Source organism: Pseudomonas sp. HN8-3 (assembly GCF_020790195.1).
In the GTDB taxonomy this organism is placed as follows: domain Bacteria; phylum Pseudomonadota; class Gammaproteobacteria; order Pseudomonadales; family Pseudomonadaceae; genus Aquipseudomonas; species Aquipseudomonas synxantha_A.
Map to the genome: position 1 here is coordinate 2,111,349 of NZ_CP086206.1, position 56,977 is coordinate 2,168,325.

The 56,977-nt window shown below is 59.4% G+C and carries 48 protein-coding genes, 2 tRNA genes and 3 rRNA genes (1 of these 53 running past the window's edge); 19 read left to right on the plus strand and 34 right to left on the minus strand.

Annotated features, from left to right (window positions below; genetic code table 11):
• From LJX92_RS09475 to LJX92_RS09495, 5 genes are all read right to left on the minus strand, one after another.
• Positions 1–885, minus strand: partial view of an ABC transporter ATP-binding protein gene (locus tag LJX92_RS09475; RefSeq protein WP_032876992.1) — the 5' portion only. The gene continues 105 nt to the left of window position 1, outside the view; 885 of the gene's 990 nt are visible here — the first part of the coding sequence; it begins with the start codon at positions 883–885; its stop codon lies beyond the left edge, outside the window.
• Entirely contained in the window at positions 882–1,682 is an 801-nt protein-coding gene (locus tag LJX92_RS09480) for an ABC transporter permease (RefSeq protein ID WP_032876990.1), read from the minus strand. Before LJX92_RS09480 ends, LJX92_RS09475 begins: the two co-directional genes overlap by 4 nt.
• Positions 1,669–2,505 carry an ABC transporter permease gene (locus tag LJX92_RS09485; RefSeq protein ID WP_228309899.1) on the minus strand — a complete coding sequence of 279 codons (837 nt, stop codon included), beginning with the start codon at positions 2,503–2,505 and terminating at the stop codon, positions 1,669–1,671. Before LJX92_RS09485 ends, LJX92_RS09480 begins: the two co-directional genes overlap by 14 nt.
• Before the next feature lie 5 nt (positions 2,506–2,510).
• A complete protein-coding gene (locus LJX92_RS09490) occupies positions 2,511–3,317 on the minus strand; it encodes an alkaline phosphatase family protein (protein ID WP_103735455.1) in 807 nt (268 codons plus the stop codon).
• 179 nt (positions 3,318–3,496) lie between these two features.
• On the minus strand, positions 3,497–4,573 hold the full coding sequence (locus LJX92_RS09495; protein ID WP_005786727.1) for an ABC transporter substrate-binding protein: 1,077 nt from the start codon (positions 4,571–4,573) through the stop codon (positions 3,497–3,499).
• Positions 4,574–4,924: 351 nt separating this feature from the next.
• Here LJX92_RS09495 and LJX92_RS09500 point away from each other — a divergent pair, with 351 nt between their 5' ends.
• On the plus strand, positions 4,925–5,650 hold the full coding sequence (locus LJX92_RS09500) for a UTRA domain-containing protein (RefSeq protein WP_032876981.1): 726 nt from the start codon (positions 4,925–4,927) through the stop codon (positions 5,648–5,650).
• Here the strand turns inward: LJX92_RS09500 and LJX92_RS09505 are convergent.
• From LJX92_RS09505 to LJX92_RS09540, 8 genes are read right to left on the minus strand one after another with little or no spacing between them, the layout of a single operon-like run.
• A complete protein-coding gene (locus tag LJX92_RS09505; protein WP_032876978.1) occupies positions 5,631–6,593 on the minus strand; it encodes a metal ABC transporter solute-binding protein, Zn/Mn family in 963 nt (320 codons plus the stop codon). The two genes, LJX92_RS09500 and LJX92_RS09505, sit on opposite strands and share 20 nt — an antisense overlap.
• Positions 6,593–7,492 carry a metal ABC transporter permease gene (locus LJX92_RS09510; protein ID WP_005786732.1) on the minus strand — a complete coding sequence of 300 codons (900 nt, stop codon included), beginning with the start codon at positions 7,490–7,492 and terminating at the stop codon, positions 6,593–6,595. The genes LJX92_RS09505 and LJX92_RS09510 overlap by 1 nt, the downstream gene beginning before the upstream one ends.
• Positions 7,489–8,235: a metal ABC transporter ATP-binding protein gene (locus tag LJX92_RS09515; protein ID WP_148852235.1), complete on the minus strand. Its 747-nt coding sequence runs from the start codon at positions 8,233–8,235 to the stop codon at positions 7,489–7,491. The genes LJX92_RS09510 and LJX92_RS09515 overlap by 4 nt, the downstream gene beginning before the upstream one ends.
• Positions 8,232–9,152, minus strand: a complete 921-nt coding sequence (locus tag LJX92_RS09520; protein ID WP_228309649.1) for a metal ABC transporter substrate-binding protein — start codon at positions 9,150–9,152, stop codon at positions 8,232–8,234. The genes LJX92_RS09515 and LJX92_RS09520 overlap by 4 nt, the downstream gene beginning before the upstream one ends.
• Before the next feature lie 19 nt (positions 9,153–9,171).
• Positions 9,172–9,732, minus strand: a complete 561-nt coding sequence (locus LJX92_RS09525; RefSeq protein ID WP_148852234.1) for a DUF6162 family protein — start codon at positions 9,730–9,732, stop codon at positions 9,172–9,174.
• Positions 9,729–10,052 carry a hypothetical protein gene (locus LJX92_RS09530; RefSeq protein WP_005786738.1) on the minus strand — a complete coding sequence of 108 codons (324 nt, stop codon included), beginning with the start codon at positions 10,050–10,052 and terminating at the stop codon, positions 9,729–9,731. Before LJX92_RS09530 ends, LJX92_RS09525 begins: the two co-directional genes overlap by 4 nt.
• Entirely contained in the window at positions 10,049–10,585 is a 537-nt protein-coding gene (locus tag LJX92_RS09535; RefSeq protein WP_078820799.1) for a thiamine pyrophosphate-binding protein, read from the minus strand. Before LJX92_RS09535 ends, LJX92_RS09530 begins: the two co-directional genes overlap by 4 nt.
• Positions 10,582–11,784 carry a PepSY-associated TM helix domain-containing protein gene (locus tag LJX92_RS09540; RefSeq protein ID WP_228309650.1) on the minus strand — a complete coding sequence of 401 codons (1,203 nt, stop codon included), beginning with the start codon at positions 11,782–11,784 and terminating at the stop codon, positions 10,582–10,584. Before LJX92_RS09540 ends, LJX92_RS09535 begins: the two co-directional genes overlap by 4 nt.
• Before the next feature lie 782 nt (positions 11,785–12,566).
• On the opposite strand from LJX92_RS09540, the gene LJX92_RS09545 reads away from it, so the two are divergent.
• From LJX92_RS09545 to LJX92_RS09560, 4 genes are read left to right on the plus strand one after another with little or no spacing between them, the layout of a single operon-like run.
• Positions 12,567–13,703, plus strand: coding sequence for a KamA family radical SAM protein (locus LJX92_RS09545; protein WP_228309651.1), 1,137 nt, complete (start codon positions 12,567–12,569; stop codon positions 13,701–13,703).
• Positions 13,700–15,067 (plus strand): ATP-grasp domain-containing protein, encoded by a 1,368-nt coding sequence (locus tag LJX92_RS09550; protein WP_228309652.1) that lies wholly within the window; start codon positions 13,700–13,702, stop codon positions 15,065–15,067. Before LJX92_RS09545 ends, LJX92_RS09550 begins: the two co-directional genes overlap by 4 nt.
• A 4-nt stretch (positions 15,068–15,071) precedes the next feature.
• Positions 15,072–15,788: a 2OG-Fe dioxygenase family protein gene (locus tag LJX92_RS09555; RefSeq protein WP_032876954.1), complete on the plus strand. Its 717-nt coding sequence runs from the start codon at positions 15,072–15,074 to the stop codon at positions 15,786–15,788.
• Entirely contained in the window at positions 15,785–17,017 is a 1,233-nt protein-coding gene (locus LJX92_RS09560) for an MFS transporter (protein ID WP_032876951.1), read from the plus strand. The genes LJX92_RS09555 and LJX92_RS09560 overlap by 4 nt, the downstream gene beginning before the upstream one ends.
• 119 nt (positions 17,018–17,136) lie before the next feature.
• Here the strand turns inward: LJX92_RS09560 and LJX92_RS09565 are convergent, their stop codons facing one another.
• Both LJX92_RS09565 and soxR read right to left on the minus strand, forming a co-directional pair.
• Complete coding sequence (locus tag LJX92_RS09565) at positions 17,137–17,595, minus strand: VOC family protein (protein WP_078820803.1); 459 nt, start codon at positions 17,593–17,595, stop codon at positions 17,137–17,139.
• 74 nt (positions 17,596–17,669) lie between these two features.
• Positions 17,670–18,125 carry a redox-sensitive transcriptional activator SoxR gene (gene soxR, locus LJX92_RS09570; protein WP_078820804.1) on the minus strand — a complete coding sequence of 152 codons (456 nt, stop codon included), beginning with the start codon at positions 18,123–18,125 and terminating at the stop codon, positions 17,670–17,672.
• A gap of 100 nt (positions 18,126–18,225) precedes the next feature.
• Here soxR and LJX92_RS09575 point away from each other — a divergent pair, with 100 nt between their 5' ends.
• A complete protein-coding gene (locus LJX92_RS09575; RefSeq protein ID WP_005786757.1) occupies positions 18,226–18,591 on the plus strand; it encodes an antibiotic biosynthesis monooxygenase in 366 nt (121 codons plus the stop codon).
• On the opposite strand, the gene LJX92_RS09580 is transcribed toward LJX92_RS09575, so the two are convergent.
• A complete protein-coding gene (locus LJX92_RS09580) occupies positions 18,580–19,683 on the minus strand; it encodes a sigma-54 interaction domain-containing protein (RefSeq protein ID WP_228309653.1) in 1,104 nt (367 codons plus the stop codon). The two genes, LJX92_RS09575 and LJX92_RS09580, sit on opposite strands and share 12 nt — an antisense overlap.
• Positions 19,684–20,104: 421 nt before the next feature.
• Here LJX92_RS09580 and LJX92_RS09585 point away from each other — a divergent pair, with 421 nt between their 5' ends.
• From LJX92_RS09585 to LJX92_RS09595, 3 genes are all read left to right on the plus strand, one after another.
• Complete coding sequence (locus LJX92_RS09585) at positions 20,105–20,374, plus strand: hypothetical protein (RefSeq protein ID WP_032876941.1); 270 nt, start codon at positions 20,105–20,107, stop codon at positions 20,372–20,374.
• A gap of 233 nt (positions 20,375–20,607) precedes the next feature.
• Positions 20,608–21,768 (plus strand): cysteine desulfurase family protein, encoded by a 1,161-nt coding sequence (locus LJX92_RS09590; protein ID WP_078820806.1) that lies wholly within the window; start codon positions 20,608–20,610, stop codon positions 21,766–21,768.
• 49 nt (positions 21,769–21,817) lie between these two features.
• Positions 21,818–23,626, plus strand: coding sequence for an aminopeptidase P family protein (locus LJX92_RS09595; RefSeq protein ID WP_228309654.1), 1,809 nt, complete (start codon positions 21,818–21,820; stop codon positions 23,624–23,626).
• 37 nt (positions 23,627–23,663) lie between these two features.
• Here LJX92_RS09595 and LJX92_RS09600 read toward each other — a convergent pair whose 3' ends face one another.
• The 4 genes from LJX92_RS09600 to rhtA all read right to left on the minus strand — a co-directional run bounded on the left by LJX92_RS09600 (position 23,664) and on the right by rhtA (position 26,461).
• Complete coding sequence (locus LJX92_RS09600; RefSeq protein ID WP_078820808.1) at positions 23,664–24,254, minus strand: 2-hydroxychromene-2-carboxylate isomerase; 591 nt, start codon at positions 24,252–24,254, stop codon at positions 23,664–23,666.
• A 35-nt stretch (positions 24,255–24,289) separates the two neighbouring features.
• On the minus strand, positions 24,290–25,021 hold the full coding sequence (locus LJX92_RS09605) for an SDR family oxidoreductase (RefSeq protein WP_032876930.1): 732 nt from the start codon (positions 25,019–25,021) through the stop codon (positions 24,290–24,292).
• A gap of 108 nt (positions 25,022–25,129) precedes the next feature.
• Positions 25,130–25,411 (minus strand): hypothetical protein, encoded by a 282-nt coding sequence (locus tag LJX92_RS09610; protein WP_003190182.1) that lies wholly within the window; start codon positions 25,409–25,411, stop codon positions 25,130–25,132.
• Positions 25,412–25,573: 162 nt separating this feature from the next.
• Positions 25,574–26,461 carry a threonine/homoserine exporter RhtA gene (gene rhtA / locus LJX92_RS09615; protein ID WP_103735448.1) on the minus strand — a complete coding sequence of 296 codons (888 nt, stop codon included), beginning with the start codon at positions 26,459–26,461 and terminating at the stop codon, positions 25,574–25,576.
• Positions 26,462–27,102: 641 nt separating this feature from the next.
• Here rhtA and LJX92_RS09620 point away from each other — a divergent pair.
• The 6 genes from LJX92_RS09620 (at position 27,103) to mrdA (ending at position 34,428) form a co-directional block, all read left to right on the plus strand.
• A 16S ribosomal RNA gene (locus tag LJX92_RS09620) occupies positions 27,103–28,639 on the plus strand.
• An 82-nt stretch (positions 28,640–28,721) separates the two neighbouring features.
• A tRNA-Ile gene (locus tag LJX92_RS09625) sits at positions 28,722–28,798 on the plus strand.
• 30 nt (positions 28,799–28,828) lie between these two features.
• Positions 28,829–28,904, plus strand: a tRNA-Ala gene (locus LJX92_RS09630).
• 247 nt (positions 28,905–29,151) lie between these two features.
• Positions 29,152–32,043: ribosomal RNA gene (locus tag LJX92_RS09635) — 23S ribosomal RNA — on the plus strand.
• Positions 32,044–32,201: 158 nt separating this feature from the next.
• Positions 32,202–32,317 (plus strand): 5S ribosomal RNA (rrf, locus tag LJX92_RS09640).
• Together the 16S, 23S and 5S rRNA genes with 2 tRNA genes alongside form the textbook arrangement of a ribosomal RNA operon.
• A gap of 218 nt (positions 32,318–32,535) precedes the next feature.
• Positions 32,536–34,428, plus strand: a complete 1,893-nt coding sequence (mrdA, locus tag LJX92_RS09645) for a penicillin-binding protein 2 (RefSeq protein ID WP_005786773.1) — start codon at positions 32,536–32,538, stop codon at positions 34,426–34,428.
• Position 34,429: 1 nt separating this feature from the next.
• On the opposite strand, the gene LJX92_RS09650 is transcribed toward mrdA, so the two are convergent.
• Positions 34,430–34,831, minus strand: a complete 402-nt coding sequence (locus tag LJX92_RS09650; protein WP_032876924.1) for a GFA family protein — start codon at positions 34,829–34,831, stop codon at positions 34,430–34,432.
• Positions 34,832–34,930: 99 nt separating this feature from the next.
• Here LJX92_RS09650 and LJX92_RS09655 point away from each other — a divergent pair, with 99 nt between their 5' ends.
• Entirely contained in the window at positions 34,931–35,398 is a 468-nt protein-coding gene (locus LJX92_RS09655) for an SRPBCC family protein (RefSeq protein ID WP_032876921.1), read from the plus strand.
• Between the two features lie 43 nt (positions 35,399–35,441).
• On the opposite strand, the gene LJX92_RS09660 is transcribed toward LJX92_RS09655, so the two are convergent.
• Complete coding sequence (locus tag LJX92_RS09660) at positions 35,442–37,655, minus strand: TonB-dependent receptor (RefSeq protein ID WP_228309655.1); 2,214 nt, start codon at positions 37,653–37,655, stop codon at positions 35,442–35,444.
• A gap of 212 nt (positions 37,656–37,867) precedes the next feature.
• Between LJX92_RS09660 and LJX92_RS09665 the strand changes: the two genes are divergently transcribed.
• From LJX92_RS09665 to LJX92_RS09675, 3 genes are all read left to right on the plus strand, one after another.
• Positions 37,868–40,225 carry a DNA polymerase II gene (locus LJX92_RS09665; RefSeq protein WP_223019135.1) on the plus strand — a complete coding sequence of 786 codons (2,358 nt, stop codon included), beginning with the start codon at positions 37,868–37,870 and terminating at the stop codon, positions 40,223–40,225.
• 49 nt (positions 40,226–40,274) lie between these two features.
• On the plus strand, positions 40,275–40,907 hold the full coding sequence (locus tag LJX92_RS09670; protein ID WP_032876914.1) for a glutathione S-transferase family protein: 633 nt from the start codon (positions 40,275–40,277) through the stop codon (positions 40,905–40,907).
• Between the two features lie 152 nt (positions 40,908–41,059).
• Positions 41,060–41,632: a DUF4174 domain-containing protein gene (locus tag LJX92_RS09675; RefSeq protein WP_032876911.1), complete on the plus strand. Its 573-nt coding sequence runs from the start codon at positions 41,060–41,062 to the stop codon at positions 41,630–41,632.
• A gap of 59 nt (positions 41,633–41,691) precedes the next feature.
• On the opposite strand, the gene LJX92_RS09680 is transcribed toward LJX92_RS09675, so the two are convergent.
• From LJX92_RS09680 to LJX92_RS09735, 12 genes are all read right to left on the minus strand, one after another.
• Positions 41,692–43,098 (minus strand): lipid II flippase MurJ, encoded by a 1,407-nt coding sequence (locus LJX92_RS09680; RefSeq protein WP_032876909.1) that lies wholly within the window; start codon positions 43,096–43,098, stop codon positions 41,692–41,694.
• On the minus strand, positions 43,098–43,919 hold the full coding sequence (locus LJX92_RS09685; RefSeq protein ID WP_228309656.1) for an acyltransferase: 822 nt from the start codon (positions 43,917–43,919) through the stop codon (positions 43,098–43,100). The genes LJX92_RS09680 and LJX92_RS09685 overlap by 1 nt, the downstream gene beginning before the upstream one ends.
• On the minus strand, positions 43,916–45,319 hold the full coding sequence (locus tag LJX92_RS09690; protein WP_228309657.1) for an O-antigen ligase family protein: 1,404 nt from the start codon (positions 45,317–45,319) through the stop codon (positions 43,916–43,918). The genes LJX92_RS09685 and LJX92_RS09690 overlap by 4 nt, the downstream gene beginning before the upstream one ends.
• Positions 45,319–46,422, minus strand: a complete 1,104-nt coding sequence (locus LJX92_RS09695; protein WP_228309658.1) for a glycosyltransferase family 4 protein — start codon at positions 46,420–46,422, stop codon at positions 45,319–45,321. The genes LJX92_RS09690 and LJX92_RS09695 overlap by 1 nt, the downstream gene beginning before the upstream one ends.
• A complete protein-coding gene (locus tag LJX92_RS09700; protein ID WP_078820819.1) occupies positions 46,413–47,627 on the minus strand; it encodes a glycosyltransferase family 4 protein in 1,215 nt (404 codons plus the stop codon). The genes LJX92_RS09695 and LJX92_RS09700 overlap by 10 nt, the downstream gene beginning before the upstream one ends.
• 22 nt (positions 47,628–47,649) lie before the next feature.
• Positions 47,650–48,990, minus strand: a complete 1,341-nt coding sequence (locus LJX92_RS09705; protein WP_228309659.1) for a beta-xylosidase — start codon at positions 48,988–48,990, stop codon at positions 47,650–47,652.
• Positions 48,987–50,168, minus strand: a complete 1,182-nt coding sequence (locus LJX92_RS09710; protein WP_228309660.1) for a glycosyltransferase — start codon at positions 50,166–50,168, stop codon at positions 48,987–48,989. The genes LJX92_RS09705 and LJX92_RS09710 overlap by 4 nt, the downstream gene beginning before the upstream one ends.
• Complete coding sequence (locus LJX92_RS09715; RefSeq protein WP_228309661.1) at positions 50,168–52,147, minus strand: GumC family protein; 1,980 nt, start codon at positions 52,145–52,147, stop codon at positions 50,168–50,170. Before LJX92_RS09715 ends, LJX92_RS09710 begins: the two co-directional genes overlap by 1 nt.
• 76 nt (positions 52,148–52,223) lie before the next feature.
• On the minus strand, positions 52,224–53,051 hold the full coding sequence (locus LJX92_RS09720) for a polysaccharide biosynthesis/export family protein (protein ID WP_228309662.1): 828 nt from the start codon (positions 53,049–53,051) through the stop codon (positions 52,224–52,226).
• 6 nt (positions 53,052–53,057) lie between these two features.
• Positions 53,058–53,969, minus strand: a complete 912-nt coding sequence (locus LJX92_RS09725; protein ID WP_228309663.1) for a glycosyltransferase family 2 protein — start codon at positions 53,967–53,969, stop codon at positions 53,058–53,060.
• Complete coding sequence (locus LJX92_RS09730; RefSeq protein WP_228309664.1) at positions 53,969–55,429, minus strand: mannose-1-phosphate guanylyltransferase/mannose-6-phosphate isomerase; 1,461 nt, start codon at positions 55,427–55,429, stop codon at positions 53,969–53,971. The genes LJX92_RS09725 and LJX92_RS09730 overlap by 1 nt, the downstream gene beginning before the upstream one ends.
• Complete coding sequence (locus LJX92_RS09735; RefSeq protein ID WP_032876885.1) at positions 55,429–56,868, minus strand: undecaprenyl-phosphate glucose phosphotransferase; 1,440 nt, start codon at positions 56,866–56,868, stop codon at positions 55,429–55,431. The genes LJX92_RS09730 and LJX92_RS09735 overlap by 1 nt, the downstream gene beginning before the upstream one ends.
• Positions 56,869–56,977 lie beyond the last annotated feature (109 nt).

Here is a 56,977-nt window from a genome sequence, read left to right on the forward strand (position 1 = left end):
CACGCCACGGGCTTCGATGCGGTAGCGAATCACGTTACCCAGCAAGCTGTGGCTGCGCACCAGCGCATCGAGCTCGCCGCTGCGGCTCAACTCGATGGCCTCGGGGCGAATGGCAATGCGCCCCTTGATTGGCCGTTGCAACAACTGGCTGGCCTTGTCGGCATCGAGCAGGTTGTAGTTGCCGATAAAACCGGCGGCAAACACATCCACCGGGGCGGTATAGAGGGTTTCGGCATCGCCGCTTTGCACGATCTTGCCCTGGTTCATCAGAAAGATACGGTCGGACATGGTCAGGGCTTCCTCCTGGTCATGGGTCACAAAAATCGTGGTCAGCCCCAGTTCGCGCTGGATCTGGCGGATCTGTTCGCGCAAGTGCTTGCGAATACGTGCATCCAATGCCGACAGCGGTTCATCGAGCAACAGCAGGCGCGGGCGGGTCACCAGGGAGCGGGCGAGGGCGACGCGCTGGCACTGGCCGCCGGACATCTGGTGCGGATAGCGGCCGGCCAGTTCCGTTAGCTCAACCAATTGCAGCACTTCCTGCACGCGCTTGTGGCTGTCGTCGGCGTTGACCTTTTGCATGCGCAGGCCGAACGCGACGTTCTGCTCCACGGTCATGTTGGGGAACAGCGCGTAGCTCTGGAACACCATGCCGATCTGACGTTTCTGCGGGCTCAGGGGCACGATGTCCTGCCCATCCAGCAGGATTGTGCCGCTGTCTACCGAGGTTAACCCCGCGATGCAACGCAGCAGGGTGGACTTGCCGCAACCGGACGGGCCGAGCAGGGTGACGAACTCGCCCTTGGCGATTTCACAGTTGATATCGCTGAACACTGGCGTGCCGGTGTAGCTTTTTTGCAGATGTTGGACGCTGACGAAGCTCATTGGCTTTTGTCCTTGTTCAAGATATTGGCGGCCCAGGTCAGCACCAGCACAAAGAAGAAATAGGAGATCACAACGGCACTGGTGAAGTGGCCGCTGCTGTTGCGCATGTTGTTGAGGTACACCTGCAGGGTCTCGTAGCGCGTGCCGACGAGGATGTTGGCGAACACGAACTCACCGAACAGGAACGAGAACGACAACAGCAATGCCACCATCAGGCCTTTGCGCAGGTTAGGCAGCACCACCAGGATCGCCGCTTGCCAGGTGCTGGCGCCGAGCAGTTGCGAGGCGTCCATCAGGTCGCGCAGGTTGATGGCTTGCAGGTTGTTGGTGATCGCCCGGTACATGAACGGCAGCGCCACGGTGAAGTAGCAGCCGATCAGAATCCACGGCGTACCCACCATCGCCAACGGCCCGGAACCGTACAGTTGCAGCAAACCGACTGAAGACACCACCGGCGGCACCGCGAAGGGCAGCAGAATCAGAATGTTCATCAGCGCATCAAGCTTGGGAAAGTGGTAATGCACCACGAACAGCAGCGGCAAAATCAATACCACCGAAAGGATCAACGCGCCCACACACACCAGCAACGATTGCCCGAACGCCATCAGAAAGCGCGGGTCGCTCCACAGCTGTACGTACCATTTCACGCTGAATCCGGCGGGCAGGATAGTCGCCGACCAACTGCTGGAGATCGAGTAGACAAAGGTGCCGATCAGCGGCAGTACCAGAATAAGGAACAGCAGGTACACCACTACCCGATGGTAGAGGGAGGCCGGGCCGGCATCAGCGCGAGACATGGTAGCTCCTCTTGAGCAGCAGTTGATGGACCACGGTGACCACCGTCATCAGCGCCACCAGTACCACGGCCAGGGCGCTGGCCATGTTCGGGTCCAGCGACACATCACCAGAGACCAGCCCCGCGATGCGGATCGGCAGCACGTTGAAGTTGCCGGTGGTCAGGGCGTAGACCGTGGCGTAGGCGCCAAGGGCGTTGGCCAACAGGATTACGAAAGTGCCAAGCAGGGCAGGGGTGAGCACCGGCAAGCCGATATGTCGCCAGAACTGCCAGCCATTGGCGCCGAGCAGCGCAGCCGACTCACGCCAGTCTTCGCGCAATGCATCAAAGGCCGGGTAGAGCAACAGCACACCAAGAGGAATCTGGAAGTAGGTGTAGAGGATGATCAAGCCGGTCTTGGAGTACAGGTTGAAGTCCTGAATGATCCCGGCCTGCTTGAGCATGATGGTGATGCTGCCGTTGAAGCCCAGCAGGATGATGAACGCGAAGGCCAGGGGCACGCCGGCGAAGTTGCTGGTCATGTTGGCAAACGCTGTGACGAAGTTGCGCAGCGGCGAATCCACCCGTCGCAGTGAGTAGCTGCCCAGGGTTGCGATGATGATGCCGAAGATGCTGGAGTAGAAACTGATCTCCAGGCTGAGCTGAATCGCCTGCCGGTAGAACTTCGAACTGAAGATCCGTGTGAAGTTTTCCAGGCACCAACCGGCCTCTTCGGTTTGCAGGCTGTTGATCAGCACCCATACCAGCGGCGCGATCTCGAACACGATAAAGAACAGTGCGAAGGGCACCAGGCACAGCAGGGCCAGCCATTTGCCGCGGGTCATCGAATTCACTTGAGCAACTCCCGGCACACCGGTTTGTCGTGCGGCACGCCAAGCAGCTCGCAGACGGTACCGCACAGATCGGTTTGTTTCGGCGCGGCGTCAGCATCCAGGCTGAAGGCGTCACCGAGGACAAACAGCGGCACTTCGCGCTCTTGCGGCAATAGGCCGTTGTGAGAGCGGTCGTTGTTCATGCCGTGGTCGGCCGTGACCAGCACCTGGTAGCCGGCGTCGAGCCAGCCTTGCAGGTAGTCGGCCAGGATAATGTCGGCCGAACGGGCGCTGTTGCGGTATTGCGCGGTGTCGAGGCCATGCTTGTGGCCGGCATCGTCGATATTCATCGGATGCACCAGCAAAAAGTTGGGCGCGTGCTTGAGCCGCAGGCTCTCGGCATCGGCGAACAGGTGGGAGTCCGGATAGTGGTCAGTCCAGTAGAAATGCCCGTGCTGGATCGCCAGTGCCTTGTTGTCGGTGTGACGATCGCGGGCGGCGAGAAAGGGCGTGCGGTTATACAACTCGCTGACCCAGTGGTAAGCCGCCGCAGCGGTGCTCAAGCCGGCGTCGGTGGCGTAATTGAAAATGCTGCGCTGGTTGGACAGGCGCGAGACGTTGTTATGGACAATGCCGCTGTCAATCGGTGGCACGCCGGTGAGGATGCATTCATACAACGGGCGGGACAGGGCGGGCAGTTCGCATTCCAGTTTGTAGAGGGCTGCGCGTCCTGCGCCGACGTAGGCCTGCAAGTGTCCCATGGCGTGCTGGGCGACCTCGAAGTTCAGGCCGTCGAGCACGACAAGGATGACAGTGTGCTTCATGGGGGCTGGGGCTCCGCGACAGATGGGCAGATATCGTTTTTTCGGTTGAAACCGGATCAAATGTGGGAGCTGGCTTGCCTGCGATGGCGGTGTATCAGTGGACACCAATGTTGAATGTCAGACCGCTATCGCAGGCAAGCAAGCTCCCACACTGACCGCACTTCGATCAGAGAGACCGATTACTTCATCTCTACGATGACCTGCTCGTTCCACATCTGCGGAAGCTTCTTGGACGTCGCTTCCCAGGCATCGGCATCTTTGATCGGCTGCGGGTTGGCCTTGGTGTATTGCTCGCCCGGGATCAGGTTCTTGGCGATATCGGCCGGCAGCTTCAGGTCGGTTTCTGCACGGATCGGACGCGCATTGCCCTTGGCCAGGTTGAGTTGGCCTGCATCGCTGAAGATGTATTCGCGGGTCAGCTTGGCGGCGTTCGGGTGCTTGGCGTATTTGTTGATGATGGTGGTGTAGCCCGATTTCACCGAGCCATCCGATGGAATCAGCACCACGTAGTCATCCGGGTTGGCCATCTTGGCTTTGTAGCTCAGGCCGTTGAAGTCCCAGACAATGCCAACTTCGACTTCGCCTTTTTCCATGGTGGCGATGGTCGGGTTGGACAGTGAGAGGCGACCTTGCTGGGCGATCCTGGTGAAAAACTGCAGGCCCGGTGCGATGTTTTTCTCGTCGCCCTTGTTGGCGATAGCGGCGGCGAGTACCGCATTGGAGGCTTGGGCTGCGGTGCTTACATCACCCACCGACACCTTGTATTTGCCGGTTTGCAGGTCGGCCCAACTGGTCGGGACTTCGGAGCCGTGCAGCAGTTTTTTGTTGACGATAAACGCGATGGTGCCGGTATAGGCCAGGGCCCAGTGACCGTCCTTGTCTTTTGCCCAATCCGGAACCTGCGCCCAGGTGGAGGGTTTGTATGGCTGGGTGACTTCCTGCTTCACCGCGATCGGGCCGAAGGCTGCGCCCACGTCACCGATATCGGCACTGGCGTTGTCTTTTTCGGCTTTGAACTTGGCGATTTCCTGGGCCGAACTCATGTCGGTGTCGATGTGCTTGAGGCCGTAGGTCTTGGCCAGGTCTTCCCAGGTGCCTTTCCAGTTGGCCCAATCATCGGGCATGCCGACGCTGTTGACGGCGCCTTCCGCCTTGGCGGCGGCTTCCAGGGTTTTTAGATCGGTATCAGCGGCCATGGCGGCGGTGCACATGGCAATGGTCGAGCCTAACAGTGATGCCAGGAAAAGCTGTTTCATCCGAAGCTCCTTTGGGCGTTTTACACGCGGCGTTTTATACGAACGTTGGCGAGGGTGTGGTCTAGGTCAGCAATACCTGAGCCAATTTAGGCCCGATGGATGACAGTTTCATGTCGATGTCGTTTTTGAAGCACGGGTGTCGCTCAGCTCAGACTTAGCGTAGACCATGCCCAACAGCCCGCAGTCCCTGGACTTGGCCGATGTATTGCAGGGTGTGGTGCAGGCGGCGGATGCCGGCTGTCATCTGTCGGTCATCTGTAATGCCTAGGCTGGCTCGCAGCAGCAAAAGCCCAGATAGAGCGCGATTTGTGCACCTGAACGGTGCTGGTCTAGTCCAGATAGGTAACGTTGATGCGGGATGAGGCAATCAAGGCGGTAACTTCCATCGGCCTGGCTCTGCAGGAGCAGATTGACCACGGCCTGTTGCCGCCAGCCAGCAAATTGCCCGCCGAGCGCAAGCTCAGCGAGTTGTTTGGTACCACCCGCATTACCGTGCGGGAAGCCTTGTTACAACTGGAGGCCCAAGGGCAGATTTATCGCGAAGAGCGCCGGGGCTGGTTCGTCTCGCCACCGCGGCTGGCCTATAACCTGATGCAGCGCAGCCACTTTCACGCGATGGTCAGCGACCAGGGGCGTGAGGCTTCCACGCAGGTCATTTCCGCACGCTTGCAACCGGCGTCGGCGGCGGTGTGCGCGTGGTTGCAGTTGCCGGCGTTGTCGAGCGTGATCCAGATTTGCCGGGGCCGCAGGATTGACGGACGCCTGGTGTTGTACGTGGAGCACTACCTGAACCCGCAGTATTTTCCGGGGATCCTGGCGTGTGATTTGAATCAGTCGATGACTGAGCTGTATGCCAGCAAATATGACTTGCACTACGGGCGGGTGCGTTTCGAGATTGTGCCGACCTCACTGCCGGTGGAAGCGGCCGCTGCGCTGCGCGTCTCGGTGGGCAGCCCGGGCTTGCGCATCGCCCGGGTCAACTATGACCAGCACCAGCGTTTGATCGACTGCGACCTGGAGTTCTGGCGCCATGATGCGATTCATGTGGGGGTAGACGTTATGGCGTCAGCGCCTTGATCACCTGATCCACATTGGTTTGCAACTCTGTCACCGGTTCGGCGCCGTCCACATTCAACACCAGCAGTGTGGAGCCACCTGCAGTGACAGCTGCTTTTACCACTTCACTCGGCTGACGATGGTGCAACACCACCGCCACTTCGTTGTCCTTGAGCTGCGCACTGAGTTTTTGCAGCGCTTCAGGCGTCCAGTCTGCGTCTGGGCGAGCATCGGTGCTGACCAGTTCCAGGTTCAAGCTGCTGATCAAATAGGCAAAGTGATCGCTCAAGCTGACCACACTCAGGTTATCGGCCTTGGCCAGGCGCGCCTCGCTGTCGGCGGTGAGCTTGAGCAGGCGTTGCTTGAGTGCCGCCAGGTTGGTATCGATCTTTGGTTTGGCGCCTGGGGCGAGACGGCTCAGGTCGGCGGCCAATACATCGGCCATACGGCCCAGATTGTTGCTCGATTGCCAGGGTTGGCTGTTGAGGCCATCGGTGACGCCCGGTTGTACCGCAATGCCCGGCAAGCCACCGTCCACCGGGCGTGCAGCGTCCACTTCAACGATGCGGATATTGCTGCGCCGTGCCACGGGGTACAGCGGATCATCGGCCCACAGCGAGCGCAAGCCGATGGCGGCGTCGGCGTCCTGCGCCAAGGTGTTGAGTGCCGCCGCGCCGCGGCCGGTGAAGTAGGACACCTGCCGCGAGCCAGGTAGGTTGGCTGGCGCGGCGCGTTCAAGTTGCACGTCGGTATCCTTGAGCAGCACTTCGGCCAAACCGTAGGTAATGGGCAGCGAGGCCAGCACCTTGACCGGTTTTACCGACTTGGCCTTGGTCAGCGCGGCATGGCCGAGGCCGTGATCGGCCTTGAATTCCTTCGGGTCAAAACCATCAACGGCAGCCAGTGCCGATGTACTGATCAAGCAAGCGATGGCCAGGGCCATTGGGCGAAAGACAGGGCGCATTATCCAAGATTCCCTTTGAGGCTGGGCACGGTGCCGCGAGCGATGGCGGCGAAGGCGAAGGCGATACCGGCAACCAGAATGATTGCAGCGCCGGACGGGATCGGCAGGTCGAAGATGATCGGCAGCAGGATGCCGCACAGGGTACTCACAGTGGCGATCAGCACCGAGACCCAGAAAAAGCCCTTGAGCGATTGACTCAACAGGCGCGCCGCGGCGGCAGGGATCACCAGCAGCGCACCGACCAGGATCGCGCCGATCACCTTGACCGCAGCCACGGTGATCAGCGTTACCAGGATTACGAACAGGTAGTCCAACGTCTTCACCGCCACACCGCGCACCGCCGCCAGTTGCGGGTTGAAGCTGGCGAGCATGATGCGGTTGTACAGCGGCAATGCCAGGGCCATGACCAGCGAACCGACGATTGCCAGTACCAGCAAGTCATTGCCGTTGACCGTCAGTACCGAGCCAAACAAAACGTTTTCGAGGATATGCACGTTGATCTTGCCGGCCAGGATCAGCAGCAGGCTGGCGCCCAGCGCCAGCGACACCGACAGGAACACGCCGATCAAGGTATCCGGCGCCAGGCCGGTACGATTGCGCAGATAGTTGAGCAGGATGCCGAACAGCAGGCAGTAGCCGAACAGGCTGCCATAGGGCCCGGTGTAGGGTTCGCCCAGCAGGATGCCTACGGCCACGCCGGTCAGCGCAGCATGGCCGACCGCTTCGGAGAAAAACGCAAAGCGCTTGACCACCACCAGAGTGCCCAGGCCGCCCAGCACCGGGCCGATCAGCAAGCCAGCGAGCAGGGCGTTGACCACAAACCCGTAGGCCAGGGCTTCCGGCAGGTAACCGGAAGACGCCCAGCCCTGGACCATCAAGCGAAAGGCTTCATAACTCATTGTGCCGGGCTCCGCGGGTGAGTGGAGAACAGGGTCAGCAGGCGGTCCGGGGTCAGCGCCTCTTTTGGCGTGGCGTCGAACAGCACGCGACGGTTCAGGCCGGTGACACGGTCAGCCAGGCGGCCGACGGCTTCCAGGTCGTGCTCGATCCACAGCACGGTGATCCCGGCCAGGCGCCAATCATTGAGCAGCCGTTCGAACACCTGGATGCCGGCTTCATCAAGGGCCGACATGGGTTCGTCCAGCACCAGCAATTGCGGTGCAGGGATCAGGCCCTGGGCCAGCAGCACGCGCTGGCGTTCACCGCCGGACAACGCGCCCATGCGACGCTTGCGTTTGTCGTGCATGCCGACGCGCTCAAGTGCGTCACCGATCGCCGCTGCGTAATGCCGGGACAGGCCAAGGAACGCGGGCCGCCGTTGGCACATGGCAGCCATGAAATCGTCGACGGTCATCGGCAGGCCGCGGTCGAACTCCAGCGCCTGGGGCACGTAGCCAATGGTGCCGGGCGTGGCCGGCCATTCCAGGCTTAAACGGCCCTGGTGGGGCGTTTGGCCGAGCAGGGTCTTGATCAGCGAGCTTTTGCCGCCGCCATTCGGACCGACCAGCGCATGGATGCTGCCTGGCTGTACCTGGAAACTCACGTCGTCGAGGATCACGGTGCGCCCCAGGGTCAGCGAGACCTGGTCGAAGTTCAGGGTCGGGCCGACGCTGACGGCGTTCAGTTGTTGGGCGGCGGTCATGCCCCTGACTCCTGGATTGCGCGGACCACGGTGTTGAGGTTGCCGGTCATTTCCACTTCGTATTTTTCAGCGCTGTAGTCGCCATAGGAAATATGCGACAGCGGGTACAGCTTGACCCCGGATTCACGCTGGATGGTCTCGATGTAGGTGGACGGGAAATCCATCTCCGAAAAGATCACCTTCACATCCAGGGCGCGCAGTTCATCGATGGTTTTCTTCAACTGGCTGGGGCTTGGCTCGATACCGTGGGCCGGTTCTACCACTGCGGTGACTTCCAGGCCGAACTCGCGCAACAGATAGTCGTAGGCTGCGTGCACCGTGGCAACGCGCAGGTACGGGTTGGGGGCGCTGGTCAACTTGGCCAGGGCGTCGGCGCGCATCTGGCGCAGGCGCTTGCCATAGGTGCGGGCGTTCTGGGTGTAGGTTTTGGCGTTGTCCGGGTCGAGCTTGCCCAACTCGCGGGCGATGTTGTTGACCTGGGCAATCGATGCACTGATCGACAGGAAGGTGTGCGGGTTGACCACCTTGCCCGCACCGCGCGCGGCATTGCCGGTGGCCGCCAGCAGCGGCACGTTGGCGTTGGCCTCGATCACCTTGATGTCCGGGCGCTCGCTGGTGGCGATCATGCGGTCGGCGAAGTCGTCATGGCCAACCCCGTTGAGCACGATCACGTCCAGGGTGCCGATGCGCTTGATGTCGTCGGCGCGGGGCTCGTAGGCGTGTGGATTGAAGCCGGCCGGGATCAGCGGTACCACTTCAGCCTTGTCGCCGACGATATTGGCCACGTAGCTGTAGTAGGGGTGGAGGGTGATACCGATACGCAGGCGTTTAGCTGCTTCGGCATTCGCCAGGGGAGCGAGCAGCAGGCTGAGAAAGCTGACCAGCAACAGGCGCAACAGGGGCGATGAAATAGACATGAGCAATCGGTCTTCTCGTTCAGTGACGATGCTGGCGGGTCACGCCGGCATCGAATTGTGCAACCACTTGCTGCCAGCCGGCTGCGATCAGTGCCTGGTCAGTGAGGTCGGAGGGGGCGGCAAGATTGACGCTGCGGTTGAGCCAGATATCCGGCTCGTCGCCCTGCACGCGCATCAGCAGCGAGCCGCTGGTGACCGGTGCCTGGCTCAAGCCCAGGTAGGCGGCCGAGGGGAGTAACTGCCAGCGATGGCCACCACGGCTGACCGAGCTGGCATCCTGGGCAAAGGGGGCGAAGCCTTCGTCGGCCAGTTGCTCAGGTGTCGGCAGGGCGCTTTGCTCCTGCTGCAACAAGTGGATTTCATCCAGAGTCACCCGCAGGTCGGCGTAGATGCCTTGCTCGGCGGCGCTCAGGTCACGGCGGGCGTCCAACTGGTGGCTTGGCACCGCCGCAATTTCCTGGGTTTCACCGTGCAGCGCCACGACCGTGCCCGCCACCGCCAGGATGATCAGGCACAGCAGCAGCACATAGAGCGTTTCATGGCCGGCACCGGCGGGGCGTACAACCTGTGTAGTACTCATTGCGCCTGGATATCCGCTTGGTCGATTTCCACCACGTGGCCGGGGCCTGCATCAAACAGCACATAGAACTCGGCTGCGGGCTTCTTGAAGGTCAGGGTCGAATCTTCACCGAGCTTGCCGGGCACCAGGATGGTTTCGTCGTAGCCGATCACATCCAGCGTCACGCCGGGTGCGCCACTGCCGTCGGAAAAACCGCCTTTGCACTGGATCTGCTCGCCGGGGATTTCCTTGCATTCGCACATCGGGTTGTGGGCAAAGGCGGTGGTACTCAAGCCGGCGCACAGTAACAGTGCGGCGCGGGTCAGGCGCTTGAACGTCATGGTTTGACTCCTTGCTTGTTCAGCCAGGCAATGGTGGCAGGCGAAGCCTGGTTCAGCGGGATGGAACCCTGGTGCATGCTGCCGTCCCAGCCTTCCATGGTCACCCAGACTTCGGCGTCCACTGGTGTGCGTTCCGGCACCGGCAGGGCGGCGCCCATACGGTATGGCGTACCGAAGAAGATCACCCCGGCGGCCCGCAGGCTGCGGGGTTTACCGATACGCAGGTAGGTGGCCTTGACTTCGTTGGCGCAGGTGTCACACAGGGCGGCGTTGAAGAATTTCATCGGCCCGGCCGGGTTCGGGCTCGGGCCTTCATTGCGGAACTCGGCCAGGGTCAGGCTCCAGGGGCCGACTTGCACTTGCCCGGCTACGCGCTCGCCGATGCCGGCATCCCCGCGAAACAGCGCGGCGTCGGCGAAGTACTTGGGCATGAACCCCAGCGGTATCAGCAACAGCAGAACATTGATGTGAAAACGCCATTTCAGCCAGAAGGCGCGCAGGGGGGATGGCGGTACGGTCGCGACCTTGCTCATCGCTGTGCCTCCGAGGTTTTGGCCTGCATGGCCGGGATAGAAGCGGGCTGACGTTGCGTCTTGGCTTCGCGCTTGAGGGCATTGAGGGTGGCCAGGGCCGTGCGCTTGGTCCAGATCAGCAAGCCGCTCAATACCATCATGCTCAGCACCAGGCCGAAGAAGGCCCAGATCAACTTGATCCACAAACCGCCGAAGTCACCTGTGTGCAGCGGGCGCATCGACTCGGTGACGAACTCCAGGGGGGTGCGGTCGGACAACAGGTTCGAGACAGCAATTTCACCGTCATAGGGGTTCAGTTGCGCGGTCTGGAACATCAACGGGTACCAGCCGCGCCCGCCGATTTGCAGGTGGCTGTACGCGTTGCTTGGCATGAACACAAAGCTGGCGTCCAGCCCCGGGATTTTTTCGGCGGCGATGTCGATGGCCTTATCGATAGGGATCATCGGTGCCGGGACGCCCGACGCCGACAATGGCACCTTTTCACGGGCAATCACCGGCACGATGGGCTCACTGGAAATGGATATCTGGTTGTCGCTCAAGGCCGCCTCGATCAGGAACCAGGTGCCGGTGATTGAAATGACCGCGATAAACCAGATGGACCAGATGCCGCTCAGGCGGTGAAAGTCGCCCCAGAAGATCCGCGCACCGTGTCGGATACGCAGGGTAGGGCGCAGGAAACCTTTCCAGAAGCGTTTGTACACCACCAGCCCGGTGATCAGCGAGGCAAGCAGTGGCAAGCCCAGCGCGGATACCAGGTACCAGCCCCAGCTGTACCCATTGGTGAACGGCACCAGCCACCAGCCATGCAGCGCGCGGGTAAATTGCTGGAAGTTGAACGAGGGGCTGATGCCCTGGATCGCTCCGGTATAGGGGTTGGCGTAGACGTCCACCGAGCGCCCATCCGGGTAGCTGAGGCCGACGCTCAGGGCGAAGTGCGACTCATCCGGGCGAATGATGGACTGGACGATTGCCTTGGGCTCATCGCGCTTGATGGCCGCGATCACCTGGTCAAAGCTCAGTGGCTGGGCGTCATCCGACGGCTTGCTCGCACGGATATCCGGGTTGGCCAGCCACACGATTTCCTGGCTCACCACGGCCAGGGTGCCGGTGACACAGACGATCAGTACAAAGAACCAGATGGGCAACGCCAGCCAGCTATGTACGAGAAACCAGAGTTTGGAGCGTGACTTCTTCGACATATGAATGAGGGTCTTGAGCGAAGGGGGCAATGAAAGCCCGGAAAAGGCCAGTCGTAGCTTTTGCTGACGCGACGGGCTGTATCTAAATTAAGACGAATGAGAATGAGAAATCCCTAAGGCGCATATGAAAGAAAATGTTTCAGGTTCACATTCAGGCCGCATTTGAGAGCTGATCGAACACGCAATACACCAGCCCGCAGGCGTTCAGCGGCTTGCGTGCGGCCGGGCCTGACCTCCAGGGACGTGATCATGCCGCTGGGTGATTTCGTCATCAGCCATGCATTTGAGCGCCACTGCCTCGCGCCCAGCCCCTGGCTCAGCGGAAGTGCGGCTACGTAGTTATATAAGTAGAAATAACGCTCTCTATAACAGCGGCGCGCGTTGCTTTCAGTATTATTTGTTTTTCAAATAGCTTGGCTTGAACGAAAGCCCCCCCTTGTCATTAAAGGGTGTTGGCGCGGGGGCAGGTTAATTCCAGACAAATTACAAGTTTATTGTATTGACACATTGGCGGGTATCGGCTTTAGTGGGTGCGGACTTGGAAGTCGAAATATTATAAAAAGGAAGTTGATTGCATGACCGTGCTAGTCGTTTATTCGCGCCCTCAAGTGGCGAACTGTTATATCTCTCTGGTGCCGGTGATCAAATTAGTTACTTGATCGTGGTCTGTCGCCTGCCCGTCGGTTGTCATTGTTGCGAATAATACTTTTCCTGCGCTGGAAAAGTACGCGTCCCTATGCCTTAACAGAGAGTTCAAACTCATGTCGATTTTTGATCAAGCCATGCATCGTTCAGTTCAGTGGCAAGACTGGCGTTGGCAGCAGAAGAATGCCATCCGCGATGAACCTGCACTGCGCAATGCCTGCGGTGGATGGGGCGAGGCCACAACGGCGCATATCGAGCACAACTTGCAAGATCGCAAGATGCAGATCACGCCTTACTACATTGATTTGATCAAGCGTTCACTCACCACCGGCGAGGTGATGGACCACCCACTGTGGCGCCAGGTAGTACCGTATTGGAGCGAACAGGTGCAGGGCGACTACGACGGCAGTTCCGAAAATTGGGAACTCAATCATGAGATGAAGACGCCCATCTGCCAGCACAAGTACGACAACCGCGTGATCCTGCGCACCACCAACACCTGCAATGCCTATTGCCAGTTCTGTTTCGAGGCGCTGCGCACGCTGCAGGTGGGCACCGACAAAGCTAACGCCAACACCGACTCGTTCAAGGATTCGGTGGAGTACATTCGCGCTAACCCGGCGATTGAAGAGGTGATTCTCAGTGGCGGTGACCCACTGATGCTGGCCGACCGCAAGCTTGAGGAGATGCTGGCCGCATTGCGCGGCATTCGTGATGACCTGCTGATACGCATTCATTCGCGGGCGTTGAGTTTCAACCCGTTTCGCGTGACCGATGAGTTGGTGGCGATGCTGCACAAGTACAAAGTCAATGCATTTGGTGTGCATGTCTGCCACCCGCTCGAACTCAGTGCTGATTTTGCCGTCGCGGTTAAACGGATTCAGGGCGTGGTGCCGATAGTATTCTCTAACATGCCGCTGTTGCGTGGCGTGAATGATGATGAAGCGACGTTGCATAAATTATTCATTGATCTTTATCGTCTGGGCGTAAAGCCCTATTACTTATATCACTTCATGCCGTTTTCACCCGGTGCTTCAGAGTATAAGGCCTCGATCAGCCAAGCCATCGTCATAATGGATCGGCTCAAACGCCGCGTATCGAATATTGCCCTGCCCGAATATGTACTACCTCACGCACAAGGCAAGTTCACCGTGCCGTTGTTGGACTTTGAAAAACCTGAAGACTTACCGCATTTTGAAGTTCGCGATGGGCAGCGTACTTACCGTTTTCGCAACTGGGAGGGCCAATGGTGCAGTTGGCAGGATGCGGTATGAAACAGGGTGCGATTCTGTTTATTGATGTGGATGACAGCGCTTGCGCTCGCTACCGCTACCGGGAACCGCATTTCACGGTGGCCCGCGCCCACGGCTTGGCGTGTTTGACGGCCGCCGTGGCGGGGCGCAAGCACCTGCAACGACTCAGGGACGACAGTGACGAAGTGTTCCTGCTCGAAACGCTCAGTGAGCAGTCCATCCTGGAGTTGGTCGGACAGTTGGACGGGCGTTATCAGGTGCGGGGGATTTTCTGCCAGGCCGGGCACCCGTCCGCACAAGGGGAGGTGGGCTGTATCGTTGCGCAGGCGTGTCAGCGGTTGGGCTTGGTCTACAGCCACCCAGAGGCGATTGCGGCGTGCATTAACAAGTTCTTGATGCGCCGCGTGTTGAAACAGCATGAGTTGCGTTCGGTACCGTTCGTGCTGTGCAACAACGAACAGGAACTCCAGCAAGGCGCCGAGCGCGTGGGTTATCCACTGATCGCCAAACCGCCCTTTGGCGGGGCTTCGGCGTTTATCAAAAAATGCTCGAACTGGGAGGAGCTACGTAGCCACTATCGGCATTTCGTGAGTGATCATGGCGCCGCCGCTTATGCGGACTTCTACGGCTGTGCGCACGCCCTGCCGCCTGAGGGTGGGCTGCGGCGTGAATACCTGCCAGGGCGCAGCATTCTGTTGGAAGGTTATATTCCTGGCATCGAAGGCAGTGTGGAATGTGTGATTGCCGGCGAGCGTGTCCATCCGCTGCTGATCAATGAAAAACTGCTGCTGACCGAGCGCAGCGGCACCGTCCTTGAGAACCTGCTGATTTCCCCGCCGACGTCGTTCAGCCAGGCCCAGTGTGAGCAGATCCGCCAGTACGCGGTGGACTGCCTGCACGCGGTGGGCCTGACCAACGCTGTGGTGCATTTCGAGTTTCGCATGACGGACGCAGGGCCGGTGGTCATCGAGATCAACCCGCGCCTGGGCGGACTGTATGTGAACTCGGCGTTCCGCGACTTGGCCGGTGTCGATCCTTATCAGTTGTACATGGGATTGTTGTTGGGCGAGAAGGGCATCAATGCACAGTTGGAGGCCGGCGCACATAAGATCGCCGAGGCGGGGCAACACTACGCGATGCTGGCGATTTATCCGCAGCACAGTGGCCTTTTCAGGGGCATTGACGGCCTGCAGTTCCTGGACCAACACCGCTCGGTGCTGGAATACGCCCCGCAGGACCCCGGCCACTACATTGACGCGGATATCGAGGAGCATTATTTGCTCAAATGCTGGGCCCAGGTTGGCAATGCCGCCGACGCCCATGCCTTGCACGATGCGTTGCAGCAACACCTGCGCATCCTCATCGATCCACCGGTTGCAGGATAGCGATATGGACATCCCTCAGATTTCGGCGCTTTTGCGCGAACATCACTTCTGTCATCGCCCGGACTTTCGCGAACTGGTCAAAGTTGAACCGGGTGAGGAGCAAAGCTTTCGCGCGTATTGGGATAACCTGGTGCGCGACGAGGCGTTCAGGACTTACACCCACCGCGAACGGCGCATCTTGCGCTATCGTCTGTTACCGTCACGGCAATTGCAGATCGACAGGAATACGGCGTTCAAATCGCCGGTCACCTACGCGGTGAACTATCGCCAGGGCGTGAACCACCTGAGCTATAGCGAGGAGGGCTTTATCGAGCACCCACTCATGCAGAAGCTGCTGGCGACGGACCTTGCAGTGATTACCCCGCACCTGGGCGAACAGACCTATACGATCGATATCCATCAGTTCCGGGTGCGGGCGGATGGGCCATCGAGCAGCCCGACCACTTCGGGGATTCACCAGGACGGCCTGGATTGGGTGTTCATGCACTTTATTGGCGAATGCAACACGGTGCCGGTGGTGTCGGAGGTGTTTGCCGACGAAACGGAGCACAGCCGGCTGCTGCAACTGCCGATGGAGAAATTTCTGGAGACTATCGTGATCAACGACCGTGGGTTCTACCATCGGGCCGGGGAGGTGCGACCGCGGGTGGAGACGGCACCGGCCTGGCGCGATGTGCTCTTGGTAAGCCTGCGCAGTGTCGAGGAGGCACAGCCTGCATGAGCCACCATCAACAACTGAATCTGTCGACCCGCAACGCTCGCCTGATCATCTTTGCTCGCGGTGTGTCGGATTTTGGCGCGTTCCTCAACATGGTGGCGTTGTCCACTTATGTGTACTGGCTCAGCCAGAGCGTAGTGTTTGTCAGCATTTTCCTGGCGTGCCGGGTCACCGGCGGGATTGTCGCCAGCCTGTTTGGCATCCCGTTTTTTCGGCGGTTTGCCGGGCGTGGGACGTTGGCGGGGTTGGACCTGGCCCGGGCGCTGTTGCTGACGCCGCTGCTGGTGTTGTTACCGGCCCATCAACTCACCCTTCTTCCCTTTATCGCCTTCGGTATCGGCCTGTGCAATTCGCTGTTTGCCATTGGCCTCAACAGTCAGTTGCCCACCTGGGTCGCGCTGGAGCAGCGGGTGAATACCAATGCATGGATCACCTCGGCGGCCGCCACCGGCGCGGTCTTCGGAAGTTTGCTCTCCGGCTTGCTGATCGCCACGGGCGGATTTGAAGCGGTGTTTGCCGTCAACATCGGCACCTATGTGATTGCCGCTTGCCTGGTCTTGCCCTTGCGCGCGTTGTTTAGCGTTGCCGTTGCCGCGCATCGCGGGCTGGCCGCCGAATGGCACGAGCTGACCAAGGGGTTGCGCGGTGCGCCGGTGCTGGCTGCGATGTTGCTGATCAGCATGCTCGACACCCTTGGCAGCGCGGCCCATAACGTCGGCTGGCCAGTGCTGTCGCAGTACATTTCACCGGACACGGCCAAGACGGTCATGGGCTATCTGCTGGCCGTGTGGGCCTGTGGCAAGTTTGTTGGCGCGCGCATCGCCAGTGCAGTGTTGAAAGGTCGTGGCACTCAAGGCATGGAGCGCTTGTTCATGCTCGGTGTGGCGTTGATGTCCAGCGGCTTTATCCTGACATTCCAGCAGACCGAACTGTGGCTGGCGCTGTTGCTGGTGGTGTGGGCAGGGCTGGGCGATGGATTGTCCGAGGTGGCGTTGATCTCCCGTGCGCAAAGCGAGCCCGATAGCTTGCGCTTGCCGCTGTTCAGCCTCTTGACCCTGATCCAGATGGCCGGTTTTGGCGTGGGCATGCTGGTGGTCGGGCCGTTCTATGTGACGTGGACGCCGGCCCAGGTGATCGTGTTGTTCCATGGGCTGCCATTGACCGCCTTGTTGGTCATGACGGTATGGCTGGGGCGCAATGCGTACCGGGGTGTCAGATCGACAAACCCTTGAAGTGTTCCAGACTCCACACAGGCCTTTAGCTTGCCGGAGCAGGCCACGCGTGTTGGCCGGCTGGAACCTGGGGCAAGGCGTGGCGTGTTGCAGGCGCGAGCAAGCTCACGCCCACAGGGTTAATTTTGCTTGAACATCTGCATGGCACGCTGGCGGATTTGCTCCTCGGTCAGGTCCTCCTTATGGGTGGCCAGGAACCAGAGGTGACCGAACGGATCCTTCACACTCGCCGAGCGATCCCCATAGAACTGATCCTGCGGCTCGGACACTACGCTGGCGCCGGCATCAACCGCCTGTTTGAATTGTGCGTCCACGTCATTCACATACAGGTGCAAACCGACACTGGGATGTGAGTCGGGATTGCGCAGGGCCGTTTCGTCACAGGGCGTGCCTAGCATGATCACCGCTTCGTCAATACGCAGCTCCGCATGGCCGACCCTGCCGTCGGGCATGTCCAGGCGCATGAACACCGAGGCGCCAAAGGCCTTTTTGTAGAACTCTATCGCCTTTGCGGCCTCGTTGATGCCCAGGTAGGGAGTAATGCCGTGGTAACCCTCGGGAATAGGTTTAACGCTCATAACGTTCTCCTTTGATTGTGGTTATGGAGTTACAGCCTTTTCACTATAGGTCACGTTGCATTGCGCAACCGGCTTTACCGATCGGAATCAAGCGTGGGCTCCAGCAGTTGCGCACCAGGGCCACGCTCACCCAACTGGTCATCGTGATTGCGCAACGGGCACGCCTCCATCGACAGGCACCCGCACCCGATACAACCATTGAGCTTGTCGCGCAGCAGCGTCAGCTTGTTGATGCGCTCATCCAGATCTTGACGCCACAAGGCCGACAGCCGTTCCCAGTCGTGAGCGTTCGGTGTGCGCCCATCGGGCAGGGCCCGCAATGCCTCGCCAATGGTCGCCAGCGGAATGCCCAGGCGTTGGGCAATTTTGATCAGCACCACCCGGCGCAGTACGTCCCGTGGATATCGCCGTTGATTGCCGGCATTGCGATTGCTCTTGATCAGCCCTTTAGATTCGTAGAAGTGCAGGGCGGTGACCGCTACGCCGCTGCGGGCGGCCAACTGACCGACGCTGAGTTCGTTGCTGAGCATGTAAGACTCCCAAACAGTGCTTGACCTCGACTTAACTAGAGGTTTTACCCTGCGTGACATCGAATCGCAAGATTCTGCCTACAGAGAAAGGGGAGTGCTCATGCAGGTATCAGAGAAAAATCGCAGCTTCACTCAATTGATCGAATTTCAGATCGAGCCCCGCCAGCAATCAGCCCTGGTGGCGGCCTTGACCACCCAGAGCGAGCGCCTCGCGGCAAGCCATGGTGGCTTTCTGAGTGCCAGTGTGCAGGTCAGCGATGATGGGCGGCGGGTGCTCAATTACCTGCAATGGCAATCCCGCGAGGACGGAGAAGCAGCCTTCAAGCGTTTCGAGCACGGCGACGAAGATTTCTGGACACTGATCCGCGCGCATCAAGCGACGGCTGTAACCTTCGGATCATTCCAGGTGTTGCGCAGTTTTGAGCGCAGTCAGGACGATGCTTTGCACTGCCGCTTAAATGGATAAATGCAGCATCCGTTCGCCCAGCAGCGTTTGCCCGGGCCGGCGTTTGTTTACCGCCAGCTCGCCGATCTTGATCAGGCGCGTGCGCGTAACGTTGCGGCTCAGGCCCAGCAGGTTGGCGGTGTGTACTTGGTTGTAATGGCTGAAGCGGTAAGCGGCGCGTAATAAAGCGTCCTCGACTTTTTCATGCAGGGCGCCGGCCTGTTCCTCGAAGAGCTTTTGAAACGCCCGCGCAAGCAAGGCTTCGGCGCTGTTGTCGGTGGCGTGCTGGCTGTCGTCCTGGCGCTCGATGCGCATATTTGACAGGCGCAGATCGTCGCGTTCGATCACGCCGTTGCGGCAGATCAGCAAGGTGTGGTGAATCACGTTTTCCAGCTCGCGAATATTGCCCGGCCAACTGTAGCGCTTGAGTTTGTGCTCGGCCTCGCTGCTGATGGTGATCGGGCCGTAGCCCAGGCGCTGGCTGTAGGCTTGGATAAAGTGGCGGGTCAGCGGCATGATATCGCCGGGGCGCTCGCGCAGCGGGCTCAGCTCCAGGCTGACCACATCGAGGCGGTAGTACAGATCTTCGCGAAAATGCCCGGCGTTGATGGCCTTTTCCAGTTGTACGTTGGTGGCGGCCAGGACTCTTACATCAATAGGTATGCTTTTGCGTGAGCCCAGGCGCACCACTTCGCGCTCCTGCAACACCCGCAGCAGTTTGACCTGGATGGCCATCGGCAGGTCGCCGATCTCATCGAGAAACAAGGTGCCGCCGTCTGCCTCTTCGAACCAGCCGGCCTTGGCGCTGAGGGCGCCGGTAAACGCGCCTTTCTCGTGGCCGAACAACTCGGCTTCCACCAGGGATTCAGAGAACGCCCCGCAGTTCACCGCTACGAACGGCCGGTTGCGCCGAGCGCTGAGGTTGTGGATATGCCGCGCCACCAGCTCTTTGCCGGTGCCGGTCTCGCCGATGATCAGCACGCTGGCTTCGCTGGGCGCCACTTGTTGGATATGGTCGAGCAGTGCCTGGGATTTGGGGTCTTCGAAGACCTGGGCCGTGGCGCGGATCGAGGTCGCAAGGGCGGGCGAGGGCGGTAGGGTCAAAAGCTGCATGGGCACCTCTCTCAGGAGTAGAACGTCGGGATCGGCAGGGACTGGCTCAATTTTAACGGCGGGGTACTGAGCAACAGAGGTGAAGTAGGTTGAACAAGGGCTGTACCAACGGGTTCAGGCTTTGATCTGTATGGGTATGGCGCTCGCTGCCGAGAAAGGGAGTTGTTGTCTGACCCCAGTTTTGGGGTTGGCTGTTGCCACTGCACAGTTGCTGACGTGTGAAGCTATTTATAGAGAAAATGATTTATTCCGTAAATGGATGTGTTTGCATATTTATAGATCTTTAAGGAATATTAGCAGCTGATTGTTGAAGGTGGCGTGCCGGTTGATAGCGACTATCACGGGCGATGATTTTTCACCGAGAAGGACCGGGAGTAGCCTGTGTTCATTGACTTGAACCCCCTCTCGCAGAGCCGCCGCCATGAACCGTTTCCTCGCTGTTTCGCTGCTACTTGTTACCTCTGTCCTTGCCGGATGTGCGTCCCATCCAGCCCCGGAATTGCGTCCATACACCGCCGAGGAGACCAGGCAATTGGCCCTGGAGGCGCTGAGCCGTCGCGGCTTGTCGTTTGACGAATATCAGCAGCAGCGCGCTGCGTTGCTTGGCCAGCCACAGAAGCCTTTCTCTTTTGATCGCCAGGGTGAAATGAACGCCGAGCGCAGCGTAGTCCTGCATGGTCGCCCCAGTTGAGCCGGCCTCTTACGATAAAAAGCCCGAGGATTCCCTTAAGGAACCTCGGGCTTTTTGTTTGCCATGGAGCTACTTCAGCCTGTTAAGCTCAATTCCAGGAGCGTTCCTACGCACATTTAAATAAAGTTACCTTCTTTAATGGCATTCGATCGGTTAAACCTGACGACCTCTGTTCCGGTCGATGCCCCCCCGAGACGCTGCTTTCGGGAGCACGCTCTGCGAGTTCTAACGTCATGAATAAACGTCCGTTGTATTTTGACTACGCCGCTACCACGCCGGTGGATGAGCGGGTTATCCAGGTGATGGTCGAGTGCCTGGGCTTCAATGCCAATTTTGGTAACCCGGCGTCCAGTTCCCATGCATTCGGCCAGGCGGCCCGGCACACGGTTGAACAGGCGCGTCGCCAGGTCGCTGAACTGGTCGGCGCCCAGCCGGAGCAGATCGTCTGGACCTCCGGCGCCACGGAGTCCAACAACCTGGCGCTCAAGGGAGTGACCCAGGCCCGGGGTGTGGCGGGTGGGCATATCATCACCAGCCAGATCGAGCACAAGGCCACACTGGATACTGCGCGGCAACTGCAGGAAGCCGGCGTGGCGGTGACCTACCTGGTGCCGGATGCGGACGGCTTGATCAGCGTCGAAGCGGTCAGCGAAGCCCTGCGCGAGGACACCTTCCTGGTCTCGCTGATGCTGGTCAATAACGAGCTGGGCACCCTGAATGACATCCCGGCCATCGGTGCGCGGGTACGTGAGCATGGCGCGTTGTTTCATGTGGACGCGGCGCAAGGGGCTGGCAAGGTAGCCATCGACCTGGGCCTGTGGCCGGTGGATTTGATGTCATTCTCCGCGCACAAGCTGTACGGCCCCAAAGGTATCGGCGCGTTGTATGTCGGGCCTTTGGCGCAGCAGAAAGTGCTGGCGCAGATTCATGGCGGTGGACACGAAGGGGGCTTGCGTTCTGGCACCCTGGCGACCCATCAGATTGCCGGCATGGGGACGGCGTTTGCCTTGGCGGCAGCGTCCTTTGCTGATGAGAAGGCTCGGATTGCAGCGTTGCGCCAGCGCCTGCTGGATCACCTGACGTCAGTTACCGGCTTGCGCCTCAATGGCAGCCCAACTCAGCGTATTCCACATACTCTGAGCCTGACGTTCAGCGAGGGTGAGTTCAACTCTGCCACACTGAGCGCGGGCATTGCCTTTTCCGCGACTTCGGCGTGCAATTCGGCAAGCAACGCACCGTCCCATGTGCTTCTGGCCCTGGGGCATGATGCTCGCACCGCCGGTCGTACCATTCGCTTGAGCCTGGGCCGGTTTACCACCGAACAGGACATCGACGAAGCCGCACAGTTGATCAAGGCAGCATTGGCCAGCGCCCCGGCGTTTTGGGCGGTCTGATTTATCATTGGCAACATATAACAATTATTCGTGGTTAGCAGGAGACACAATGAGTACGCAGCCTTTGACCCATGGAACGGTTCCCCAGCGCCTGGCGCATACCCGTGAACTGATGCGCCGCGAGGGCATTCACGCCCTGCTGGTGCCATCGGCTGACCCGCACTTGTCCGAATACTTGCCGGGCTACTGGCAGGGGCGCCAATGGTTGTCGGGGTTCCATGGTTCGGTGGGGACACTGATCGTCACGGCGGATTTTGCCGGGGTCTGGGCCGATAGCCGTTACTGGGAGCAGGCGACCAAGGAACTCAAGGGCAGTGGCATTGAGTTGGTAAAGCTGCAACCGGGCCAGCCTGGGCCGTTGGAATGGCTGGCCGAGCAAACCCCTGAAGGTGGCGTAGTGGCTGTGGACGGCGCGGTCATGGCCGTGGCTTCGGCACGTACTCTGGGGGGCAAGCTGGCCGAGCGCGGCGCCCGCTTGCGCACTGATATCGACCTGCTCGACGAAGTCTGGCAAGACCGCCCGACGCTACCAAACCAGCCGATCTACCAGCATCTGCCGCCTCAAGCCACCGTCAGCCGTGGCGAGAAACTCGCCGCACTGCGCGCCAGCTTGAAAGACAAGGGCGCCGATTGGCATTTCATCGCGACGCTGGACGACATCGCCTGGTTGTTCAACCTGCGTGGCGGTGATGTGTCCTTCAACCCGGTGTTTGTGTCTTTTGCGTTGATCAACCAACAGCAGGCTACGTTGTTTGTCGCGCTGGGCAAGGTCGATGCCGAGTTGCGGGTGATGCTCGAGCAGGATGGCGTGACGTTGCGCGACTACAGCGAAGTGGCCGATGCACTGCGTGCCGTACCGTCGGGGGCCAGTTTGCAAGTGGACCCCGTACGCGTGACGGCCGGCTTGCTGGAAAATCTCGATGCCGGCGTCAAGCTGGTTGAAGGACTCAACCCGACTACGCTCGCAAAATCCCGCAAGAGCCTGGCGGACGCGGAACATATTCGTCAGGCCATGGAGCAGGATGGCGCTGCGTTGTGCGAATTTTTTGCCTGGCTCGACAGCGCCCTGGGCCGCGAGCGCATTACCGAACTGACGATCGACGAACACTTGACTGCGGCGCGTACCCGCCGCCCTGGCTATGTGTCGCTGAGCTTCAACACCATTGCTGCGTTCAACGCCAACGGCGCCATGCCGCATTACCACGCGACTGAACAAGAGCATGCCCTGATCGAAGGCGATGGCTTGCTATTGATCGATTCCGGTGGCCAGTACCTGGGCGGCACCACGGACATCACGCGGATGGTGCCCATCGGTACCCCGAGTGATGAGCAGAAGCGCGATTGCACGCGGGTACTCAAGGGGGTGATTGCCCTGTCCCGTGCACACTTCCCCAAAGGTATTCTCTCACCGTTGCTGGATGCGATTGCCCGTGCGCCGATCTGGGCCGAAGGGGTGGACTACGGTCACGGTACAGGTCATGGCGTAGGTTATTTCCTCAATGTGCATGAGGGGCCGCAGGTTATTGCCTACCAGGCCGCTGCCGCGCCACAAACAGCGATGCAACCTGGGATGATTACTTCCATCGAGCCGGGGACTTATCGCCCTGGTCGTTGGGGTGTACGCATCGAAAACCTGGTGTTGAACCGTGAAGCGGGCAAGACCGAGTTTGGGGAGTTCCTCAAGTTCGAAACCCTGACCTTGTGCCCGATTGACACCCGTTGCCTGGAACCGTCGTTGCTGACGGCGGATGAGCGCGAATGGTTCAACGCCTATCACGCCGAGGTGCGTGAGCGCTTGAGCCCGCTGCTCAGTGGTGCGGCGCTTGAGTGGTTGCAGGTGCGTACCACAGCTATTTGATTGGCTGCAGCCGGCCTGCGCCGGCTGCAAGCTATATTTAGCTGAGGGCTTCGCGCACGAAGTCCAGTCGGTCCTGACCAAAGAACAGCTGATTGCCTACAAAAAAGCTGGGGGCACCGAACACGCCGCGTTTAACGGCTTGTTCGGTTTTGTCCTTGAGCGCGTTTTTGACGGCTTCATCATTGGACAGGGCCAATACCTGCTCTGGGTCGAACCCATGCTCGGTCAGCACGTGGGCCACGACCTCGGGATCGCCCAGGTGTCGGCCTTCCACCCAGAGGGCGCGGAACAGGCAGTCGATAAAGTCGGAGAAGCGCTCAGGCTCATGGATTTGTATGCCGGTGATTGCGCGCATCAGTACCAGTGTATTGATGGGAAAGTGCGGGTTGAACCTGAGCGGTACATTGTAGCGTTTGGCGTAGCGCGCCAAGTCATCCAGCATGTAGCGACCCTTGGCCGGCACAGTGATCGGTGAGGCGTTGCCAGTAGCCTTGAATACGCCGCCCAACAGCATCGGTTGATAGACCAGATGCGCGCCGGTCTCGGTGCAGAGTGCCGGTAGTTGGGTATAGGCCAGGTAAGTCGCGGGGCTACCGAGATCAAAGAAAAATTCCAGGGTTTTACTCATGGTCGATACTCGCTGCTTATTGTTATAGGGGCGTGTTACCAGGGTTCGTTCCAGGGGCGCAGGTCCAGCTCGAACGTCCAGGCGTCCCGGGGCTGGCTGTGCAGGTACCAGTAGTTTTCGGCGATGTGGTCAGGGTTGAGGAGGCCGTCCTGATCCTTGAGGGCATATTTTTGCGGGAAATTTTCGCGAATGAACTCGGTATCAATGGCGCCATCGACTACTACATGGGCGACGTGGATGTTCATCGGGCCTAATTCCCGCGCCATGCTTTGGGCCAGGGCGCGGATACCATGTTTGGCCCCGGCGAATGCGGCAAATCCCGCGGCCCCACGCAAGCCGGCAGTTGCGCCGGTGAACAGGATGGTGCCGCGTTTACGGGTGGCCATACGCTTGGCGACTTCGCGCGCGTTCAAGAAGCCGGAGAAACACGCCATCTCCCAAATCTTGAAGTACTTGCGTGCGGTTTCTTCCAGAATGCTGCAAGGCACGTTCGCACCGATGTTGAAGACGAACGCTTCAATGGGCCCCAGCTCCGTTTCGATTTGCTCTACCAGTGCGATCACGTCTTCTTCTTTACGTGCATCACAGGCAAAGCCATGGGCTTGCCCGCCCGCCAATTGAATGCTGTCTACCAGTGGTTGCAGTTTGTCGGCACTACGACGGGTAACGCAGGCGATGTAACCTTCGCGGGCAAAGCGCTTGGCTATGGCGCCGCCGGTTGCGTCACCGGCGCCTACCACCAATACGATTTTGTTGTTGTGCGTCATGGGAACTCCATTGGCTCGATGATCGAGCAGGAGTTTAGTCGCCATGTCGTAAATGGCCTGGCCTGTGTGGAAATTTAAGATGAGCAGTCAGGGAGACTGCTCGGGCAGCTATTTGCAGATGACGATCATGCTGCGGCTGGTATAGCCGGCAGGGTTGAGACCAAAGGGATAGTCCCCTGGCTCTTCGGAGTTGTCGCCGGACTTGGCAATCACTCGATAACCCTTGGCGCCGCATGAATTGGCGGCACTGGTGTAGCACTGGTCCCAGGAGGAGGACAGGCCCGAACAGTTGATATGCAGTCCTTTTTTACCGCGTTTCACTTCTGTTTTAGTGGTGGCGGCACACCCCGCGATGCCCACAACCAGCAACAGTATCAAAATTCGTTTCATTCCCATCCTTAATAGCCGCCCTGCAAAGAACAGGGCTGCTTTACTCGCTCTCGAGCGAAGCGTTCATGCAGTCCGTGTCGAAATTCTCCATGAATGACATTCGGTTACGGCCTAAACATGGCCTAAATGAGCGGCAAATACCAGAGCTGGGGTTAAAGATGATCAGTCGGCGGGTACCAGTGGTTTGGATTCGTGGCGCATCGTCAAAGTGGCACCGACCGAGGCCAGGATAATGCAGGTGATGGCCAGCCACTGGGCGAGCGATAGATGCTCGTGCAGGAAAAACAGGCCGGAGAGGGCGCCGAACGCCGGCTCGATACTCATCAGTGTGCCGAAAGTACGGGCGGGAAGGCGTGTTAGTGCGACCATCTCAAGGGTGTAGGGCAGGGCAGTGGACAGAATCGCCACGCCGATGGCGACAGGGATCAGTGCCGGCGTCAGCAGCGCGGCGCCGGCATGCACGATGCCGATCGGTGCAACGAAGAGGGCGGCAATCATTACCCCGAGCGCGGCGGTTTGGACGCCATTGTCATTTCCCGCCTTTTGGCCGAACAAAATGTAGAGCGCCCAGCATACGCCGGCGCCCAGCGCGTAAGCGGCCCCTATCAGATCAATGCCGCTACTGGCCTTGTCCGTCGGAATCAACAGAAGCAGGCCAATGATCGCCAGAGCAATCCACACGAAGTCGACAGCTCGGCGCGAGGCATAGATAGCTACAGCAAGCGGGCCTGTGAATTCGAGCGCTACGGCAATTCCCAGGGGGACAGTGCGCAGTGACATATAGAAGAGGAAGTTCATGCCACCTAGCGCCATCCCGTAGATGATCACTGTGCGCAGTGACTTGGCCGTCAGCTTGGCGCGCCATGGTCGCAATATGAGCAGCATGATCACACTGGCAAAAATCAAACGCAGGGCGGTGGTGCCTTGTGCGCCGACAACGGGAAACATGCTCTTGGCCAATGATGCCCCGGATTGAATGGAGGCCATGGCGATCAACAGCAGGCCGACGGGAAACAGTGCCGAGGCCAGGCTGCGGGGTGAAGTGGTCATTGAGAGGGCTCTTCTGAGGTCGTAGTCAATAAGCAGAAGACGCTATGATGCTTAACTGTCAAGCGATGAGCAATATATTGCTCAAATCGCACGCAGTGGTTGTCTATATAGTGTAATTCTTGAGTTTGCCGCGGATTTAATAGAAAACCCAAATTAAGAGTTGACGGCAGATTCTGGAAGCCTATAATTCGCCCCACTTCCGGCGCAGTCGAAACGGAAAACTCCTTGGTAAACAATGAGTTACGTAGTTTTCGGCAGCAGGTTGCTTCAGTTCATCGAAGCCAAAAGGAAGTTGAAAAAGAGGTGTTGACAGCAGCGTGTAACGCTGTAGAATTCGCCTCCCGCTGACGAGAGATCGGAAGCGCAAGTGGTTGAAGTTGTTGAAGAAATCTTCGAAAGCTTCTGAAAATAATCACTTGACAGCAAATGAGGCTGCTGTAGAATGCGCGCCTCGGTTGAGACGAAAGATCTTAACCAACCGCTCTTTAACAACTGAATCAAGCAATTCGTGTGGGTGCTTGTGGAGTCAGACTGATAGTCAACAAGATTATCAGCATCACAAGTTACTCCGCGAGAAATCAAAGATGTAACCAACGATTGCTGAGCCAAGTTTAGGGTTTCTTAAAAACCCAAAGATGTTTGAACTGAAGAGTTTGATCATGGCTCAGATTGAACGCTGGCGGCAGGCCTAACACATGCAAGTCGAGCGGTAGAGAGAAGCTTGCTTCTCTTGAGAGCGGCGGACGGGTGAGTAATGCCTAGGAATCTGCCTGGTAGTGGGGGATAACGTTCGGAAACGGACGCTAATACCGCATACGTCCTACGGGAGAAAGCAGGGGACCTTCGGGCCTTGCGCTATCAGATGAGCCTAGGTCGGATTAGCTAGTTGGTGGGGTAATGGCTCACCAAGGCGACGATCCGTAACTGGTCTGAGAGGATGATCAGTCACACTGGAACTGAGACACGGTCCAGACTCCTACGGGAGGCAGCAGTGGGGAATATTGGACAATGGGCGAAAGCCTGATCCAGCCATGCCGCGTGTGTGAAGAAGGTCTTCGGATTGTAAAGCACTTTAAGTTGGGAGGAAGGGTTGTAGATTAATACTCTGCAATTTTGACGTTACCGACAGAATAAGCACCGGCTAACTCTGTGCCAGCAGCCGCGGTAATACAGAGGGTGCAAGCGTTAATCGGAATTACTGGGCGTAAAGCGCGCGTAGGTGGTTTGTTAAGTTGGATGTGAAATCCCCGGGCTCAACCTGGGAACTGCATTCAAAACTGACTGACTAGAGTATGGTAGAGGGTGGTGGAATTTCCTGTGTAGCGGTGAAATGCGTAGATATAGGAAGGAACACCAGTGGCGAAGGCGACCACCTGGACTAATACTGACACTGAGGTGCGAAAGCGTGGGGAGCAAACAGGATTAGATACCCTGGTAGTCCACGCCGTAAACGATGTCAACTAGCCGTTGGAAGCCTTGAGCTTTTAGTGGCGCAGCTAACGCATTAAGTTGACCGCCTGGGGAGTACGGCCGCAAGGTTAAAACTCAAATGAATTGACGGGGGCCCGCACAAGCGGTGGAGCATGTGGTTTAATTCGAAGCAACGCGAAGAACCTTACCAGGCCTTGACATCCAATGAACTTTCCAGAGATGGATTGGTGCCTTCGGGAACATTGAGACAGGTGCTGCATGGCTGTCGTCAGCTCGTGTCGTGAGATGTTGGGTTAAGTCCCGTAACGAGCGCAACCCTTGTCCTTAGTTACCAGCACGTCATGGTGGGCACTCTAAGGAGACTGCCGGTGACAAACCGGAGGAAGGTGGGGATGACGTCAAGTCATCATGGCCCTTACGGCCTGGGCTACACACGTGCTACAATGGTCGGTACAGAGGGTTGCCAAGCCGCGAGGTGGAGCTAATCCCATAAAACCGATCGTAGTCCGGATCGCAGTCTGCAACTCGACTGCGTGAAGTCGGAATCGCTAGTAATCGCGAATCAGAATGTCGCGGTGAATACGTTCCCGGGCCTTGTACACACCGCCCGTCACACCATGGGAGTGGGTTGCACCAGAAGTAGCTAGTCTAACCTTCGGGAGGACGGTTACCACGGTGTGATTCATGACTGGGGTGAAGTCGTAACAAGGTAGCCGTAGGGGAACCTGCGGCTGGATCACCTCCTTAATCGACGACATCAGCTGCTCCATAAGTTCCCACACGAATTGCTTGATTCATTGAAGAAGACGAAAAGAAGCAGCCCGAAATTGGGTCTGTAGCTCAGTTGGTTAGAGCGCACCCCTGATAAGGGTGAGGTCGGCAGTTCGAATCTGCCCAGACCCACCAATTTTGTGTGGGAAACGCCTGTAGAAATACGGGGCCATAGCTCAGCTGGGAGAGCGCCTGCCTTGCACGCAGGAGGTCAACGGTTCGATCCCGTTTGGCTCCACCACTACTGCTTCTGTTTGTATAAAGCTTAGAAATGAGCATTCCATCGTTGTGATGGTGAATGTTGATTTCTAGTCTTTGACTAGTTCGTTCTTTAAAAATTTGGGTATGTGATAGAAAGATAGACTGAACGTTACTTTCACTGGTAACGGATCAGGCTAAGGTGAAATTTGTGAGTTCTCTTAATCGAGAAATTCGAATTTTCGGCGAATGTTGTCTTCATAGTATAACCAGATTGCTTGGGGTTATATGGTCAAGTGAAGAAGCGCATACGGTGGATGCCTTGGCAGTCAGAGGCGATGAAAGACGTGGTAGCCTGCGAAAAGCTTCGGGGAGTCGGCAAACAGACTTTGATCCGGAGATGTCTGAATGGGGGAACCCAGCCATCATAAGATGGTTATCTTGTACTGAATACATAGGTGCAAGAGGCGAACCAGGGGAACTGAAACATCTAAGTACCCTGAGGAAAAGAAATCAACCGAGATTCCCTTAGTAGTGGCGAGCGAACGGGGACTAGCCCTTAAGTGGCTTTGAGATTAGCGGAACGCTCTGGAAAGTGCGGCCATAGTGGGTGATAGCCCTGTACGCGAAAATCTCTTAGTCATGAAATCGAGTAGGACGGAGCACGAGAAACTTTGTCTGAATATGGGGGGACCATCCTCCAAGGCTAAATACTACTGACTGACCGATAGTGAACTAGTACCGTGAGGGAAAGGCGAAAAGAACCCCGGAGAGGGGAGTGAAATAGATCCTGAAACCGTATGCGTACAAGCAGTGGGAGCCCACTTTGTTGGGTGACTGCGTACCTTTTGTATAATGGGTCAGCGACTTATTTTCAGTGGCGAGCTTAACCGAATAGGGGAGGCGTAGCGAAAGCGAGTCTTAATAGGGCGTCTAGTCGCTGGGAATAGACCCGAAACCGGGCGATCTATCCATGGGCAGGTTGAAGGTTGGGTAACACTAACTGGAGGACCGAACCGACTACCGTTGAAAAGTTAGCGGATGACCTGTGGATCGGAGTGAAAGGCTAATCAAGCTCGGAGATAGCTGGTTCTCCTCGAAAGCTATTTAGGTAGCGCCTCATGTATCACTGTAGGGGGTAGAGCACTGTTTCGGCTAGGGGGTCATCCCGACTTACCAAACCGATGCAAACTCCGAATACCTACAAGTGCCGAGCATGGGAGACACACGGCGGGTGCTAACGTCCGTCGTGAAAAGGGAAACAACCCAGACCGTCAGCTAAGGTCCCAAAGTTATGGTTAAGTGGGAAACGATGTGGGAAGGCTTAGACAGCTAGGAGGTTGGCTTAGAAGCAGCCACCCTTTAAAGAAAGCGTAATAGCTCACTAGTCGAGTCGGCCTGCGCGGAAGATGTAACGGGGCTCAAACCATACACCGAAGCTACGGGTATCACGTAAGTGATGCGGTAGAGGAGCGTTCTGTAAGCCTGTGAAGGTGAGTTGAGAAGCTTGCTGGAGGTATCAGAAGTGCGAATGCTGACATGAGTAACGACAATGGGTGTGAAAAACACCCACGCCGAAAGACCAAGGTTTCCTGCGCAACGTTAATCGACGCAGGGTTAGTCGGTCCCTAAGGCGAGGCTGAAAAGCGTAGTCGATGGAAAACAGGTTAATATTCCTGTACTTCTGGTTATTGCGATGGAGGGACGGAGAAGGCTAGGCCAGCTTGGCGTTGGTTGTCCAAGTTTAAGGTGGTAGGCTGGAATCTTAGGTAAATCCGGGATTCTAAGGCCGAGAGCTGATGACGAGTTAACTTTTAGTTAACGAAGTGGTTGATGCCATGCTTCCAAGAAAAGCTTCTAAGCTTCAGGTAACCAGGAACCGTACCCCAAACCGACACAGGTGGTTGGGTAGAGAATACCAAGGCGCTTGAGAGAACTCGGGTGAAGGAACTAGGCAAAATGGCACCGTAACTTCGGGAGAAGGTGCGCCGGTGAGGGTGAAGGACTTGCTCCGTAAGCTCATGCCGGTCGAAGATACCAGGCCGCTGCGACTGTTTATTAAAAACACAGCACTCTGCAAACACGAAAGTGGACGTATAGGGTGTGACGCCTGCCCGGTGCCGGAAGGTTAATTGATGGGGTTAGCTAACGCGAAGCTCTTGATCGAAGCCCCGGTAAACGGCGGCCGTAACTATAACGGTCCTAAGGTAGCGAAATTCCTTGTCGGGTAAGTTCCGACCTGCACGAATGGCGTAACGATGGCGGCGCTGTCTCCACCCGAGACTCAGTGAAATTGAAATCGCTGTGAAGATGCAGTGTATCCGCGGCTAGACGGAAAGACCCCGTGAACCTTTACTATAGCTTTGCACTGGACTTTGAATTTGCTTGTGTAGGATAGGTGGGAGGCTTTGAAGCGTGGACGCCAGTCTGCGTGGAGCCAACCTTGAAATACCACCCTGGCAACTTTGAGGTTCTAACTCAGGTCCGTTATCCGGATCGAGGACAGTGTATGGTGGGTAGTTTGACTGGGGCGGTCTCCTCCTAAAGAGTAACGGAGGAGTACGAAGGTGCGCTCAGACCGGTCGGAAATCGGTCGTAGAGTATAAAGGCAAAAGCGCGCTTGACTGCGAGACAGACACGTCGAGCAGGTACGAAAGTAGGTCTTAGTGATCCGGTGGTTCTGTATGGAAGGGCCATCGCTCAACGGATAAAAGGTACTCCGGGGATAACAGGCTGATACCGCCCAAGAGTTCATATCGACGGCGGTGTTTGGCACCTCGATGTCGGCTCATCACATCCTGGGGCTGAAGCCGGTCCCAAGGGTATGGCTGTTCGCCATTTAAAGTGGTACGCGAGCTGGGTTTAGAACGTCGTGAGACAGTTCGGTCCCTATCTGCCGTGGACGTTTGAGATTTGAGAGGGGCTGCTCCTAGTACGAGAGGACCGGAGTGGACGAACCTCTGGTGTTCCGGTTGTCACGCCAGTGGCATTGCCGGGTAGCTATGTTCGGAATAGATAACCGCTGAAAGCATCTAAGCGGGAAACTAGCCTCAAGATGAGATCTCACTGGAACCTTGAGTTCCCTGAAGGGCCGTCGAAGACTACGACGTTGATAGGTTGGGTGTGTAAGCGCTGTGAGGCGTTGAGCTAACCAATACTAATTGCCCGTGAGGCTTGACCATATAACACCCAAGCAATTTGACTACTCTAACGAGCATCAGATTGCGGTGTGTGAGGACGCAATGAACCGAAAGTTCGACGCTCACAAAAACACCGAAAGCTGTCACATACCCAATTTGCTGAAGCGAGGCCAACTGGTCACGACTCAGTACCCGAATTTCTTGACGACCATAGAGCATTGGAACCACCTGATCCCATCCCGAACTCAGCAGTGAAACGATGCATCGCCGATGGTAGTGTGGGGTTTCCCCATGTGAGAGTAGGTCATCGTCAAGATTAAATTCCAGAACCCCTGTTTGCTAACGCAAACAGGGGTTTTGTTTTGGGCGGTCGAAAAGCCGGCTGCCTCTGGGACTCTCGCTTAAATAGCGTGCCGTTGGGGAAATCAATGCAAAGTGTTTCTGCATTTTTGGTATGGTGCAGCACATTTTCACAAGGACTGATCGTTACCCGCAGGAGGCGGCGTCGCTAATTTCCAACGAGATGCTGTAGAAATGCCTGAACCGATACCTATCAAAGATCACGAAAAAGAAAACCGCCTGGTCAACAAACGCTTGCTGGCCTGTGCACTGCTGGTGGTAGGCATCACCTGTGCCCTGGTGGGGCGTATGTATTTTCTGCAAGTGGTGCAGTACGACTACCACTCCACGATCTCGGAAAACAACCGGGTCCATGTACTGCCGATCACGCCAACTCGCGGCTTGATCTATGACCGTAATGGTGTAGTCCTGGCCGACAACCGTCCGAGTTACAACCTGACCATCACCCGTGAACGCACCACCGACCTTAAGGGTGAGCTGGACGCGATCGTCAATTTGCTGCATCTGCCTGCCGAAGACCGAGCCATGTTCGATAAGGCGCTTAAGCAGGCTCGTCACCCGTTTGTTCCGGTCACGTTGTTCTATGAGTTGAACGAAGAACAGATCGCTGTTTTGGCCGTCAACGAGTTCCGTCTACCAGGGGTGGACGTCGAGCCCCAGTTTGTCCGCCACTACCCGCTGGGTGCGCACTTTGCCCACTCCATCGGCTACGTCGGCCGCATCAATGAGAAAGAATCCAAGACCCTTGATTCCGTGGAGTACCGCGGTACCCAATCCATCGGTAAAACCGGGATCGAGCGTTTTTATGAGGCCGAGCTGCACGGCCATGTCGGTTATGAAGAGGTCGAGACCAACGCCCAGGGGCGCGTACTACGCGTGCTCAAGCACACCGATCCGATCCCTGGCAAAAACATCGTCCTGAGCCTCGACGTCAAGCTTCAGGAAGCCGCGGAAGAAGCCCTGGGCGACCGGCGTGGTTCGGTCGTGGCTCTGGACCCGCAAACCGGTGAAGTACTGGCCATGGTCAGCAAACCGAGTTTCGATCCGAACCTGTTCGTCACCGGCATCAGCTTCAAGGAATACGCCGCGCTGCACGATTCCATTGATCGGCCGCTGTTCAACCGCGTGCTACGTGGGCTCTATGCGCCGGGTTCAACCATTAAGCCGGAAGTTGCTATCGCGGGTCTCGACAGTGGCGTTGTCACCCCGCAAACCCGGGTGTTTGACCCTGGCTATTACCAGTTGCCGGACTTTGACCACAAATACCGCAATTGGAACCACAGTGGCGACGGTTGGGTAGACATGGACGCCGCCATCATGCGTTCCAACGACACTTACTTCTACGACCTGGCCCACAAGCTAGGCATCGATCGCCTGCACGACTACCTCGCCGAGTTCGGCCTTGGTCAGAAGGTGTCCCTGGACATGTTCGAAGAGTCCGCAGGTCTGATGCCATCCCAGGCCTGGAAGCGTGCGACCCGTCGCCAGCCCTGGTTCCCAGGCGAAACCGTCATCCTTGGCATCGGCCAGGGCTATATGCAAGTGACACCACTGCAACTGGCCCAAGCCACTGCATTGATCGCCAATAAAGGCATCTGGAACCGTCCGCACCTGGCCAAGACCATCAACGGCGTGCCTCCGGTGGATGAGAACCCGATGCCCAACGTGGTCTTAAAAGACCCGCGTGATTGGGAGCAGGTCAACCATGGTATGCAATTGGTGATGCACGACCCACGCGGTATCGCCCGGGCGGCAGCGCAAGGCGCCCAATACCGCATCGCCGGCAAGAGCGGCACCGCCCAGGTAGTGGCGATCAAGCAGGGTGAGCGCTACAACCGCAACAAGACGCTGGAGCGTCATCGCGATAACGCCTTGTTCGTCGGTTTTGCGCCGGCCGAACATCCGAAAATCGTGATTTCCGTCATGATTGAAAACGGTGAGGCCGGAGGCCGTGTGGCTGGGCCGGTTGTGCGGCAGATCATGGATGCCTGGTTGCTTGACCAGGAAGGTCATCTCAAGCCGCAGTATGCGACGCCAGCCAAAGCGCCAGGCGACCCACGCGTCTGACTCAGGCCTGCCACTCGTCCCAGCGCTCTAAGCCTTCATAGGCCAGCCATGGCACCTCATGGGCCATCCAGATATGCGAGGTGGGCCTGACGCCGGGATCATCGTCCAGCGTCGCCACCCGCACGATCACGTGGGGCTGATGCCCCCGTTCGGCAATCAGATGTGAGCCGCAGCGCGAGCAGAAGCGTCGGAGTTTCCCCGGCGAGGATTCAAAGGATGCCAAAAGCTCTTCACCGTGCGTCCAGCGAAAATGCTCGCGCATCACCCCGGCAGTGGCAACAAACGCAGCTGCGTGTGCCTTGCGACAGCTGTCGCAATGGCAGTGGCTGATGGGCATGTCCAGGCTGTCCACCTGATAGCGCACAGCTTTGCACAAGCAACTTCCATTCAATGGGTCAGTCATAACCTATGGCCAGGTCAAGGAGGGGGTCATCATCATCGCGCACAACGCAAGGTTGCGCATTGGTCGATGTCGCCTACTGTTCAAAGAAGGAGGTGACTCATGCACGTATTAGATCGAATCGAACGCAAAGTCCTGCTCAATGCATCGCGTAAACAAGTTTGGGAGGCTCTCACGGATGCCGAGCAATTTGGCAGCTGGTTCGGTATCGCGCTCAAGGGCAAAACCTTTGTAGCCGGGCAAACCATCGAAGCGCCAATTACTTACCCAGGCTACGAACATGTGGTCTGGAAGGCCAGGATCGAACGCGTCCTGCCGCAAACCCTGTTCTCTTTCTGGTGGCACCCCTTCGCGGTAGAGGAGGGCATCGACTACGACAACGAAACACCGACTCTGGTGGAGTTCACCATCGAGGATCACGCCCCCGGCATCCTGCTGCGGGTTGTCGAATCCGGTTTCGACCAGGTTCCCGAGGCACGGCGCCAGAAGGCGTTCAAGATGAACTCCCGTGGTTGGGATGAGCAGATGGGCAATATCGAAACCTATCTGAGCGAAACCCGACCAGTATGATGGTGGGCAAGGGGGCAGATCAGCCCCCCAACGTAATCACGTTCTAGAAATCAATCGACGCCGACAACTTCGCCACTCGCGGATCCCCCTGGCTCAGGAACCCGCCCTGGGCCGACTCCCAGTATTTCTCGTTGGCGACGTTCTCTACCGTGGCACCCAATGTCACCTCGCGCTTGTCCACGGCGAAGGTGTAGCGCGCACCCACGTCGAAGCGGTTCCAGGCCGGCAGGCTCAGGTTGTTGGCCGCGTCGGCGTACTGCCCGCCGGTGCGCAGCATACGCCCGCTGAGGCTTACGCCTTGCAGGCCGGGCACATCCCAATCCACCCCGGCGTTGAGCTGGAATGACGGTACGCCAATGGCACGGTTGCCGTCGTTGGCGCCGTTGAGGGTGCCCTTGAGTTCGGTTTTCATCAGGGTCACCCCGCCCAGCAAGCGCAGGCCGCTGACCGGTTCGCCGAATACGTTGAGCTCGACGCCCTTGTTGATCTGCTGACCTTCCCGCACGTAGCGGGCGGTGGTGGCGTCGATGGCCTCGGCATAACCCGCGCCGGGCTGCTCGATACGATATACACCCAGGGTCGCGCCATAGGTGCCCATGTCCACTTTGACACCCGCTTCGATCTGCTTGGACCGGGCAGGCGCATAAGCTTGCCCGCCACCGATGACCGTCAGGTTGCCTGATTTGAGCGGCGACGTCGGGCCCTGAGCCAGGCCTTCAATGCGGTTGGCATACAGAGATACGTGCTCCCACGGTTTGAACACGATGCCGTACACCGGCGTGGTGATCGATTCGTCATAGTTGGCGGTGCGGGTACCGCTCATGTAGTTGTAACTCTGCACCACCATCTGCTGGCGACGTGCACCAACGGTCACTAACAGGCGGTCATCGAAGAACCCCAAGGTGTCGGATACCGTGACGCTGCGCACGAATGTCTTGTCGGTGATGGTCGGATCGCTGAAGTCGGTACCTGGGGTATTGCGTGGGCTGTTGAGGGCCGGCGGCGCGCCGGTCACGGGGTTGTAGATATTGGTCGGGGTTTTTGCGCTGGCGAATACATAGGCGTTGCGCGCCTCGGTCCAGATGCCTGCCAGGCCGAAGTTGAGCCGATGGCTCACCGGGCCGGTGTGGAACTTGCCATTGAGGCCACCCATGGCACTGGTATTGTTTTCTTCGTGGGCGATAGTCGAGCCGCTGGCGCTGGCATTGCCGAGATTATCGCTCAAGGTCACCGACGAGTAGCGCCCCATTTCACGGCTGTGCTTGGCACCGGTTGCCGCGTAGGCGGTCCAGTTTTCATTCAGGTCATATTCGGCGCGCAGCATCCCCAAGGTGTCTTCAAGGTTGGTACTGCTCCAGCTTGGCGCGTAGTTGGTGTCTGCCGACGGCGCATCCGGCACCTGGGTGATGGTGCCAAGGAACACCGAGTTACGCCCACCGTTGATACGCTGCTTCTGATACACAAAATCACCGGACAGCCGCAAAGCATCGCCGCGGTAATCAAGGCCGACGGCAAACAGCTTCGAACGCTGGTTTTCATCGTCAATGCCGGTATCGCCTTCGCGCTGGGACAGGTTGACCCGTGCGCCAAACCGGTTGTCTTCGCCGAAGCGCTGGCCAATATCCAAGTGTTCGCCAATCCGCCCATCACTGCTGATGTCGGTGCTGAAACGACGCAGTGGCACATCATCGGCTCGCTTGGGTTGCAGGTTCACACCGCCACCAATACCCGAACCGGTGGGCGTGACGCCATTGATGAAAGCATTGGGGCCCTTGAACACTTCCACTCGCTCCAGGGCATCGGTGGAGATGATCTGGCGGGGTAGGACGCCATACAAGCCGTTATAGGAAATGTCGTCACCATTCAACGGCAAGCCACGGATCATGAACGTCTGTGACTGGTTCGCATACCCCGAGGCCTGGCGCACGGAGGAGTCATTGAGCAACACGTCGCCGACGGTTTCCGCCTGCTGGTCGCGAATCAGCTTTTCGGTGTAGGAGGACATGCTGAAGGGCACATCCATGATGTCCTGGTTGCCCAGCACACCCAGTTGGCCGCCGCGTGCAACCTGGCCACCTGCAAACTCTGGTGGCAGAGCCGTGGGCGCCAGGGCTTGGACATTGATGTTGGTGGCGCCCAGTTCCAGCACGTTGTCTGAGGCCGCTGGGGCTGCCGCTTGTGCCGCAAGGCTCACGGAGCAGCAAAGGGCGAGCAGGGTCGGGCGAAATGGCGCAGCGAAAAGATTGCAGAGGGGCATGGTCGATCCAGGCGGCTAACTTATGAGGAAGGGGGCAGCGACGTTGCGCTTCCTCACTGCGCGGATACGACTCCAACGCAAATGATAGTGATTGTTATTAATGTCCTGCAACAAATTTATGCGATTGCGCTCTGCGTGCGCGTTAACCTGCCGCGTTTGTACAGATGCCGAGTAGAATCACGCCCTGAAAGCGATTCCTGAGGTGCGGTACGGTGGATTTACAGCAGGGTTTTGTCCTGACCCGGCATTGGCGCGATACCCCGTTAGGCACGGAGGTCAGTTTCTGGCTGGCCACCGACCACGGGCCTCGGTGTATTCGCCTACCCGTGCAAACCTCGGTGATGTTCATCCCCGAAGTCCATCGCAAGCCGCTTGATTGGCTGCTCAAGGGCGAGCGCGATCTGGAGTTGCGTGCGCTGCAACTGTGCGACTTCCACCATCGCCCGGTCCTGGGCCTCTATGCCCGCCAGCACCGCCAATTGATGGACATCGAAAAGCGCCTGCGCAGCGCCGGGGTCGATGTCTACGAAGGCGACGTGCGACCGCCCGAGCGTTACATGATGGAGCGTTTTATCACTGCCCCCGTATGGTTCGGCGGCACGCCCGACGCGAACGGCACCGTGCTCGACGCGCAGATGAAGCCCGCGCCCGACTACCGCCCGCGCTTGAAGTTGGTGTCCCTGGACATCGAAACCACCGCCCAGGGCGATCTGTATTCCATCGCGCTGGAAGGCTGCGGCGAGCGCCAGGTGTATATGCTCGGCCCGCCAAACAAAACCGATGCCGTGGACTTCAAGCTCGACTACTGCGACACCCGTGCGCAACTGCTCGAACGCCTCAACCAATGGCTGGCCACCTTTGATCCCGATGCGATCATCGGCTGGAATGTGGTGCAGTTCGACCTGCGCGTCCTGCATGAGCACGCCCAACGCCTGAACGTGCCGCTGTTGTTGGGGCGTGGCGGTGAAGCCATGACCTGGCGCGAGCACGGCAGCCGCAATCACTACTTCGCGGCAGCGGCGGGGCGCTTGATCATCGACGGGATCGAAGCGCTGCGCTCGGCGACCTGGAGCTTTGAATCCTTCAGCCTGGAAAACGTCGCACAAACCCTGCTCGGCGAAGGCAAGGACATTTCCACCCCGTACCAGCGCATGGACGAAATCAACCGCATGTTCGCCGAGGACAAGCCCGCCTTAGCGCGCTACAACCTCAAGGACTGTGAGCTGGTCACACGGATTTTTGAAAAGACCGAGTTACTCAAGTTCTTGCTGGAGCGTGCCAGCGTCACTGGCTTGCCGGCCGATCGTAACGGCGGTTCGGTCGCCGCCTTCACCCACTTGTACCTGCCGTTGATGCATCGCCAGGGTTTCGTCGCGCCGAACCTGGGCGACAAACCGCCCCAGGCCAGCCCTGGCGGGTTTGTCATGGACTCACGCCCGGGCCTCTACGAATCGGTGCTGGTGCTGGACTACAAAAGCCTTTACCCATCGATCATCCGCAGCTTCCTGATCGACCCGGTGGGCTTGATCGAAGGCCTCAAGCATCCCGACGACAGCGACTCGGTAGAGGGCTTTCGCGGCGCACGTTTCTCCCGCACCCGGCACTGCCTGCCGTCCATCGTCACTCGCGTATCCGAAGGTCGTGAAGAGGCCAAGCGCGAGCACAACGCACCGCTGTCCCAGGCCCTGAAAATCATCATGAATGCCTTCTACGGCGTGCTCGGCTCCAGTGGCTGTCGGTTTTTCGATACGCGGTTGGCGTCGTCGATCACCCTGCGGGGGCACCAGATCATGCGCCAGACCCGCGAGCTGGTGGAGGCCCAGGGTTATGAAGTGATCTACGGCGACACCGACTCTACCTTCGTCTGGCTCGGCAGCGCCCATTCTCCGCAGGATGCCAATCGCATCGGCCTGGCGCTGGTGCAGCACGTCAATGATTGGTGGCGCGCCCACCTGAGCACCGAGTACGGCCTGCGAAGTGCTTTGGAGCTGCAATACGAAACCCACTTCAGCCGCTTCCTGATGCCGACCATCCGTGGCGCGGAGGAGGGCAGCAAGAAGCGCTACGCCGGTTTGGTGGTGCGCGACGATGGCAGCGAAGAGATGGTCTACAAAGGCCTGGAAACCGTGCGCAGCGATTGGTCGCCTCTGGCCCGGCAATTTCAGCAGGAACTCTACCGGCGCATCTTCCATCGCCAGCCCCATCAGGACTACATACGCGACTACGTGCGCCGTACCCTGAGCGGCGAATTCGACGAGTTGCTGATCTACCGCAAGCGCCTGCGCCGGCCCTTGCACGACTACGAACGCAACGTCCCGCCCCATGTGCGCGCGGCACGCCTGGCAGACGAGTACAACGACCGCCTGGGGCGCCCGCGCCAGTACCAGCGCGGTGGCTGGATCAGCTACGTGATCAGCGTCAACGGCCCCGAACCCTTGGAAGTGCGGCAAGCGCCCATCGACTACGATCACTATGTGACCCGGCAATTGCAGCCCGTTGCTGACGCGATCCTGCCGTTTGTGAATGATGACTTCGGTACCCTGGTGGGCGGGCAGATGGGGCTATTCTAGGCAATGGATCACACTGTCCCTATCGCCCATCGCTCAGGAGGCAACGCCCATGTACACACTTTATGGCACCGACGAATCCGGTTCCTGCATGATCGAAATCGCCCTGCAGCGCTGCGCCGTGCCGTGGCATCGCGTGGACGCCAGCTCCTGGCAGGACGGCGAGGGCAGCGACGCTCTTGCACGTATCAATCCACTCAAGCAGATCCCCACCCTGGTCACCCCCAATGGCCAGGTGCTGACCGAAAGCGCCGCTATCCTGATCCACCTGGGCCTGGAGTACCCCAAGTCCGAGTTGCTGGCCGGCGATCGTGCGCAGATCCTGCGCGGGCTGTTGTACATCGCCGCCAATTGCTATTCGGCGATCGGCATCATCGACTACCCGCAACGCTGGTTGGGTAATGCTGATGAGGTGCAGCAAGCGCAACTGGTCAGCGGCACACGGCGCTACCTGCACCAGGCCTGGGTCGTGTTTGCCGATCAGTTTGCCGACCAGCTGTTTACCCCGGGCAATGTGCCGAATGCACTGGGCATCATGGCGGCGGCGGTGTCGCGCTGGGATGACGCGCGCGAGGTGCTCGGCAACCTGGCGCCGGGCTTTGCGCAGAGCCTGGAGCGGGTAGACGCCGACCCTGTTGTGGCCCCGGTTTTTGCCCGGCATTGGCCGCAGTGGAAGGTCTCGTAACCGGAAGAAACAATGCTCCGGCCACTGTCCAAGCCCTTGCGTCGCGGGCGTCCTGACCTACTCTTCTCAAAGTGATGTAGGAATCATCCTTGAATTTGACTGTCGCAGACATGAAACTCAAGAACCCTGCATGGAATTCAAAGGAGGTGCGCATGCTCATCCGGTCGCTGACCCTGGCTACCTTGATGGCTTTTACGGGGCCGTTGTTGGCCGCTGATGATAATCCGCTCAAGCAGGAGTTGGGTAAGACGCGCCCGCTGGTGGTCGTGGAGCTTGATGCTGGAAACCCGACACTGGCAACGCTGAAGAAACAACTGGAAGAGGCTGCCACCAAGCAGTCCTTCGAAGAGCGCAGCATGGTGTTCTACACCGTCAAGTTCGGTAGCATTGGCGCCGAAGGGGAGAAGTTCGCCAAGGACCCAAAGGACAGCAAAAAGCTCACGCCGCCTGAAACCAACGCGCTGATCCGTGCCCTCAAGCTCGGCGTCGGCAGCGGCACCAAGGTGATCCTGATCGGCAAGGATGGCGAGAAGAAACTGGAGAAGACCGTACCGCCGGATACCCTCGACCTGAAGGAATTTTTCAGCGCCATTGACCAGATGCCGATGGCCGAGAAAGAAGCGGCTGCTCCGGTTGTGCCAGAACCTGCGCCTGCGCCTGGCAAGAACGCTACCAAAGCGGGTAAGGCAACCAAGCCGGCTGCGCCTCAACAGCTGGATGACTGAGTCCGTGCAGGAGCTGGCTTACCAGCTCCTGCGCAGGCCGTTGCGGTGGTGGCTCCAGTTCACTGTTTCCACGGCTTGAACCACCCAGCCAACCCTCCCAATACCAGGGCCGCCGTCACGGTACTCAAGCCCAGTTGCCAGCCATCGTTTTGCAGTGGATGCAAGATGACGGCTGCAGAACCCAGTAATACCGCACTCAGCCCCCATTGCAGCGGCCAGCGCAGTTGCCCAAGCAATTGCTGGCGTTGCATCAGCAGCAGGTTGGTGACGATAACCCCGCCCAACGCCGCCAGGGCGATACCCGGCAAACCCAGAAAGTACGGCAGCAGCACCAACAGCAAAGCGTTGACCCCGCTGCCCAGCAATTCGCAGCGCAAGGGCAGGCGCGTGTCGCCGCTGGCATAGGCGTAGCGGGCGAGCATAGCGTTCCAGGCGCCGAACACCAATGGCGTCGCGAACCAGGCCAGCAGGGCGGGCAGTGGGCTGTCGGCGCTTTGGGCGGGCATCAGCAGATGAATCAGCACCGGGCTGGCGCCGATCAGGCCGAGGGCGGCCGGCAGGCTGAGCAGGGTCGCAGCATCCAGGCCTCGGCGCAGCAGGGCCAGGCGCTGCTGGCCTTGTTCGCCGCTCATCATGCCCAGCAGTACCTGGTTGAGGCTCATCAGGGCGATCAAGGGCAGATTGATCAGTTTGCGTGCAAGGTTGACCCACGTGACGGCACCTTCCCCCAGGTAACTGGCGATCAAGCGCTCGAGCAGCGCCAAACCCTGGCTGGCGACATTGCTGGCCAACAATGGCCCGATGCGCCCCAACAGTTCGCGGCCCGCCAGCTTGTCGCCAGTGACTTGCCACGGCCGCCAGCCGAAAGACCAGACCGGCGCCAGCAGTGGCAGGCACATCAATACACTGCCGGCAAAAAAGCTCATGGCCAGTTCGCCGCTGTCGCTTGCGCTGCCACGGATAAACAGGTACAGCACCGGCGGCAGGTTGAACAGCAAAGAGCCCAGCCCCGGCAGCACAAAACGCTGGCGTGCCTGCAAGGGAATACTGAACAACCCATGCATCACCAGGCCCGGCGCACAGGCCGCCAGCCAGCGCAAGTTAGCGGCGGCTTCGGCATGGGCTGCGGCGTCCAGGCCGGGGCCGATCAGGCGCACCCACAGCGGCGCGCCCAGCGCCAATACGGCAAACAGGGCCAGGCCTACTCCCAGCAGGCGTGGAGAAAGGCTGGCCAGCCAGGCTTGCTGGCGTTGTGGGTCGCGTTGTTGATAGAGGGGCAGGGCAGCCGCCGCAAGCAAGCCGGCGGCCAGGGTCATGCGCAACGCTTCGGGCAAAAACACCGCCACCAGAAACCCGTCGCTGCGGCTGCCCGCGCCCCAGGCCGCCACCAGCAGCCATTCGCGGGCAAAACCGGCGACCAGCCCGGCGAGGGTCGCGACGGTCAGCCAGAGCGTGCTGCCGAACATCAGTGGAACAGGGTGAACAGGCCCTTGCCACCCACCTTATAGTTCAGATCATGGCAACGTTCGCCCATGATTTTGGCCCCGGAACCGCCAATGATTTTGTAGGGGGCCACAGCCTTGGCCACCACGGTATTGGCGCTGATCACCGAACCATGACCCAGGTGCGTGCCGTAGCCGATCAACGCCCGGCTGCCGATCCACACATAGTCGTCGATGTAGATCGGCCCGGAAATCGACCAGAACTCCGGTGCCTGCAAATCATGACTGCCGGCGATGATCAGCACGTGGGAGGCAATCGCCACGTGGTTGCCGATCACCAGCCCGGCGCGGGCGTCTACCTGGCAATGCCAACCGATCACCGTATCGTCACCGACTCTCAAGTTGTGGATGCCCAACACTTCGGTGTTACGCCACAAGCTTGTGCCCTTGCCGATCTTCGCGCCGCCCAGGCGCAGCCAGGCAATGCGCACATGGTGGCTGGGGATCTTGTTGATCAAAATGTTGTAGGCCATGTCCCAGGCGTTGCGCCAGCGATCCTTGATCGTTGCCCAGTTTTTGCCATAGCGCGGCAACAGCTTGCCCGGCAGGTCCTGTTTCATACGGCGGAACAAAAGGCGGGCCACCGGGTGCTCAAGGGCGGGTTCCAGGTCGATGGAGTTTATCCAGAAGCGCTTGTTGTCGCCTTCACCTTCTTCAAATACCACGTCGTTGGCCAGGCACCAGTCCAGCGCCTCTTCCAGGTCTGGCAGGCTCACGCCCATTTCAGCGGCCAGCGTGGGGAGGCGGTCACGCAGATCGGTGGAGTGGATCATCCGGTGCTTCATGGTTGGTTATCCTTTGGCACAATAGCAGCAACAGGGGCGGTAATGGAGGGGCGCAGACGCACCTGTTGCAGGCTCATGCCCATCAACAGCCAGAACAGCGCGATCAGTACAAAGGTGAAGCTGAAATAGTGGTCGAAAATCCCCGTCAACAGCGCTGCCATCACGCCGCATATGCACCCCAGCCACAGGGCGTTGTCGGCGGTGACCTTGCGCACCTGGCCCAGGGGCCGCACTTCACGCCACCACAACACCGTGACGGTGATAAACAACAGCATCCCCGGAATGCCGACCTTGTAGATGAAGTTCAGCCACAGGTTGGAGATGCCCAACAGGTTGGTGCCGGGTACGGGTGGGTCGATCTTGAAGCCGATCCCCAGGGGGTATGTCGACATGGCCTCGGGGAATCTTGCGTACTCGTCGAAGCGGATTTCGGTACTGGCATTGGTGGACGAGAAGATAGTCAGCAAGCGCTCCTGCAACGGCGGGTAGAACATCACCAGCGCAACCCCAAACGCCACGCCGATACCGATGATGCGCCCGCTGTTGGGTACGCGCTTATAGGTCAGCCAGATCAGCACCAGCGCCAGGGCCACGATGGCGCCACGGGAAATACTCAGCAGCAGACCGGCGCAACCCAGCACCGCCACCGCCAGGCCCAGCGCCCGGCGCCAGCCGCTGCGGGTCCAGCCGTAGAACAGTGCCAGGGGGATAAACAGCACCAGCACGCCACCCGTCAGGTTTGGGTGCACCCAGGGCGAGGCCATGCGCGTGTAGTTGGCGGAAAAAATATCCTTCACCGCTTCCGGGTGGGCGTACTTGAGGTCGGTAAGCACCTCGATCATCGACATGGCGTTGCGCGTTTTCAAAAACATGAAAATCGACAGCAACAGCATCGCCAGGTTGCCCAGCAGCAGGGCGACCACCACCTTGTCGCGGTCGGCGTCGGTGCGCAGCAGCAACGGCACGATAAACAGCAACGACAGGTTCATCAGCCAGCGTACCCAGTTCACCGGCCCGTTGCCTTCGGCATGGATGATGACCATGCCCCAGATAAACGGAATAGTGCTGAACAGCATCAACCACATCAGCGCGCGCTCGGTCGGACGCCACAGGATCAAGCCGCGGGTCTTGCCGATAAACGATTGCCAGAACACCCCGACCCAGGTCAGCCCCAACACGGCTTCGCTGATGGTGGTGCGGATCCCCAGTTCCAACGTGGTGTAGGGAATGCTGGTGGCCAACACCGCGAAAATCAGCAAGCCCCACAGGGGAAAGCGGATCAGGGTCAAGGCCACACCCGCGCCGGCCACGACCAGCAAGGCCTTGATCGGCGACAGGGCCAACAGCAAAATGCCGAAGACCAGGCCCAGGAGCAGACTGATGAGTTTTCCTGGCAGCATTAGCGGTCCAATTCCTTGAGCAAAGTATCCAGGCGCGAGCGATAGGCCGGTTCGGCAAATTGCCGGGCCCAGGCGCGCTGCGTTTCGGCGTCTGCCGTGTTGCCTGCGGTTGCCAGTTGCTGCATGACGTTCTGCAATTGCCTGGCATCATGTGGGTCGAAGCGCGGGGCGCCGGGCGGCGCGACTTCATCCAGGGCGGAACCGCGTGCCACCGCCACCGGCGTGCCGACACTCAAGGCTTCCACCACCGGCAGGCCAAAGCCTTCGGCATAAGACGGCTGCCATAGGCAGTCGGTATGACGGTAGAGGGCTTGCAGTTGGCCGTCGGATAAACCGCTGCACCAATGCAGGCCCGGCAGTTCGCCAAGGGCGGACGGTACATCGCTGGCATGGCCCACCAGCACCAGGTCCGGCACCTCAGGGTTCGCCGCACGGCAGGCCTGCCATTGGCGCAGGAAAAATGCCATGTTCTTGCGCGGCTCCCGTGTGCCCACCACCAGCCAGTAACGCGCCGGCAGGTTGTCTGGCAGCGGCTCTGGCGCTGCATTCAATTCGGGCACCAGGTTGCTCAACACCCGGAACTTGGCCCGGGCCCAGGGGAATACTCGGGCGGCTTCGTTGCAGGAAAACTGCGAAGGGCACCACACCCGGTCAGCCTGCCACACCGACCAGGCAATCGAGGCGCCGTCGATCAAGCGATAGGCCAGGGCCTTGAGCCTGGAGCGATGGAAGTTACGCTGAGTCAGCTGAAACAGATCATGCAGCACCAGGACATAACGGGTGCCGGCGGGTTTGCGGCACAGCGGCAAGCCCATATTGGCCGTGGCGATGTGCAGGTCGATCTGTTGCTCGTGCAAGGCTCTGGGCAAAAATTTGCGCTCGAACCGCAAGCGTACCTGCGGCCGTTGCAGGCCATCCAGCGGGCTGGCCCACGGTGGGCAAATGGCGTTCTGGCGTTGCGGGTGGTCCAGGGGCGCCTCAGTGAACAGCACCACCTCGGTGTTGCCCCGCGCGCGCAGGGCATCTTCCAGCGCCAGGACCTGGCGGGCGATGCCCGACAAGGGCGCAACCGTGGCGGGGCGATAGTCCAGGGCTACGCGCATGGCTGAGACTCCTTAGAGGCGATCAAGGTGCGGTAGATGTGCTCCAGTTCGTCACCGGCCACCGCCCAGTCGTGGTAATGCCGCGCATAATCGCGTGCCGCATCGGCCAGTTGCCGGGCCAGCAGCGGCTGATCCAGCAAACGCACGATGGCATCGGCCAGGGCCTCGGCGCTTTCGCCCGCGAGGTAATGCGCCTGGGGTTGCACCGCCAAACCGGAAACACCCTGGGCCGTGCTGACCAGCGGCAAGCCGGCGGCCATTGCCTCCAGCACCTTGAGCTTGGAGCCGCCGCCATGGCGCAACGCGGCGACAAAACCGGCGCAGCGCCGTTGCAGGGCGCACAGATCAGGAACAAACCCCAGCCACTCGACACGTTCATCCGGCCAACGGTCGCGCCAGTGTTCGGGCAAGCCGTAACCGGCCACTGCCAGGCGCGCGTTCGGACACTGCAGCCAGACCCGGGGGAATATCTCCTCAAGCAACCACTGCACAGCGTCCAGGTTCGGTGCGTATTCGTAATTGCCGACAAACAACAAACGCTGGCTCTGTGCATCGGCACTGACCTGGGCGAAGGCACGGCTGTCGACGCCATTGACTACCACGCTTACCGGCGTTGCAGTCAACGGCCGCATGGCCTGGGCGTCCGCGTCGGTCACCGCGATCACATGGGCGGCGGCATCGAACGCCTTGCGTTCCCATTGCCGGCAGCGCCATTGGTCGTACTGCACGAACGGCGCAGCCCACTTGGGGAAACGGTCATAAGTGGCGCCACCCAGGCTTGACTCCAGGTTGTGCTCGGTCAGCACAAACTCGCGCTGGCGCTGCTGCAAGGTGCGCAGAAACGGTTGCAGGCTGTAGCTGTGTTCCACTTGAATCACGTCCCAGCGCTCGTTCAACAGTTGCGCAAATTGGGCTTGCAACGGTGCCGACAGGCCATTGACCGTGGTCAACAGCGGCCACGGTGCAAATACGCCCGCGAGCAGGGTCATCGGGTGTTTCAGCGGCCGGCGCGGCACCACGATCAGGCGTTCGAGCAACGGTTCAAGGGCTGCGTGCACCGCGTCACCGGCCGGTGTCTTCGATTGCGCCAGCAGCGTGATGCGATGCCCGCGCTCACTCAAGGTGCGCAGCAAATGATACTGCCGGGTCTTGCCGCCGCTGGTGGTCGGCCACGGCAGATAGGGCACAATCCATAGGATTCTCATGTACAGCTCTCCATGCCCGGGGCTACCACACCAGTATCTGCAAACTCGGCTTCACCGCTGGGCGAATACCGTTGTCGTCGTTCAGGGGCTGCCGGGCTCCGGTCAGCGGGTCCAGCAGTTCTGCGTGTTTGATGTCCGGCAGGCTGATGCTGCTGCCTTTGGCACTCCAGTACATCAACAAGTGTTTTCCGTCAGGCCGAGTCCAGGCCACGCTGTAGAAACTGTCCGGCACATCCTCAAGCTTGGGCGTGGTGCCGGGTTTAAGGGAGGGGCCGGTGATCTCAAGGAAGCGGGCGAGGGCGGTGTATACCGGCTTGGGTTCGCCGTCCAGGTTCAGCAGGCCGTAATGCTGGTCGCGTGGCGAGGCGCGTTGGTCGAGGTCGGACAGCGCGAACAGGAAAATCTTCTGATAGTCCTGGGACGCCATCAACGCCAGGCGGCGCAAGGTGTAGTCGGCCTGCCCGTCGATACCGATCAGGTCCTGCATCTCCTTGGGGCCGGCATAGCTGGACCAGCCCCACTCGGTAGCCCATACGTTCTTGATCCCGGCGCTGTGCAGCATGGTATTGAGTTGATCGCCGCGCAGCAGCACTTCGTTCTTGCCCGGTTCATCGGTTTCCGGGGTCATCGAATAAGGGTGATAGGCCGCGACCATGCCCAGGTTTTGCACGCCCAGTGCGCCGAGCGCTTCGAACATCAGGGTTTTGCCCCGCGGCGGCATCTGGCTGTAGTACGCCATGCCGCCCATGACCTGCAGTTTGCCGGGCGCAGCAATATTCAACGCCTGGTGACTGGCCAATAACAATTGCCCGTACTCCTTGGCGTTGACTTTGGGGCGCCAGTTGTTCGGCAGGTTCTGCTCGTTCCACACCTGCCAGGCATCAATATTGGGGTAGCGCTTGGCCAGGAGTGCCAGGCGCAGCGCGTAGATTTCGGGGTCCCGCGGGCGATACTGGTCCTGGAACTGCGCGCCCTTGGGGGCGGTGGTGATAAAGGGCGCCGAGCCCACCAGGTAAAACACCGAGCGGATTTTTTCAGCGCTCAGGGTGCGGTCCAGTTCATCGAAGGTGCTGAGTTGATAACCGTCTTCTGTGGGCTCCAGGCGATCCCAGTGCAGGTCGACCCGCACCCATTGCAACCCAAGTTTCTTGTATTGCTTGATCTGCTGGCGGTACTGCTCGGGCGTGAACCACAGAAAGTGCGCGTTCACGCCAAGGAAGTCCTTCCATACCACAGTGCGCTCCGGGGCCAGATTCACCGGCTGCGCATCGACTTTTTCACTCGACAGCAGGGCGCCACCCACGGCGATTGCCAGCACCAGCGGCAGATAGCGCCACATCGGGCGAACAGATGAAATATTCATCGCAACGGCTCCTCACAAGCATCCCGAAATAATTCGGCAAAACGTTGGGCTGTGGTGGCCCACTGGCGTTGGTGGCCGATTTCCGCTGCCCGGGCAGCCCATTGCCGGGCCTGCTGCGGGTCGAGGATCAAGCGGTTCAAGGCGTTGCTCAAGGAATCGATATCGCCCTGCTGATAGGTGATGCCATTGCCGCCGGCCACCTCTTCAGCAAAGGCACGCGCATTGGAGGTGATCACCCCGCGCCCGCAGGCATTGGCCCACGACAGCGCGCCACTAGTGCCACGCATCTGTCCCAGGAAACCGAGTTTTTTCGATTCACGGTAGGGCAGCACCATCACATGGTGCGCCTGGATCGTAGAGGCGATCTGCGCCGATGGCAGGTCCAGCTGCCAGTCCACCACATCCTCCAGGTGCAGCGCGCTGATCTGTTGGCGCAGGCCGTCGAGGTAGTTGCCGGCCGGGTCGAAGGTCATTTCCGGGGCGGTGCCGCCGGCCAGGGTCAGGCGCACCTGGCCTCGGCATTGCGGGTGAGCGGCCAGTGACTGGGCCAGGGCCTGGAGCAGATCTTCAATGCCCTTGCCGCGATAGATAAAGCCGAAATACAACAGACGCAGCGGCGCAAGCGGCGGCAAGTCCTGGGGCGCGATGGGCAGGTTGCCGTGAGCAATCACCGCCACTTGCTGCGGGCGCAGGCCCATGCGTTGGCGCAGGCAGTCGCCTCCCAGGCGGGTGAGGGTGATCAGCCGGCGCATACCTTTGGCCAGGCGTCGTTCTTCGTGCAAGGTCAGCGGGTCGGCCAGCAGCGCCGCCGCCTGGGGCAGCGGGTGGGGCAGGCGTTCGAGCAGGGTCAAGGGGAAAAACAGCTTGGCCCGGCGCCAGATCAAGCGCTCCGGGTCATGCACCGTGGCGGTCAACGGCAGTTGTGGGTGTGCCCGACGCAGGTAGTCAAGCGCCTGGAACTCACCGAAGCGCCCACCTCCCAATTCGGCATGGACCAGGTCCACACCGTGCCAGTCAAAGGCTTGCAAGCGCTGCAACTGTTCAGCCAGGTCCTGGCAACCCGCGAGGGGGGTCACCACTTCAAGGCCCAGTTCGATCAACGCGTTGCGCAAATGCGCGGCGTAATCGGCGATTCCGGTCTGCTCCGGTGGCAGAGGTGCCAGCAATGCAATACGCATCAGGCCGCACCGCGCCAGCTGTTGATCCGCGCCAGGACCTTGGCCGGTACTTCGAAGCGGCGGCGGTTGAGGATCATGCCGTCGACTTTGCCGAACGCGGTGGTCAGCAGCGACACCGCGTTTTCGATGGTCGGTACGGTACTGGTGCGGGCTTCGATCACCAGCACGATCTGGTCGGCACGGCGTAGCGTCAAAAAGGCCTGCGGGTTGGACGACAAGGCCGAGGCGTCCAGCAACAGCACTTCACCCGCCGTGGGCGCGTTCGCCCCGTCGACCGAGACGCGGTGGCCACGTTCTTCCAGCAGGCGCTTGAGCTGCTCGATGATAAACGTCACGCCCTCGCCATGCCGCGCCGAGGTCAGGCCCAGGGCAAAGCCTTCACTGGCGATGCGCTCCAGGGGCAGCAGGCTGTACAGGCGATAGAGGCTGGCGGTGACGGCGGCCGGCGTGGCGTCTTGCACGTCGGGGATGCTGCTCCACAGCGGCACCTGGAACATCTCCTGCAAGCGTGTGCCATCGTGGATACGTTGGTCCAGCAGGTACAGCACATAAATGGTCAAAAAGCCCACGGCTACGCCGGCGGGAATGGCGAACAACAGAATCAGCAGGCTCTTGGGAAACACACGTGACGGGTTCAGGGTGGCGTGTTCGATCAGCGCGATGTTGCTGATCTGGCTGTTGTCCAGTTCGTGGTCGATACGCGCCTGTTCAAGATTGTCCGAGTACAAGGCGTAGCTTTTTTCGGCGGCGCGCAGTTGTTGGCTCAGCTTGTTGAGTTCCGGCTCATCGGTCATCGCCTTGTCACGCTGGTCACGCAGTTCGGCGAGGGTCTTGTCGTAGTTCTCGATCTCCCCGGCCAGTTTGCGCTCTTGCAATTGGGCGTCGATCACTTGCTGCTTAACGTTGATCACCAAGCTGTTGGGCGCAGTGTTTTGCGAGCGTTCCAGGCGCGTAGCCTCCTGAGCGCTGAGGGCTTCGATGTCGCGGATGTTCTGCTCGATCTGATTGACCTGCGGCGTGCCCGGCAGGTAGGTGCGCAACAGGCGTGCGCGTTCCACTTGCAGCGCATTGAGCTGGCGCTTGAGGTCCAGTTGGGTGGGATTGAGGCTGGTTTCGCGCATCGTCACCACGTCTGCCGGCTGGCTCTTGATCTGCTGGCTGGCGTTGGCCAGGAGGCTGCGAATGCCCGAGATCTGGTTTTGTGCGCTGACCTTGGCGTCGGTGACACGGTCGATCTGACTGGTGAGGTTCTTCAGGCGCGCATCGACACTGATCGAATCGATCTGCTTCAAACGGCCTTGCAGTTGGTCCTTCAGGCTTTGGATATTTTCCGCCACCTTGGCGCGTTCGGTTTCGTAGAAGGTATGCAGGCTCTTGCGCCCGAGAATCCGCGCACGTTCCTCAAGGTAGGCGTTGACCCATTCCTCGACGATTTTTTGCGCCACCGCCGGGTCGTCCCAGGTGAAGGAAATCTCGATCACTGAAGAACCCGGCTCGTGACCGGCTTTGAAGTTCTTCTCCAGCGAGGTCGCCAGGCGCTCCAGCGGGCTTTGTTTCTCGGCAAGGCCTACGAACTGCAGCACGCTGCGCACGCCGTTGATGACTTCGCCAACGCCCTTCTTGACGTAGAACTTGGTGACCTTCCAGAAGCCTTGCGGCGGCTCGGAGGTCATCGCCATATAGCGCTCGGCAACGATATGCACGATGGGCCGGCCCGTGAGCATTTTTTCTTCGTCGACAATCGGGTCGTGCTGGGTGCTCGGGGCAATCAGCGTCTGGCGGTTGGCGGCTTCGATCGGCAAGGTGGTGTTGTCCCGCCCCGGCTTGACCAGCAAGCGTGCGTCGGACTCGTAGCGAGCCGGCAACAGGAAGGCACCCAGCACCGCGACGACGATCGTGGTGATCACTGCCAGTTTGAATTCGCGGCGGTAGATGAAAAACAGCCGCAGCAGGTCGCGAAGAGAGCGGATTTCGATCACAGGATCACTCCATTGATAGGGAGGTGAAGATAGGGCGCAGGTGCATGCATCGAACTACGAGAGATGCGTTCCATTGCTAAGGCACCCCTGGGATGTTGATTTTTTCGATGTTGTTGGTCGTGTTTCCGCTGTTCTTCACGCCGCTGTCGTTAAGGTCGTAGTTAAAGCCCACGCCAATCCCTTTGTTGATCGGAAACAGCCGCGTAAAGTACATATCCACGGCCTCCACCGTCGCGCCGATGCCCGACTGCGGCACGAAGATCAAATCGCCGCGCTGCAACGCCACCCGCGGGTGATTGGGGTTGGTCAACATGCTCTCCAGGCTGATGAAGTACGTCCTGTACTTGCCATCTGGCCCGGTGCGCAGCAAGGCCACGTTGGAGGCATCCGCCGAGGGCAATACACCACCGGAACTGAGCAGTGCCTGCTCGACGCTGACGTTGCCGGCCAGGTCGAAAAACGCCGGGTTAGACACCGCACCGCCGATAAACACCTTGTTGCTCGGTGCGCTGGCGATGTTCACCGTCACCGCGGGTTCGCGGTAGATGCGCTTGTACTTCTCGGTGATTTCCTTGCCCAGGTCTTCGGGCGTGCGCAGGGCGGCCTTGACCCGGCCAATATTGGGTACCGAGATCACGCCGTCGGGGCGCACGACGAATACGGTCATGTCATCGGCCGCCGCCGGTTCCTGGGCGTCGCGCACGATCCGCAGCGAGTCGCCGGTCTGGATCAGCACCTGGGGTGGTGGCAGGTCGGCCAGGGTCAGCGCCGCTTGATGGCCGGCCTTGAGCGTATTGTTGTCAGGAAGCGGCACCCGCGCAGGGGTCGAACAGCCCGCCAGCCAGATTGAGGCACTCAAGAGGCTGAGCAGGGTAAGACGGGAACGTCGGTTGGTAGTCTTCATGACGGCTCAAGTCCAGTAGGTGGAAAACATGCCCAGACGCCGTTTAAGCGAGTTGGGCAAGTGGCGTTCAAGGTGGCCGAGGCGATAACCCAGCAATTTAAAGGCGCTGCGCATTACTACTTCTGGCGCACGGTGCAGCGCGTTCGCCTCGCGCAATGCGCGCAGTTCGGCCAGCACATAACGCTTACCTTCGCCGCCGGCGTCGCCGAACGCCTGGCGAATCCACGCCTCGCGGCCGTAGAACACACCGATATCGAAGTAGCGCTTGAACTCGTCCAGCAAGCGGTAATCGTGGGAGTGATAAACCTGCGCACTGGCGGCGTAGCGCACCTGGTAGCCGGCCAGCAAGATGCGTGCGGCGACGTAGGCGTCTTCGCTGCCAATCACATCCTGGGGGAAACCACCCACCGCCTGCAGGGCGCTGCGTCGGTACACCGAAAACGAGTCGGAGCTGAAGCAGGTCTTGATCCCCAGCTGCGGTGCATCGGCCAGGCTTTTGCTGCGGCTGGCCGCCGGGTAATTGAAGTGCCGCGACTGTGCCCCCAGCACCCCTGCACCGGGGTGCGGCAGCTGCCGTCCATAGGCCACGCCATTGAGCGGCTCCAGTTGCAATTCGGCGATCAGGTTGGCGAACGTCTCGACCGTGGCGGGGATTGCGTCCTGAGTCATGACGATCAAAGCGTCGCCGCCCACCTGTTCACTGGCCCAGCGCCGAGTGCCGCCGTGGTTGAAGTCGCGGGCATCAATCACCTCCACGCGCGCGCCAAACTCGCGAAAGCGCGCCACGGTGTCATCGCTCGATGCGCTGTCGACCACCAGCATCTCGTCCGGTTGCAGGGTTTGCATGCGCAGCGCCGGCAGTAAGCGGTCCAGATGGCTGGCCGCGTTGCGGGTGGGGATGATCAGGGACGTGCGCATCAGGGTTTCTCTTCCACCGGCGCGCGGCCGTAGATGTCGTCATAACGCACGATGTCGTCTTCGCCCAGGTACTCACCGCTCTGTACCTCAATCATCACCAGATCGATGATGCCGGGGTTGGTCAGGCGGTGTTTGTGGCCGGCGGGAATATAGGTGGACTCGTTCATATTGAGCAGGATTTCGCGCTCGCCATTGGTGATCATCGCTGCGCCGCTGACCACCACCCAATGCTCGCTGCGGTGATGGTGCATTTGCAGGGACAGCGAGCCTTTTGGCTTGACCACAATGCGCTTGATTTTGAAGCGCGTGCTTTCTTCCAGCACCGTGTAGGTGCCCCACGGGCGGGTGACTGTGCGATGCAGACTGAACGCCGGGTGATTCTGGCGCTTGAGTTCGGCGACGATATAGCGCACGTCCTGGCTGCGGTGCGCGTCGGCGATCAACAGTGCGTCCGGGGTGTCGACGATGATCAGATCGCGCACGCCCACTGCACCGAGTACCCGCTTGGGCGAGTCGATGTAGCAGTTATGCACGTCGTGCAGGATCGCCTCGCCATTGATCTGGTTGCCATTGTCATCACTGGGGGTGAGTTGGCGCAGCGCTTCCCAGGAACCGATATCGCTCCAGCCAATGTTGCAGGGCACGACCGCGACCTTTGCGGATTTTTCCATCAGGGCCACGTCGATGGAGATGTCCGGCGCGGTACCGAAACCTTCCGGGCTCAGCTCACGCTGGCGACTGCTGCTGTTCTGCAGGCTCTGGCTGTGCTCGAGTGCGGCCTTGGCTGCGTCCAGCACTGCCGGGGCGTGGCTGGCCAATTCTTCCAATAGGCTGGCCGCCTTGAAGCAGAACATGCCGGCGTTCCACAGGTGCTTGCCGCCGTCCAGATAGCCTTGGGCGGTGGCCAGATCGGGCTTCTCGACAAAGCGCCGGACCTGAAACCCGGCCCCCAACGCTGCGCCTTGTTCGATATAGCCAAAGCCGGTTTCGGCACGGTCAGGCTGAATGCCAAAGGTCACCAGGTAACCGGCCTCGGCCAGCGCACGGGCTTTTTCCACCGCTTGGACGAAGGCCGTTTCATCCAGGATCAGGTGATCGGCGGGCATCACCAGCAACTGCGCTTCAGCGCCGAAATGCTCCTGCACATGCAAGGCGGCCACGGCGATGGCGGCGGCGGTGTTACGGCCAAACGGCTCCAGCAGCAGCTCCAGGGCCAATCGCTGGGTGTTCACCGCGCGGTAGTCGTCGAGGGTGCGAAACAGCAGGTCGCGGTTGGTTACCGTCAGGATGCTGTCCACCCCCGGCAAGTGACTGGCGCGCAGGAAGGTCTTCTGCAACAGGCTCTGGTCGTCACGCATGCGCATGAAGGGTTTGGGCATGTTCTGCCGCGAAACCGGCCACAGCCGCGTGCCCGAACCACCGGAGATGATGCACGGGATCAATCCGTTAAGAGGGTTCATCAATAGACTTCCTTGGTGGAAAGGACGGCCGGAACCGTCATGAAAACGATGTACAGATCCAGCCACACCGACCATTTGGCGATGTATTCCAGGTCGTATTCGACGCGCTTCTGGATTTTGAACAGGGTGTCGGTCTCGCCACGGTAGCCATTGATCTGTGCCCAGCCGGTGATGCCTGGCTTGACCCGGTGGCGTGAGCTGTATTCGCTGACCGCTTGCTCGAACGGAATCCCGGCGGCCTTGGTAGCCGTGGCGTGGGGGCGCGGGCCGACCATCGACATATTGCCCAGCAGCACGTTGAACAGTTGTGGCAGCTCATCAATGCTGGTCTTGCGAATGATCCTGCCTACCCGGGTGATGCGCGGGTCCTGGCGTGTGGTCTGGTTCTCGGCGTTGAGGTCGGTCTGTTCGACGTACATCGAGCGGAACTTGAACACTCGGATCAGGTTGTCGTTGTAGCCAAAGCGCTTCTGGCGAAACAGCACCGGGCCCTTGGAATCGAGTTTGATCGCGATGGCCGTCGCCAGCATCACCGGTGACAGCAACAACAGGCCGAGGCTGGCCAGCAGCAGGTCTTCGCAACGCTTGATAAAGGGTGACCAGCCGCGCAGCGGCAACTGCGAGGTGTTGAACATCAGGATGCCGCCCACATCGGTGATGCGGTTATGCCCATAACGCAAGGCAGCCATGTCGGGCACCAGCATGACGTTCACCGACATCTGCCGCAGGCGTTTGACCAGCCCGTTGATACGCTGCTCGGCAGCCCAGGGCAGGGTGATCATGACCTGGTTGACCTGTTCGGAGCGGATCAGCTTTTCCAGGTCGCGGGTATTGCCCAGCAAGGGCAGGCGGCTCAATTCCTTGGGAATGCGCTCGGTACGGTCGTCGATAAAGCCGATCAGGCCGGAACGGATATCGCTGTTGCGCGACAGGTGTTCAGCCACATGCACCGCCGTCTCGGTAAAACCCAGGATCACCGTACGCTGCAAGAATTTGCCGTTCTTCATCAAATGGCGATACAGGCGCAGCATCAATATCCGCTCCACGCCAAACAGCACCAGGCTCATGGAGAACCAGGCCGCCAGGTTGCGTGGGCTCAACTGTGGGAACAGGAGCAGAATCTGGTACATGAACAGCAGGATGCAAAACGCCGAGACCCAGGCCACCAGCATCACGCGAAAACGCAGGCGATTGCTGAACAGATCCTCGGAGTACACCCCCAGGGCCTGGAACAGAATGATGGTCAAGAGCGCAAAGAATACCAGCAGGCCAAGGTAGTGGTTACGCATGTGCTCGGCGACGGGTTCCGGGTAGAACAACAGGATAATTGCCGGCACTACAGCAGTGAGGCCGTGGATCAGTTTTACGAAGACGACAAAAAACTCAACGAAACCGGGACGAGTCAAAAACAGGCTATCGACCGACGATTTACCGCGCATAGATCAGATCCTCAATACACCACCAGAACGTTCCTATTCGTTTTGCTCATCCATAAGGCAGGTTTGCTTTACAAGTGGTGCAAATCGAACAACTGCAGTTGCTGGGTAA

Excerpts from the sequence above, each read along its gene's own strand:
- LJX92_RS09675 (WP_032876911.1), top strand. The coding sequence starts at position 41,060 with ATGCTCATCCGGTCGCTGACCCTGGCTACCTTGATGGCTTTTACGGGG.
- LJX92_RS09605 (WP_032876930.1), bottom strand. The coding sequence starts at position 25,021 with ATGACGCACAACAACAAAATCGTATTGGTGGTAGGCGCCGGTGACGCA.
- LJX92_RS09530 (WP_005786738.1), bottom strand. The coding sequence starts at position 10,052 with ATGACGTTCAAGCGCCTGACCCGCGCCGCACTGTTACTGTGCGCCGGC.
- LJX92_RS09525 (WP_148852234.1), bottom strand. The coding sequence starts at position 9,732 with ATGAGTACTACACAGGTTGTACGCCCCGCCGGTGCCGGCCATGAAACG.
- LJX92_RS09710 (WP_228309660.1), bottom strand. The coding sequence starts at position 50,168 with ATGCGTATTGCATTGCTGGCACCTCTGCCACCGGAGCAGACCGGAATC.
- LJX92_RS09690 (WP_228309657.1), bottom strand. The coding sequence starts at position 45,319 with ATGCTGCCAGGAAAACTCATCAGTCTGCTCCTGGGCCTGGTCTTCGGC.
- LJX92_RS09590 (WP_078820806.1), top strand. The coding sequence starts at position 20,608 with ATGAATAAACGTCCGTTGTATTTTGACTACGCCGCTACCACGCCGGTG.
- LJX92_RS09700 (WP_078820819.1), bottom strand. The coding sequence starts at position 47,627 with ATGAGAATCCTATGGATTGTGCCCTATCTGCCGTGGCCGACCACCAGC.
- LJX92_RS09550 (WP_228309652.1), top strand. The coding sequence starts at position 13,700 with ATGAAACAGGGTGCGATTCTGTTTATTGATGTGGATGACAGCGCTTGC.
- LJX92_RS09720 (WP_228309662.1), bottom strand. The coding sequence starts at position 53,051 with ATGAAGACTACCAACCGACGTTCCCGTCTTACCCTGCTCAGCCTCTTG.
- LJX92_RS09660 (WP_228309655.1), bottom strand. The coding sequence starts at position 37,655 with ATGCCCCTCTGCAATCTTTTCGCTGCGCCATTTCGCCCGACCCTGCTC.
- LJX92_RS09485 (WP_228309899.1), bottom strand. The coding sequence starts at position 2,505 with ATGACCCGCGGCAAATGGCTGGCCCTGCTGTGCCTGGTGCCCTTCGCA.
- LJX92_RS09725 (WP_228309663.1), bottom strand. The coding sequence starts at position 53,969 with ATGCGCACGTCCCTGATCATCCCCACCCGCAACGCGGCCAGCCATCTG.
- LJX92_RS09735 (WP_032876885.1), bottom strand. The coding sequence starts at position 56,868 with ATGCGCGGTAAATCGTCGGTCGATAGCCTGTTTTTGACTCGTCCCGGT.
- LJX92_RS09500 (WP_032876981.1), top strand. The coding sequence starts at position 4,925 with ATGCGGGATGAGGCAATCAAGGCGGTAACTTCCATCGGCCTGGCTCTG.
- LJX92_RS09505 (WP_032876978.1), bottom strand. The coding sequence starts at position 6,593 with ATGCGCCCTGTCTTTCGCCCAATGGCCCTGGCCATCGCTTGCTTGATC.
- LJX92_RS09480 (WP_032876990.1), bottom strand. The coding sequence starts at position 1,682 with ATGTCTCGCGCTGATGCCGGCCCGGCCTCCCTCTACCATCGGGTAGTG.
- LJX92_RS09610 (WP_003190182.1), bottom strand. The coding sequence starts at position 25,411 with ATGAAACGAATTTTGATACTGTTGCTGGTTGTGGGCATCGCGGGGTGT.
- LJX92_RS09730 (WP_228309664.1), bottom strand. The coding sequence starts at position 55,429 with ATGAACCCTCTTAACGGATTGATCCCGTGCATCATCTCCGGTGGTTCG.
- LJX92_RS09585 (WP_032876941.1), top strand. The coding sequence starts at position 20,105 with ATGAACCGTTTCCTCGCTGTTTCGCTGCTACTTGTTACCTCTGTCCTT.
- LJX92_RS09555 (WP_032876954.1), top strand. The coding sequence starts at position 15,072 with ATGGACATCCCTCAGATTTCGGCGCTTTTGCGCGAACATCACTTCTGT.
- LJX92_RS09705 (WP_228309659.1), bottom strand. The coding sequence starts at position 48,990 with ATGAATATTTCATCTGTTCGCCCGATGTGGCGCTATCTGCCGCTGGTG.
- LJX92_RS09655 (WP_032876921.1), top strand. The coding sequence starts at position 34,931 with ATGCACGTATTAGATCGAATCGAACGCAAAGTCCTGCTCAATGCATCG.
- LJX92_RS09560 (WP_032876951.1), top strand. The coding sequence starts at position 15,785 with ATGAGCCACCATCAACAACTGAATCTGTCGACCCGCAACGCTCGCCTG.
- LJX92_RS09600 (WP_078820808.1), bottom strand. The coding sequence starts at position 24,254 with ATGAGTAAAACCCTGGAATTTTTCTTTGATCTCGGTAGCCCCGCGACT.
- LJX92_RS09680 (WP_032876909.1), bottom strand. The coding sequence starts at position 43,098 with ATGTTCGGCAGCACGCTCTGGCTGACCGTCGCGACCCTCGCCGGGCTG.
- LJX92_RS09495 (WP_005786727.1), bottom strand. The coding sequence starts at position 4,573 with ATGAAACAGCTTTTCCTGGCATCACTGTTAGGCTCGACCATTGCCATG.
- LJX92_RS09490 (WP_103735455.1), bottom strand. The coding sequence starts at position 3,317 with ATGAAGCACACTGTCATCCTTGTCGTGCTCGACGGCCTGAACTTCGAG.
- LJX92_RS09650 (WP_032876924.1), bottom strand. The coding sequence starts at position 34,831 with ATGACTGACCCATTGAATGGAAGTTGCTTGTGCAAAGCTGTGCGCTAT.
- LJX92_RS09545 (WP_228309651.1), top strand. The coding sequence starts at position 12,567 with ATGCATCGTTCAGTTCAGTGGCAAGACTGGCGTTGGCAGCAGAAGAAT.
- LJX92_RS09520 (WP_228309649.1), bottom strand. The coding sequence starts at position 9,152 with ATGTCTATTTCATCGCCCCTGTTGCGCCTGTTGCTGGTCAGCTTTCTC.
- soxR (WP_078820804.1), bottom strand. The coding sequence starts at position 18,125 with ATGCTCAGCAACGAACTCAGCGTCGGTCAGTTGGCCGCCCGCAGCGGC.
- LJX92_RS09575 (WP_005786757.1), top strand. The coding sequence starts at position 18,226 with ATGCAGGTATCAGAGAAAAATCGCAGCTTCACTCAATTGATCGAATTT.
- LJX92_RS09565 (WP_078820803.1), bottom strand. The coding sequence starts at position 17,595 with ATGAGCGTTAAACCTATTCCCGAGGGTTACCACGGCATTACTCCCTAC.
- LJX92_RS09510 (WP_005786732.1), bottom strand. The coding sequence starts at position 7,492 with ATGAGTTATGAAGCCTTTCGCTTGATGGTCCAGGGCTGGGCGTCTTCC.
- rhtA (WP_103735448.1), bottom strand. The coding sequence starts at position 26,461 with ATGACCACTTCACCCCGCAGCCTGGCCTCGGCACTGTTTCCCGTCGGC.
- LJX92_RS09695 (WP_228309658.1), bottom strand. The coding sequence starts at position 46,422 with ATGCGCGTAGCCCTGGACTATCGCCCCGCCACGGTTGCGCCCTTGTCG.
- LJX92_RS09685 (WP_228309656.1), bottom strand. The coding sequence starts at position 43,919 with ATGAAGCACCGGATGATCCACTCCACCGATCTGCGTGACCGCCTCCCC.
- LJX92_RS09535 (WP_078820799.1), bottom strand. The coding sequence starts at position 10,585 with ATGAGCAAGGTCGCGACCGTACCGCCATCCCCCCTGCGCGCCTTCTGG.
- LJX92_RS09670 (WP_032876914.1), top strand. The coding sequence starts at position 40,275 with ATGTACACACTTTATGGCACCGACGAATCCGGTTCCTGCATGATCGAA.
- LJX92_RS09515 (WP_148852235.1), bottom strand. The coding sequence starts at position 8,235 with ATGACCGCCGCCCAACAACTGAACGCCGTCAGCGTCGGCCCGACCCTG.
- LJX92_RS09580 (WP_228309653.1), bottom strand. The coding sequence starts at position 19,683 with ATGCAGCTTTTGACCCTACCGCCCTCGCCCGCCCTTGCGACCTCGATC.
- LJX92_RS09595 (WP_228309654.1), top strand. The coding sequence starts at position 21,818 with ATGAGTACGCAGCCTTTGACCCATGGAACGGTTCCCCAGCGCCTGGCG.
- mrdA (WP_005786773.1), top strand. The coding sequence starts at position 32,536 with ATGCCTGAACCGATACCTATCAAAGATCACGAAAAAGAAAACCGCCTG.
- LJX92_RS09540 (WP_228309650.1), bottom strand. The coding sequence starts at position 11,784 with ATGTCGAAGAAGTCACGCTCCAAACTCTGGTTTCTCGTACATAGCTGG.